The organism is Mycobacterium paraffinicum (genome assembly GCF_025822865.1).
In the GTDB taxonomy this organism is placed as follows: Bacteria; Actinomycetota; Actinomycetes; order Mycobacteriales; family Mycobacteriaceae; genus Mycobacterium; species Mycobacterium paraffinicum.
The window spans coordinates 344,767-402,437 of the sequence record NZ_JACKUR010000010.1 but is presented as its reverse complement, the minus strand read 5'-3'; the positions used below and the strand labels follow the sequence as shown (position 1 = coordinate 402,437).

Sequence of the window (57,671 nt, the reverse complement as noted above, 5' to 3'; positions counted from 1 at the left end):
ACCGGTGCGGCGCCGATCTCCATCGACGTGGAGGGCCACGGGCGCCAGGAGGAGCTGGCTCCCCGGGTGGACCTGTCGCGCACGTTCGGCTGGTTTACCACCAAATACCCGGTGGCGCTGAAGGGCCGCCGGCTGAACTGGTCGCAGGTGGTGGCCGGCGAGGCCGCGCTGGGCGCGGTGATCAAGGACGCCAAGGAGCAGCTGCGCGCGCTGCCCGACGGCCTGACCTACGGCTTGCTGCGCTACCTGAACGCCGACGTGGACCTGGACGGCGCGGACCCGGTCATCGGGTTCAACTATCTGGGACGGCTCGGCGCGGGCGCCGACCTCTCCGACGATCTGTGGCGGGTCAGCCACGACAGCTTGGCCGTCGCGGCCGTGGCCACCGCGGTACCGATGCCGCTGGCGCACACGGTGGAAGTCAACGCCGGCACCATGGACACCGAGGCGGGCCCGCACCTGCAGGCCAACTGGACGTGGGCCCCGTCGGCGCTGGACCGCGAGCGCGTTAACCGGTTGAGCCAGTTGTGGTTTGAGGCGCTTGCCGGGATCTGCGCGCACGTCAAGGCCGGCGGCGGTGGGTTGACCCCGTCGGACATCGCGCCGGCGCAGCTCAGCCAGCAACAGATCGACGAGCTCTGTCGGCGAGGCGGCGTCGCCGACGTGCTGCCGCTGACCCCCGTGCAGCAGGGATTGCTGTTCCACACTGCCTTCGCGCAGGACATGGACGACCTGTATGCGGTGCAGCTCGGGATCACCGTCAGTGGCGCCCTCGACGCGGCGCGCCTGCGCGAGGCGGTGCACACCGCCGTCAAGCGGCACCCCAACCTGGTCGCCCGGTTCTCCGAAGATTTCGGCGAGCCGGTGCAGGTCATCCCCGCCGATCCGCGGATGGCATGGCGATACGTCGAACTGGACGCCGGCAATGTCGATGAGCAGGTCGAGCGGCTGGCCGCCGACGAGCGCGCCGCGGTGTGCGACCTCGCCGAGAAGCCGTCGTTCCGGGCCGCGCTGATCCGCACCGCACCCGACCGGCACCGGTTCGTGCTGACCATCCACCACATCGTGGTGGACGGCTGGTCGCTGCCCGTCCTGCTGCAGGAGATCTTCGCGAGCTACTACGGGGAGCGGCTGCCCGCCGCACCGGCTTATCGGAGCTTCGTCACCTGGCTGACCAACCAGGACCGCGCCGCCGCGCAAGCGGCATGGGCGCAGGCGCTGGCCGGCTTCGAGACCCCCACCCTGGTGGGTCCCCTCGGACAGATCGGGCGGCGCGGCGTCGCCGCGTTCCATGTGCCCGCCGAGACCACGAAGGCGCTGGGCGAGCTGGCGCGTTCTTGCCGCACCACCATCAGCACCGTGCTGCAGGGCGCGTGGACGCAGCTGCTGACGTGGCTGACCGGGCAACACGATGTGGCCTTCGGCACCGCGGTCTCGGGGCGGCCCCACGAATTGGCCGGCGCGGACGCGATGGTCGGCCTGCTGATCAACACGGTGCCGGTGCGCGCGACCATCACCGCGACGACCACCGTGGCCGAGCTGCTCGACCAACTGCAACGCCTGCACAACGACACCGTCGATTACGAGCACCTGGCGCTGCCCGAGATCCACCGCGTCACCGGTCACGACCAGTTGTTCGACACCCTTTTCCTCTACGAGAACTATCCGATCGACGCGGGCGCGCTGCTGGGCGTCCACGAATTGGCCGTCACCGATTTCAGCAGCCGGGAGTACAACCACTACCCGCTGTCCGTGGTGGCTTCCCCGGGCCACGAACTCAGCCTGCGCGTCGAATTCGACACCGAGGTATTCAGCGCCGCCGCCATCGACACGCTGATCGAGCGGTTGCAGCAGGTGATGGTGGCCATGACCGCCGACCCCTCCCGCCGCCTGTCCTCGATCGACCTGCTCGACGCCGCCGAGCACGGCCGGCTCGACGAGTGGGGCAATCGGGCGGTGGTGGCCGAGACGGCGCCGAAGCTGGCCTCGATTCCGGAGTTGTTCGCCGCCCAGGCGGCCCGCGCCCCGGAGGCGGTGGCCATCACCCACGGCGACCGTTCGTGGTCGTATGGCGAGGTCGAAGAGTCCGCTAACCGGTTGGCCCACCTGCTGTTGAGCCGCGGTGCCGGCCCGGGGGAGCGCGTCGCGGTGCTGTTCCCCCGGACGGCCGAGGCCGTGGTGGCGATATTGGCGGTGCTCAAGACCGGGGCGGCCTACCTGCCGGTCGACCCCACGGTGCCGGCGGCGCGGATCGAGTTCGTGCTTGGCGACGCCGCGCCGATCGCGGCCGTCACCACCGCGGACGTGCGGTCGCGGCTGGACGGGTCGGACCTGGAGATCGTCGAATTCGACGACCCCGCCGTCGCGACCCAACCCACCGACGGGCTGGCGGCGCCTTCCGCGGAGAACATCGCCTACATCATCTATACGTCCGGCACCACCGGCACTCCGAAGGGTGTGGCGGTGCCGCACCGCAACGTCACCCAGCTGCTGGAGTCGTTGGACGCGCAGCTGGCGCTCGGGCAGGTGTGGACGCAGTGCCACTCGCTGGCGTTCGACTTCTCGGTGTGGGAGATCTTCGGGTCGCTGTTGTACGGCGGCCGGCTGGTGATCGTGCCCGACAACGTGGTCCGTTCGCCCGAAGAGCTGCACGCCATGCTGGTTCGCGAGCAGGTCAGCGTGCTCAGCCAGACGCCGTCGGCGTTCTACGCGCTGCAGACCGCGGACTCGCTGGCGCCCGAGCTGGGCCAACAGCTCAAGCTGCAGACGGTGGTGTTCGGTGGTGAGGCGCTCGAGCCGCATCGGCTGGGCAAGTGGTTGCACAACCACCCAGGGTTGCCGCGGCTGATCAACATGTACGGCATCACCGAGACCACGGTGCACGCCTCGTTCCGCGAGATCGTCGACGGCGACGTCGACAGCAACGCGAGTCCGATCGGGCTGCCGCTGGCGCATCTGGGCTTCTTTGTCCTCGACGGGTGGTTGCGGCCGGTGCCCGAGGGCGTGGTCGGCGAGTTGTATGTGGCCGGGCGCGGTCTGGCCTATGGCTATGTGGGCCGGTCGGGGTTGTCGGCGACCAGGTTCGTGGCGTGCCCGTTCGGCGGGGCCGGCGCCCGGATGTATCGCACCGGCGACCTGGTGCGCTGGGGTGCCGACGGTCAGCTCCAATACATGGGCCGCGCCGACGAGCAAGTCAAGATCCGCGGCTACCGCATCGAGCTCGGTGAGGTGCATGCGGCGCTGGCGGCGCTGGACGGGGTCAACGAGGCGGCGGTGATCGCCCGCGAGGACCGTCCCGGCGACAAGCGGCTGGTGGGCTACGTGACCGGAACCGCCGACCCGGCCGAGATCCGCAACCAGCTCGGCGAGCGGCTGCCGACCTACATGGTGCCCACCGCGGTCGTGGTGCTCGAGGCGCTGCCGCTGACGGTCAACGGCAAACTCGACACCCGCGCGCTGCCGGCGCCCGAGTACTCCGATGCCGATCACTACCGCGCGCCGAGCACGGCCGTCGAGGAGATCCTGGCCGGCATCTACGCCCAAGTCTTGGGTGTGGAGCGGGTCGGGGTCGACGACTCGTTCTTCGACCTCGGCGGTGACAGCATCCTGTCGATGCAGGTCGTCGCCCGCGCCAGGGCGGCCGGCGTGGTCTGCCGCCCGCGCGACATCTTCGTCGAGCAGACGGTGGCCCGGCTGGCCCGGGTGGCCGGTGTGGCCAGCGACGACGACGTCGTCGACGAGGGCATCGGCGAAGTGGTCGCCACCCCGATCATGCGCTGGCTGGAGAGCGTCGACGGTCCGGTCGAGCAGTTCAACCAGACCATGGTGGTGCAGGCCCCGGCGGGGGTGAGCGAAGCCGACGTGGTGCTGGTGCTGCAGGCTTTGCTGGACAGGCACGCCATGTTGCGGCTGCGGGTCGACGACGACGGCGCGGGGGACTGGTCGCTGCGGGTGCCCGAGGTCGGCGTGGTGGATGCCGCCGGGTGTGTGCACACCGTGGAGACGCTGTCCGACGCGGCGCTGTCGACGGCGGTCTCGCAGCTGAACCCGGCCAGCGGTGCGATGCTGCGGGCGGTGTGGGTGCCCTCCACGGGTCAGCTGGCGTTGATCATCCACCACCTGGCCGTTGACGGCGTGTCGTGGCGAATTCTGTTGGAAGACTTGAACCTTGCGTGGGCTCAGCACCACAGCGGCCAACCGGTGGCGTTGCCGGTGGGCGGGATGTCGTTCGCCCGGTGGTCGTCGCTGCTGGCGGAGCACGCGCGCCGACCGGAGGTCGTCGACCAGGCGGAGGCGTGGCGGCAGATCGCGTCGACGCCGGCGCCGTTGCCGGCGGTGCGGCACGACATCGACACCTACGTCAGCGCGGGTCAGCTCTCGGTGTCGCTCGACGCCGACACCACCCGGTTGTTGCTGGGTGAGGTGCCCGCGGCGTTCCGCGCCGGTGTGCAGGACATCCTGCTGATCGCGTTCGGGCTGGCCTGGGCGCAGTTTGTCGGCACCGGCGCGCCGATCGGCATCGACGTCGAGGGCCACGGCCGCCACGAGGAACTGGGCCCGCACGTCGACCTGTCCCGCACGGTGGGCTGGTTCACCACCAAGTACCCGGTCGCGCTGACGGTCGGTGGCCTGTCCTGGGGACAGGTTGTCGCCGGTGAGGCCGAGTTGGGCGCCCTGGTCAAGGACGCCAAGGAACAGTTGCGCGCCCTGCCGGACACGCTGACCTACGGGCTGCTGCGCTACCTGAACCCTGACGTCGACATGGACGGGTCGGACCCGGTGATCGGGTTCAACTACCTCGGGCGGCTGGGCGGCGCGGGCGACCTGTCCAGCGAGTTGTGGCGGCTCGACCAGGACAGCCTGGCGTCGGCCGGCGCGGCGACGGCGGTGCCCATGCCCTTGCCGCACACCGTCGAGCTCAACGCAGGCACGCTGGACACCGCCGCGGGTCCGCTTCTGCAGGCCAACTGGACCTGGGCGCGCTCGGCGCTCGAAGAGGGACAGGTCGGCCGGCTTAGCGAATTGTGGTTCGACGCCCTGAGCGGCATCTGCAGCCACGTCCGCAACGGTGGGGGCGGGCTGACGCCGTCGGACCTCGCTCCCGCGAGGCTGACTCAGCGGGACATCGACGAGCTGTGCCAGCGCTACCCGGTCGCCGACGTGTTGCCGTTGACCCCGCTGCAGCAGGGACTGCTGTTCCACACCGGCAGCGCGCACGGCAGCGACGACCTGTACGCCGTGCAGCTCGACATCAGCGTGAACGGTGCCCTCGACCCGCACCGGCTGCGCGACGCGGTCCACACCATGATCAAGCGGCACCCCAACGTGGTGGCGCACTTCGTCGAAGACTTCGGCGAGCCGGTGCAGGTCTTCTCGGCCGAGCCGGCGCTGTCGTGGCATTACGTCGAACTCGACACCGAAGACACCGAACCCGAGGAGCAGATCCAGCAGGTCTGCGCCGCCGAACGTGCCGCGGTGTGCGACCTGGCGGACCGGCCGCCGTTCCGGGCCGCGCTGATCCGTACCGCCGACAACCGGCACCGGTTCGTGCTGACCAACCACCACATCGTGCTCGACGGCTGGTCCAAGCCGATCCTGCTGCAGGAGATATTCGCCGCCTACTACGGGGTGCAGCTGCCGGCCCCGGTGCCGTACCGCAAGTTCGTCGCCTGGCTGGCCGCGCAGGACCGCGGCGCCGCCCAGGCGGCGTGGCGGCGGGTGCTCGCCGGGTTCGACACCCCCACCCTGGTTGGTCCGGCGGGCCGGATGAGCCTTGGGCCGCGGGGTGTCTCCTCATTCGAGGTGTCGGCGGAGACCACCCGCGCGCTGGGCGAGCTGGCCCGCTCGTGCCGCACCACCGTCAGCACCGTGCTGCAGGCCGCCTGGGCGCAGCTGCTGATGTGGCTGACCGGTCAGGGAGATGTGACATTCGGCACAGCGGTCTCGGGGCGGCCGACCGAGCTGGCCGGCGCCGACCAGATGGTGGGGCTGCTCATCAACACGGTGCCGGTGCGGGCGACGATCGGTGCCGAAACCACGATCGCGGACCTGCTGAATCAGCTGCAAACCGCCTACAACGACACGCTGGAGCACCAGCACTTGGCGCTGAATGAGATCCATCGTGTAACGGGACACGACCAATTGTTCGACACCATGTTCGTGTACGAGAACTATCCGATCGACACCGCAGCCCTTTCGGCCGTCGACGAGCTGGCTATTAGCGGATTCACCAACCGGGAATACAACCACTACCCGCTCTCGGTGCAAGCCGTGCCGGGTCACGAACTGGGTCTTCGCGTCGAATTCGATACAGAAGTCTTCGACCAAGGCAGAATCGAGAGGTTGATCGAGCGGTTCCGGCGGGTGCTGGAAGCCATGACCGCAGATGTGGAGGAGCAGTCATGACCGTCGGTGCAGGGCGGCGATTGTTGTCGATCGACTTGCTGGATGGCGGCGAGCACGACCGCCTCGACGAGTGGGGCAACCGGGCGGTGTTGACCGCGCCGGTGAAGGGGGCTGCGTCCATTCCGGCGTTGTTCGACAAGCAGGTCGCCCGTGTACCGGAGGCTCCGGCACTGACGTTCGAGGGCCGCACGCTCACGTATCAGGAGCTCGACGAGGCCGCGAACCGGCTCGCCCACCTGCTGGCCGACCATGGCGCGCGTCCGGGGGCGTGCGTGGCGCTGCTCCTGCCGCGGTCCGCCGAGGCGATCGTGTCGATCCTGGCGGTCCTCAAGACCGGCGCGGCCTATCTGCCGATCGACCCTGCGGTCCCGGCGGCGCGAATGGAGTTCATGCTCGGCGATGCGGCGCCGGTCGCCGCGGTGACGACGGCCGAGTTGCGGGCGCGGCTGGACGGGTTCGACTTGCTGGTCGTCGACGTCGACGATCCCGCGGTGGCCGAACAGCCCAGCTCGGGGCTGCAGGTGCCGACCCCCGAGGACATCGCGTACATGATCTACACCTCGGGCACGACCGGGACCCCCAAAGGCGTGGCGGTCACTCACCAGAACGTCACCCAGTTGCTGAAGTCGCTGCCCGCCGACCTGCCGAAGGCGGGTGTCTGGTCGCAGTGGCATTCGCTGGTTTTCGACGTTTCGGTGTGGGAGATCTGGGGCCCGCTGTTGCACGGCGGTCGCCTGGTGGTGGTGCCCGAGTCGGTGGCCGGATCGCCGGACGACCTGCACGCGTTGCTGGTCGCGGAGAAGGTCACGGTGTTGTGCCAGACCCCGTCGGCGGTGGGAATGCTCTCGCCGGACGGGCTGGATTCGACGGCACTGATCGTGGCGGGCGAGGCGTGCCCGTCCGAGGTGGTGGACCGGTGGGCGCCGCGTCGGGTGATGATCAACGCCTACGGCCCGACCGAAGGCACGGTGTACGCATCGATGAGCGCGCCGCTGAGCGCCGAGTCGGGGGCGCCGACGATCGGCTCGCCCGTGCCGGGCGCCGCGCTGTTCGTGCTCGACAAGTGGTTGCGCCCGGCGCCGGAGGGCGTCGTCGGCGAGCTCTACATCGCCGGCCGCGGTGTGGCCTCCGGCTATGTGCGCCGGGCGGGGCTGACGGCCTCGCGGTTTGTGGCGTGCCCGTTCGGGGCGCCGGGGACGCGGATGTATCGCACGGGCGACCTGGTGCGCTGGGGCATCGACGGCCAGCTGCAGTACCTCGGCCGCGCGGACGAGCAGGTCAAGATCCGCGGCTATCGCATCGAGCTCGGCGAGATCCAGACCGCCCTCGCGGGGCTGGACGGCGTTGACCAGGCGGCGGTGATCGCCCGCGAGGACCGCCCCGGCGACAAGCGCCTGGTCGGTTACATCACCGGGACCGCCGACCCGGCCGAGATTCGCACCCAGCTCGGCGAGCGGCTGCCCAGCTACATGGTTCCGGCCGCCGTCGTGGTGCTGGACGCGCTGCCGCTGACGGTCAACGGCAAACTCGACAAGCGGGCGTTGCCGGCGCCCGAGTACCAGAAGACCAACGGCGAATACCGCGCGCCGACCACGGCCGTCGAAGAGACGCTCACCGCCATCTACGCCCAGGTGCTCGGGCTGGAGCGGGTCGGCGTCGACGACTCGTTCTTCGACCTCGGCGGCGACAGCATCCTGTCGATGCAGGTGGTGGCGCGCGCCCGCGCGGCCGGCGTGGTGTGCCGCCCGCGCGACGTTTTCGTCGAGCAGACGGTGGCCCGGCTGGCCCGGGTGGCCGGCGTGGCCTCCGACGACGACGTCGTCGACGAGGGCATCGGCCCGGTGGTCGGAACCCCGATCATGCGCTGGCTGCAGCAAGTCGACGGCCCGACCGACCAGTTCAACCAGACCATGGTCGTCCAGGCCCCGGCCGGCGTCACCGGCGATGACGTGCGGGTGGTGCTGCAGTCGCTGCTGGACCGGCACGCCACGTTGCGGATGCGCGTCGACGACGACGGCGCCGGCGGCTGGTCGATGCAGGTGCCCGAGGTCGGGGCGGTCGATGCCGGTGCCTGCATGGACACCGTCCACGCGCTGTCCGACGGGACGCTGGTGGCGGCGCGTTCCCAGCTCAACCCCGCGGCGGGGACCATGCTGCGCGCCGTGTGGGCGGAATCCACCGCCCAGCTGGCGTTGATCATTCACCACCTGGCCGTTGACGGCGTGTCGTGGCGAATTCTGTTGGAAGACTTGAACATTGCGTGGGCTCAGCACCACAGCGGCCAACCGGTGGCGCTGCCGAACGCCGGCACGTCGTTCGCCCGGTGGACCGCGATGCTGGAAGAGCACGCCCAGCGGCCCGAGGTGATCGAGCAGGCCGAGGCGTGGCGGCAGGTCGCGGCGACCCCGGCGCTGTTGCCGGCGGTGCGCCCCGACGTCGACACCTACGAGACGGCCAAGCAGCTGTCGGTGTCGCTCGATGTCGAGACCACCCGCCAGCTGCTGGGTGAGGTGCCCGCGGCGTTCCGCGCCGGTGTGCAGGACATCCTGCTGATCGCGTTCGGGCTGGCCTGGGCGCGGTTCGTGGGCACCGGCGCGCCGATCGGCATCGACGTCGAGGGCCACGGCCGCCACGAGGAACTGGGCCCGCACGTCGACCTGTCCCGCACGGTCGGGTGGTTCACCACCAAGTACCCCGTCGCGCTGACCGTCGGCGAACTGGACTGGGCGCAGGTGATGGCCGGCGACCCCGCGCTCGGGGTGCTGGTCAAGAAGGCCAAGGAGCAGCTGCGCGCGCTCCCGGACCCGCTGACCTACGGGTTGCTGCGGTACATGAACGACGAGGTGGACCTGGACGGGTCGGACCCCGTGATCGGGTTCAACTACCTGGGACGACTGGGCGCGGCGGCGGATCTGCCCGGCGAGATGTGGCGGATCAGCCAGGACAGCCTGTCGTTCACCGGCGCCGCCAGCGCGGCGCTGCCCATGCCGTTGATGCACACCGTCGACCTCAACGCCGGAACCATGGACACCGAGGCCGGCCCGCACCTGCAGGCCAACTGGACGTGGGCGCCCTCGGCGCTGGACCACGAGCAGGTCAGCCGGTTGAGCCAGCTGTGGTTCGAGGCCCTGGCCGGCATCTGCGCGCACGTGCGCAGCGGCGGTGGCGGTCTGACCCCGTCGGACATCGCCCCCGCCCGCCTGAACCAGCAGCAGCTCGACGACCTCTGCCAGCAGTACGCGGTCGCCGACGTCTTGCCGCTGACCCCGTTGCAGCAGGGGCTGCTCTTCCACGCCAGCTTTGCGCACGACCCGGGCGACGACGTCTACGCGGTGCAGCTCGGCATCACCGTCACCGGTGATCTCGACCCGCATCGGTTGCGCGAGGCCGTCCACACCGTCGTCAACCGGCATCCCAACCTGGCGGCCCGCTTCTGCCCGCAGTTCGGCGAGCCGGTGCAGGTCATCCCGGCCGACCCGGTCATGGCGTGGCGGTACATCCAGCTCGGCGCGGAAGACCTGGAACCCGAGGAGAAGATCGAACAGGTCTGCGCCGCCGAGCGCGCCGCGGTCAGCGACCTCGCCAACCGGCCGGCCTTCCGGGCCGCGTTGATCCGCACCGCCGACAACCGGCACCGGTTCGTGCTCACCAACCACCACATCGTGATGGATGGGTGGTCGCTGCCGATCATGCTGCGCGAGATCCTCACCAGCTACTACGGGGACAGGTTGCCCGCGCCCGCGTCCTACCGCAGCTACCTGACGTGGCTCGCGGCTCAGGACCGCACGGCCGCCCGCGCGGCGTGGGGCGAGGTGCTGGCCGGGTTCGATGCCCCCACCCTGGTCGGTCCGCCGGCCCGGTTGGGCCTCGGGCGGCGGGGGGTCGAGTCGTATCGGCTGCCCGCGGAGAACACGCGCGCGCTGGGCGAGCTGGCCCGCTCGTGCCACACCACGATCAACACCGTGCTGCAGAGCGCCTGGGCGCAGTTGCTGATGTGGCTGACCGGCCAGCACGACGTGGCCTTCGGCACCGCGGTCTCCGGTCGGCCTGCGGATCTGGCCGGCGCCGAGTCGATGGTGGGCTTGCTGATCAACACGGTGCCGGTGCGCGCCCACGTCACCGCGGGCACCACGGTGTCCGAGCTGCTGCAGCAGCTGCAGCGGGCCCACAACGACACGATCGAGCACGAGCATCTGGCGCTGAACGAGATTCACCGCGTCACCGGTCACGACCAGCTGTTCGACACGCTGTTCCTGTACGAGAACTACCCGATCGACACCAGCGTGCCGTTGGGCTTCCACGAGCTGGCGATCACCGACGTCACCAACCGCGAATACAACCACTATCCGCTGTCGGTCATGGCGCTTCCGGGCCGGGAACTGGGCCTGCGCGTCGAGTTCGACACCAGCGTGTTCGACACGGCCGCGATCGAGTCGATGATCGAGCGCTTCCAGCGGGTGCTGGGGGCGATGACCGCCGACTCGAGCCAGCGGTTGTCGTCGATGGACGTGTTGGATGCCGGCGAGCGCGCCCGCCTCGACGAGTGGGGCAACCGGGCGGTGCTGACCGCGCCGATGGGCGCGACGGCGTCGATCCCGGCGCTGTTCGCCAAGCAGGTGGCCCGTGTTCCGGAGGCTCCGGCGCTGACGTTCGAGGGCCGCACGCTGACCTATCGGGAACTCGACGAGGCCGCGAACCGGCTGGCCCACCTGCTCGCCGAGCACGGCGCGGGCCCGGGCGAAAGCGTGGCGCTGCTGTTCTCCCGGTCGGCCGAGGCGATCGTGGCCATCCTGGCTGTGCTGAAGACCGGGGCGGCGTACCTGCCGATCGACCCAGCGGTCCCGGCTTCGCGGATCGAGTTCGTGCTTGCCGACGCCGCACCGGTCGCCGTGGTAACCACCACCGAGTTGCGGTCCCGGGTGGACGGTTGCGACCTGTTGGTCATCGATGTCGACGACGCTCCGGTAGACACCCAGCCCGTCACGGCGTTGCCGGCGCCGTCGCCGGAGGACATCGCGTACCTGATCTACACGTCCGGCACCACGGGTGTCCCGAAGGGCGTGGCGGTCACCCACCACAACGCCACCCAGCTTCTGGAGAAACTGCACGCCGACCTGCCGGACCCGGGCGTGTGGGCGCAGTGGCACTCGCTCGTCTTCGACGTGTCGGTGCACGAGATCTTCGGCGCACTGTTGCACGGCGGCCGGCTTGTCGTGGTGCCCGAGTCCGTGGCCGGTTCGCCGAAGGACCTGCACGAGTTGCTGGTCGCCGAGAACGTCACCGTGCTCAGCCAGACCCCGTCGGCGGTGGGAATGCTCTCGCCCGAGGGCCTGGAATCGACGGCCCTGGTGGTCGCCGGTGAGGCCTGCCCGCCCGAGGTGGTGGACCGGTGGGCACCGGGACGGGTGATGATCAACGCCTACGGCCCGACCGAAGGCACGGTGTACGCGGCGATGAGCGCGCCGTTGAGCGCCGACACGGGAGCGCCGATCGGTTCCCCGGTCCCGGGGGCGGCGCTGTTCGTTCTGGACAAGTGGCTGCGGCCGGCCCCGGAAGGCGTCGTCGGCGAGCTGTACATCGCGGGCCGCGGTGTGGCGTGCGGCTATGCGCGCCGGGCGGGCCTGACCGCCTCGCGGTTCGTGGCGTGCCCGTTCGGGGCGCCCGGTGCGCGCATGTATCGCACGGGCGACCTGGTGCGCTGGGGTGCCGACGGCCAGCTGCAATATCTGGGACGCGTCGACGAGCAGGTCAAGATCCGCGGCTACCGCATCGAGCTCGGCGAAATCCAGGCGGCCCTGGCCGCTCTGGACGGGGTCGAGCAGGCGGCGGTGATCGCCCGTGAAGACCGCCCCGGCGACAAGCGGCTGGTCGGCTACATCACCGGGTCCGCGGATCCGGCCGCGATTCGCGCCCGGTTGGGCGAGCGCCTGCCGGCCTACATGGTGCCGGTCGCGGTGGTAGTGCTGGACGCGCTGCCGTTGACCGTCAACGGGAAGCTCGACAAGCGCGCCCTGCCCGCCCCGGAGTACCAGAAGACCGGTGGTGAGTACCGGGCCCCGGCCACCCCCCTCGAAGAGACCCTGGCCGAGATCTACGCCGGAGTCCTTGGGCTGCAGCGCGTTTCGGTCGAAGACTCCTTCTTCGACCTCGGCGGCGATTCGCTTTCCGCGATGCGGGTGATCGCCGAGATCAACACGGCCCTCGACGCGAACCTCTCGGTGCGCACCCTGTTCGAGGCGCCGTCGGTGCGACGCCTCGGCGAGCGGGCGGAACGCGATGCCAGCGGTGTGGACGACATCGAGGGCGGCGGGCCCACCTTTGCGTCCGTGCACGGTCGCGACGCCACCCAGGTCTACGCCAGCGATCTGACACTGAACAAGTTCATCGACGCCACGACGCTGGGCGGCGCGCCGTCGCTGCCCGGCCCGAGCTCGGAGGTGCGGACGGTCCTGCTGACCGGGGCGACGGGCTTCCTGGGCCGGTACCTGGCGCTCCAGTGGCTCGAGCAGCTGGAGCTGGTCGACGGCAAGCTGATCTGCCTGGTGCGCGCCGGCTCGGACGAGGAGGCGTGGCAGCGGCTGGAGAAGACGTTCGACAGCGGCGACCCGCAGTTGTTGCAGTATTTCCAGGGGCTGGCGGCCGACCACTTGGAGGTCATCGCCGGTGACAAGGGCGCAGCGAACCTCGGCCTCGACGAGCAGACCTGGCAGCGGCTGGCGGACACCGTGGACCTGATCGTCGACTCGGCGGCCCTGGTCAACGGCGTGCTGCCGTACAGCGAGCTGTTCGGCCCCAACGTGGCGGGCACCGCGGAGCTGATCCGGGTGGCGCTGACCACCAAGCTGAAGCCCTACGCGTATGTGTCGACCTCCGATGTGGGCCGCCAGATCGACCCGGCGGTGTTCACCGAGGACGCCGACATCCGGGTCATCAGCCCGATCCGCAAGATCGACGGCAGCTACGCCAACGGTTACGGCAACAGCAAGTGGGCCGGCGAGGTGTTGCTGCGCGAGGCCCACGACCTGTGCGGGCTGCCGGTCTCGGTGTTCCGCTCCGACATGATCCTGTCCGACACCAGCTACGCCGGCCAGTTCAACCTGTCGGACATGTTCACCCGGATGGTGTTGAGCCTGGTGGCTACCGGCATCGCGCCGCGCTCGTTCTACCAGTTGGACGCCGAGGGCAACCGGCAACGCGCGCACTTTGATGCGCTGCCGGTGGAGTTCGTCGCCGAGGCGGTCACCACGCTGGGCACCCAGGTGATGGAAGGGTTCGAGACGTATCACGTGATGAACCCGCACGACGACGGCATCGGCATCGACGAGTATGTCGACTGGCTGATCGAGGCCGGCTATCCGATCGAGCGGATCGACGACTTCGGGGAGTGGCTCCAACGATTCGAGGCCGCACTGCGTGAGCTGCCGGAGCGGCAGCGGAAGCACTCGGTGCTGCAGATGTTGCAGGTGCCGGGCTACAACCAGCTGCAGGCGCCGGAGCCCGCCAGCGGGTCCTTCGCCCCGACCGACCGTTTCCGCGCCGCGGTGCAGGAAGCCAAGATCGGCGCCGACAACGACATCCCGCACGTCTCACCGCAGGTGATCGTCAAATACGTCACCGACCTGCAGCTGCTCGGTCTGCTCTAGCTCACGCGCTCGGTTCGGGACGACTCCGCGCGGGCCGTCCCGAACCGTGTATTCGGTTTGACCACCAGAAACATCCTTCGCGTATCGTTTAGCGCCGGTTACAGGAGTGCTGATAGGTAGCTAGGACTTTTTCGAAACCACTAGCGCACATTCTCGTCCTCGATTAATCTTTCGGACCAATCCACAATCATGCTGCCGGGGAAAGTGCCTGCGGCGCTGACGCCGGTGTCCAGCGATTTTGGTGGTCGCCCTCGGGTTGGCGATCAAGTAATTCCTGGGCACCGGCGGGCCGCTTCTTATCGACTTCGGGGCCCACGGCCACCGCGGCCGGGGCCATGCGTGCATCTGTAGGGCGCCGTCGGGTGATCAAACCACCAATGCCCGGTCGCGTTCAGGCTCGATAAACTGCGCTGGGCGAGGGCACGGCGGCTGAGGCCGAGTCGCTGTGCTATCTGAATTCCTGCAACTGCTCGGACTGCTCTGAGCGCTGCTCGTAAACACCTCAGCGGCAATGGCTTTCAGGCGGGCGATTGCAGCACCCCGGGTCGGTCCAATGACGCAGCGATCCCCGGCCAACGTGGCCGATGATCGCGACGGTGCCCGCCAGTACACTCAAGTGCTCACCATGACAACAGCTCGCGTGCCCAAGTTGCCGCTCGACGAAGCCACGGCCGCCGCCGACGAAGCGGCCGTGCCGAACTACATGGCCGAACTGAGCATCTTCCAGGTGCTGCTCAACCACCCGCCGCTGGCACGCGCCATCAACGACCTGCTCGCCACCATGCTCTGGCACGGTGCGCTCGATCCGCGGTTGCGCGAGCTGGTGATCATGCGGATCGGCTGGCTCACCGGATGCGACTACGAATGGACACAGCACTGGCGTGTCGCCTCGAGGCTGGGCGTGGCCCCCGACGACCTGCTCGGCGTGCGCGACTGGGAGGCACACGACGGGTTCGGACCCACCGAGCGTGCTGTGCTGGCCGCCACCGACGACGTGGTCCGCGACGGCGCGGTGAGCGCCGCGAGTTGGGCGGCCTGTGAGCGTGAATTGCAAGGCGACACAACGGTTCTCATCGAGCTCGTCACCGCGATCGGCGCGTGGCGGATGGTCGCGTCGCTCCTGCACAGCCTCCAGGTCCCGCTCGAGGAGGGCGTGGCGAGCTGGCCGCCGGACGGCCGGTCGCCCGCGGACACCGTTATCGATTGACATATCGATCGATAGCTCTTTAGCGTCGGGCAATGCGTACCAGAGTCGCCGAAATGCTCGGCGTCGAGTTCCCAATCTGCGCCTTCAGCCACTGCCGCGATGTGGTGGCCGCGGTGACCAATGCGGGCGGGTTCGGGGTCCTCGGCGCGGTGGCGCACAGCCCCCAGCGGCTGCAGAACGAACTGACCTGGATCGAGGAGCAGACGGGGGGCAAGCCCTTCGGGGTCGACCTGCTGCTGCCGCCCAAGTACGTCGGCGCGGACGAAGGCGGCATCGACGCCAAACAGGCGCGCGCGCTGCTGCCCGAGGAGCACCGCGCGTTCGTCGACGACATCCTCGCCCGCTACGGAATCACGGCGCCGGCCCAGGAGGCGCGCGCCTCCGCCGGCGGCCTCAACATCTCGCCCAAGGGCTACGAGCCGCTGCTCGAGGTGGCGTTCGCCCACGACATCCGGCTGATCGCCAGCGCGCTCGGCCCGCCCCCGGCGGACCTCGTCGAGCGCGCCCACGACCGCGACGTGCTGGTGGCCGCGCTGGCCGGCACCACGCGCCACGCGCAACGGCACGCGGCCGCGGGGGTTGACCTGATCGTCGCGCAGGGCACCGAGGCCGGGGGACACACCGGCGAGGTCGCCACCATGGTCCTGGTTCCCGAGGTCGTCGATGCCGTGTCGCCGGTCCCCGTTCTCGCCGCCGGCGGCATCGCCCGCGGCCGCCAGATCGCGGCGGCGCTGGCCCTCGGCGCCGAAGGTGTGTGGTGCGGGTCGGTGTGGCTGACGACCGAAGAGGCCGAGACGCCGCCGGTGGTCAAGGACAAGTTCCTGGCCGCCACCTCCTCGGACACGGTGCGCTCGCGGTCGATGACGGGCAAGCCGGCACGGATGCTGCGGACGGCCTGGACCGAGGAATGGGAGCGCCCGGAAAAGCCCGACCCGCTCGGCATGCCGTTGCAGACCGCGCTGGTCACCGAACCGCAGGTGCGCATCAACTCCGCGGCCGCGCACCCCGGCGCCAAGGCGCGCGAGCTGGCCACCTACTTCGTCGGGCAGGTGGTCGGGTCGCTCGACCGGGTTCGCCCCACCCGCACGGTGGTGCTCGACATGGTCGAGGAGTTCATCGACACCATCGGGCGGCTCGAGGGCCTCGTCGAGAAGTGACAGGGCTTTCCCCGCAAGGGTTTTGACACCCTTTCCGGCCGGGGCCGGCAAACAAAAGATGAACAATCGGTGCCGACCGGCCGCGCCATACCCGCAGGTGAAAGGCTCGAACCTGGCTGAATCCTGTGGAGCCGCCCCGGAAAATCGTAAAGATCGCAAAACGTGGCCCCGAGGAGTTTGACCCGGTCGGACCCGTCGTGCATTATCGGTCGGGTAAGCACCTCGTTAGGTGAGGCGTCTACACGAATACAGGCCACTGACCCCGAACGTCGAAAGACGCCCCGGGTCAGGACAGCTCCTCCCGGCTTAAGGGTTGAGCCCAGGTGGCTTCCGGAATACCGGACACGTCGTGTGGTGCCGAAGCTCTGACGAGAGGGGTGCGGATCTCCGACGATCGTCGGGTTTTCGCTCCTCATGCTGCGTGCAATTCGCGTGCGGACAACCGCACGCGTTCGTGACCGCGAGGAGGTGAGGGACACATGAGTTCCAGCGACAGTCCGGACCGAAGTCCGAGCGTCTCGTCCCGATCCGGTCTCCGGCACGACGTTCTCAGCTGAGCGTCGCAACGCTAAGTGGCTTATCGGCCAAGCGTTCTGGGATCGGAACCGCGACGGGACTTCGACGCGTCAGTCCAGTTAGTCCCCGTTAGAAATCCCCTCCAGGAGGCGACCATGACCGCAGCTCTCTACGACGAAGTGGTAACCCAAGCGCCCGCCCGCACGCTGACGGTGGTGCGCGACACCGACGCAACTCAGGCCCCGGCCAAGAAGGCCACCCGCCAGGTCAACAAGCAGCCCGTTCTCGCCGGCGACCCACTGGTGGAGGGCGCCACCCGCCTGTTGAGCGTCCCCCTGCGGCACGTCTACGCGGCCCTGTGGCGCGTCGGTGTGCTCGAGGTGCAGGCCTGATCCGATGAACAGCGACCAACCGACACCCCAAGGGGCTACCCGGCCGCAGGTGTTTCCTGAGGCCAGGTAGCCCCTTGGGGTGCTCCGCCTGAGTAGAATCGACCCACTGGCGTTGATCCGGCATCACCGGGGAGCCTTCGGAAGAACAGCCGGCTTCTTCTCCTCTGGCCGGCTCAGTAGAACCGAACGGGTGGGCCCGTCACAGCCTTCAACGAGCGGCCACGCGGCAAGCGCGGCAAGCGGGGTGGTACCGCGGCGCTCGCGCAGGCAGCGCGTCGTCGTCCCCAACAGGCGCTACCAGTGCCCAACGGCGCTGAGGCACAGGAGACGACGCACCACGTGACCGAGAACGCTGACGTCAAGGCCTATCCGAAACCGGCCGGCGGCGCGCCCGACTTCCCGACCCTCGAACTCGAGGTCCTCGACTACTGGGCCCGCGACGACACCTTCCGGGCCAGCATCGCCCACCGCGAGGGCGCCCCGGAATACGTCTTCTACGACGGCCCGCCCTTCGCCAACGGGCTGCCGCACTATGGGCACCTGCTCACCGGTTACGTGAAGGACATCGTTCCGCGGTACCGCACCATGCGCGGGTACAAGGTGGAGCGTCGTTTCGGCTGGGACACCCACGGGTTGCCCGCCGAACTCGAGGTCGAGCGCCAGCTCGGCATCAATGACAAATCGCAGATCGACGACATGGGGATCGCCGCGTTCAACGACGCGTGCCGGGAATCGGTGTTGCGCTACACCGACGAGTGGCAGGCCTATGTCACCCGCCAGGCCCGCTGGGTCGACTTCGACAACGACTACAAGACGCTCGACCTGTCCTACATGGAGTCGGTGATCTGGGCGTTCAAACAACTGTGGGACAAGGGCCTGGCCTACGAGGGCTACCGCGTCCTGCCGTACTGCTGGCGCGACGAAACCCCGCTGTCCAACCACGAATTGCGCATGGACGACGACGTCTACCAGAGCCGCCAAGACCCGGCGCTCACCGTGGGTTTCAAGGTGGCCGGCGGTGCGCTGGACGGCGCGCACCTGCTGGTGTGGACGACGACGCCCTGGACCCTGCCGTCGAACCTGGCGGTCGCGGTCAACCCCGAGGTCAGCTACGTCGAGGTCCGGGCCGGCGATCGGCGCTTCGTGCTGGCCGAGCCGAGGCTGGCCGCCTACGCCCGCGAGCTCGGCGAAGAACCCGAGATTCTGAGCACCCGCTCCGGGGCCGAGCTGCTCGGCACGCGCTATGTGCCGCCATTCCCTTATTTCATGGACAGCCCCAAGGCTTTTCAGGTGCTGCCCGGGGAGTTCGTCACCACCGAGGACGGCACCGGCATCGTCCACATGGCCCCGGCCTACGGCGAGGACGACATGGCGACCACCGACGAGGTCGGCATCGTGCCCGTCACCCCGGTCGATTCCAAGGGCCGCTTCGACGCCACGGTGCCGGATTACCAGGGCCAGCACGTCTTTGATGCCAACCCGCACATCATCCGCGACCTGAAGAACGGCACCGGCCCGGCGGCGGCCAACGGCGCGGTGCTGCTGCGCCACGAGACCTACGAGCACCCCTACCCGCACTGCTGGCGGTGCCGCAATCCGCTGATCTACCGGGCCGTCTCGTCCTGGTTCGTCACCGTCACGGCCTTCCGCGACCGGATGGTCGAACTCAACCAGCAGATCACCTGGTACCCCGAACACGTCAAGGACGGCCAGTTCGGCAAGTGGCTGCAGGGCGCCCGCGACTGGTCGATCTCCCGAAATCGATACTGGGGCAGCCCCATTCCGGTGTGGAAATCCGACGACCCGGCCTACCCCCGCATCGACGTCTACGGCAGCCTCGACGAGCTGGAGCGCGACTTCGGGGTGCGGCCCACCAACCTGCACCGGCCCTACATCGACGAGCTGACTCGCCCCAATCCCGACGACCCGACCGGCCGCAGCACCATGCGGCGCATCCCCGACGTGCTCGACGTGTGGTTCGACTCGGGCTCCATGCCGTATGCCCAGGTGCACTACCCGTTCGAGAACCGCGACTGGTTCGACACCCACTACCCGGGCGACTTCATCGTCGAATACATCGGCCAGACCCGCGGCTGGTTCTACACGCTGCATGTGCTGGCCACCGCGCTCTTCGACCGGCCATCATTCAAAACCTGTGTCGCGCATGGGATTGTGCTGGGCTCTGACGGGCAGAAGATGAGCAAGTCGCTGCGCAACTACCCGGACGTGTCCGAGGTGTTCGACCGCGACGGCTCCGACGCCATGCGGTGGTTCCTGATGGCCTCGCCGATCCTGCGCGGGGGCAACCTAATCGTCACCGAGCAGGGCATCCGCGAGGGTGTGCGCCAGGTCCTGCTGCCGTTGTGGAACGCCTACAGCTTCCTGGCCCTCTACGCGCCCAAAGTCGGCAGTTGGCGCGCCGATTCGCGGCAGGTCCTGGACCGTTACATCCTGGCCAAGCTCGCCGAACTGCGCGACAACCTCACCCGGGAAATGGACACCTGCGACATCTCCCGGGCCTGCGAGCAGCTGCGCCAGTTCACCGAGGCGTTGACGAATTGGTATGTGCGGCGGTCACGTTCACGATTCTGGGAGGAGGACGCCGACGCCATCGACACCCTGCACACCGTGCTCGAAGTGACGGCCCGGCTGGCCGCGCCGCTGCTTCCGTCGGTCACCGAGATCATCTGGCGCGGTCTCACCGGCGGGCGCTCGGTGCACCTGACCGACTGGCCGGAAGAAGGTGTGGTGCCCGCGGACCCCGACCTGGTCGCCGCGATGGATCAGGTCCGCGAGGTGTGTTCGGCGGCGTCGTCCCTGCGCAAGGCGAAGAAGCTACGGGTGCGCCTGCCGCTACCGAAACTGACTGTGGCGGTGGATGATCCGCAGCGGCTGGCGCCTTTCGCCGACCTGATCGCCGATGAACTCAACGTCAAGAGTGTCGAGTTGACCGACGCCATCGACACCTACGGCCGGTTCGAGCTCACCGTCAACGCCCGGGTAGCCGGGCCGCGGCTGGGCAAGGATGTGCAGGCCGCCATCAAGGCGGTGAAAGCGGGGGAGGGCGTCGTCAACCCCGACGGCACGCTGACGGCGGGCCCCGCGGTGCTGCAACCCGAGGAGTACAGCTCGCGGCTGGTCGCCGCAGACCCCGAGTTCACCGCGGCGCTGCCCGACGGGGCGGGGCTGGTGGTGCTGGACGGCACCGTCACCCCCGAGCTGGAGGCCGAGGGTTGGGCCAAGGACCGCATCCGCGAGCTGCAGGAGCTGCGCAAGTCGACCGGGCTGGACGTGTCCGACCGAATCTCCGTGGTGATGTCGGTGCCGGCCGAGCGGGCGGACTGGGCGCGCACGCACCGTGAGCTGATCGCCGGTGAGATCCTGGCCACCAGCTTCGAATTCGGCGAGCCGGCCGGCGGCGCCGAGATCGGTGACGGCGTGCGGGTGAGCATCGCCAAGGTGTAGCGGCTCAGAACCACGGTCGTGGTTGGTGAAAAAAGTTCCGAAAAAAGTGTCCGACACATCCGGCCTGGCTGCTCGTACCTGTGACGGCGGCCCATCGGGGGTCGCGACACAGTTAAGGAACACGCCATGAGCACCATCGAAGACTTCCGGTCGACGACGTTCGCCGCCCTCCCGTACGAAGATCTGACCGTCGCCGAGGCGTGGGCGTCGAGCCCGTTGGGCGACCCTACGATCGAGGACGAATCCCTCGTCCAACCCGTCGAGTCTGACGATTCTCCGGCCACGACCGTGATCGCGAAGCCGCGCTCGAGGGGGACGAATGCCCTGCTCGCCGGGGCCGTGGTCGCGGCGCTCGGAGCGGTCGCCGGGCTCGGCCTGCTGCTCGTCGAGGGGTCGGGGTCCAAGGAGCACAAGCCCGCCGTCGTGGTTCCGAATTCCAGCGTCGGCTCGGTGAACCCGCAGCCCCCCAGCGCGGTTGCGCCGCCGCCCGTGGCGCCGGCCCCGCCGCCGGCGGCCACCCCTCCCGACGCCGCTCAGGTCTCGCCCGGGCCCGTCAGCCGTGGGGATGCACCCGTCGTGATCGCGCCCGCACCGGCGCCGGCGGCCCCGGCCGCACCCCCTGCCCCGGCCGACCCGCCGCCCCCTCCGAATGTGACCGTCAACGTCCCGCCGGTGATAGTGCCCGTGCCCGTTCCGGTGCCGGTGCCGCCCCAGCACGGTGGCAGTCAGCAGGGCGGCGGCCAGCCCGCGCCGAGCGGTGGCAGCGGCCACGGGCCGATCCAGTGTTTCGCCTGCCACCCGCCGCAGCCGGTCCACCCGCAGCCGATTCACCCGCAGCCGATTCAGCCGCAGCCGATCCGCCTGCAGCCGCTGCAGCATCCCTGATTCAGGAGCGCAGCGCGCGGTGGGCGTGCGGCCAGAACGGCATGCCCGCCACCACGGTCGCGCCGGTGGCGATGAGCCCGACCGCGACGTCCACGCTTTGCCGGCCATCGCGCGCCCAGTACACGTCCTTGAGGTCCAAGAGCAGGGCTAGTTCGTCGACGATCATGGCGTTCGCGGCGCCGTACGCGACGGCCGCCGCCGGATGCCGGCGTTGCCTGTCGGTCCCGCGCAGGCCCACGCCACCCACCGTGGCCAGCATCCCGATGCCGATGTTGTAGTGGTGAAAGTGTCTGCCGCCCATCGACATACCACCACCTGACGGCCCATGGCCGGCGCGGATCCAGTGGGTGAGTGCCCGCAGTCCGGCGAACGTGAGGGTGAACGACGTCCAGGCCAGCACCGTGGCCTGCTCGCCGGGCTGCAGCCGCTCGTCCCATTGATGGCGCAGGCGCTCCCACCGAGACCTCGGTGCGTGGGTGCCGTCGGCCTCCATACCCAACGACGCTAGACCAATAGCATTTCGAAGTGTGGAGTCCCGTTGGGTGCTGCACCTGGACATGGATGCGTTCTTCGCCTCGGTCGAACAACTCACCCGGCCGACCCTGCGCGGACGGCCGGTGCTGGTGGGCGGCCTGGGCGGACGGGGCGTGGTGGCCGGGGCGAGCTACGAAGCCCGCGTGTACGGCGCGCGCTCCGCCATGCCGATGCACCAGGCCCGCCGCCTGATCGGCGTGACCGCGGTGGTGCTGCCGCCGCGCGGCGTGGTGTACGGGGTGGCCAGCAGGCGGGTCTTCGACACCGTGCGCAGCGTGGTGCCGGTCGTCGAGCAGCTGTCGTTCGACGAGGGCTTCGGCGAACCGCCCCACCTCGCGGGCGCGTCCGCGGAGGACGTCGAGGCGTTCTGCGAGGACCTGCGCCGACGGGTTCGCGACGAGACCGGCCTGATCGCTTCGGTCGGCGCCGGCTCGGGCAAGCAGATCGCCAAGATCGCGTCGGGCCTGGCGAAGCCCGACGGCATTCGGGTGGTCCGGCGCAACGAGGAGCGGTCGCTGCTCGGCGGGTTGCCGGTGCGGCGGTGGTGGGGCATCGGTCCGGTCGCCGAGGAGAAGCTGAATCGACTCGGCATCGACACGATCGGCCAGCTGGCCGCGCTGACCGACGCCGAGGCCGCCAACATCCTGGGCGCGACGATCGGGCCGGCGCTGCACCGCCTGGCGCTCGGCATCGACGACCGGCCGGTCGCCGAGCGCGCCGAGGCCAAGCAGATCAGCTCCGAGTCCACCTTCGCCGTCGACCTGACCAGCCTCGAGCAGCTGCGTGAGGCGATCGACCCGATCGCCGAGCACGCGCATCAACGGCTGCTGCGCGACGGGCGCGGCGCCCGCACGGTCACGGTGAAGCTGAAGAAATCCGACATGAGCACGCTGACCCGCTCGGCGACGTTGCCCTACGCGACGACCGAGCCCGGCGCGCTCGTCGCGGTGGCCCGGCGGCTGCTGCTCGACCCCCGGGAAATCGGGCCGATTCGCCTACTGGGCGTGGGCTTTTCGGGATTGAGCGATGTGCGCCAGGAGTCGCTGTTCCCCGACCTGGACCTGGCGGGGGAGACCTCGGAGGGACAACCCGTAGAGACCGCGGCCGAGGCGATGTTCGCACCGGTGGCCGAAGCGGGCTCGCAGTGGCGGGTGGGCGACGACGTATCGCACCGCGAACTCGGGCACGGCTGGGTGCAGGGAGCGGGCCACGGCGTGGTCACAGCGCGTTTCGAAACCCGCGCCTCGGGGCCGGGCCCGGCGCGGACGTTCCCCGCCGACACCGCCGAGCTGAGCAAGGCCAACCCGGTGGATTCCCTGGACTGGCCGGACTACCTGGGCGCGCTGCAGGCCCTGGAGGCGAATGCGCCGTCAGCCCCAGCGGGCGATGACGTCGCCGACCGGTAGCCGCGCGGCAAGCGCGGCCATCATCAGCACCCGGGCCTGCGGCGGCCGCAGCCGGGGCACCATCACCGCGCCGGCGGCCGCCATCTCGTGTCCGGGCCCGTAGCTGGCGCCGACCCGGCCGCCCGGGACGCGGGTGGACACCGCCACGGCGACCCCGGCCCGGCAATGGCGGGCCACCGCCTCGACCACCGCGTCGCCGGCGTTGCCCGAACCCAGCGCCTCGAGCACCAGGCCCCGCGCCCCGGCGGCCACGCACGCATCCAGGGCCACCCCGTCGCTGCCCAGGTAGGCGGCGACGATGTCCACCCGCGGCGCGTCCGCCGCGCTGAGCTCGCCGAGCTGGGGCCGCGTCTTGGTGCCGCCCAGCGTGACGCCGCCGTTCACCGTGCCGATCAGCTCACCGGCGAAGCCGCTCAGGTCGTTGGTCGCCACCTTGGTCAGGCCCAACGGCTGCAGCACCCGGCCGGCGAAACACAGCAGCACGCCCAGGCCCCGGGCGGCGGGGTGACCCGCCACGGCCAGAGCGGCGCGCAGGTTGGCCGGCCCGTCGGCGTCGGGCGCGTCGGCGCTGCGCATCGCCCCGGTGAGGACCACCGGGACGTCGCCCGCGTGGGTGAGCTCGAGCCACAGCGCGCTCTCCTCCATGGTGTCGGTGCCGTGTGTGACCACCACACCGTCGGCGCCGCCGTCGATCGCCGCCCGCACGGCGCCGCCGATCCGGTCCCAATCGGCCGGCACCAGCTGAGAGCTGTCCAACGCCAGCACGTCCACGACGTCGACGTCGAGACCGGCCGCCAGGTCGGCCGCGCCGTACGAGGGGCGGTGCACGCCGTCCGCGCCGGTGCCGGTCGATATCGTGCCTCCGGTGGCGATGACGGTGAGCCGGCCCATGATGAGATCATCGCGCACGCCGACCGCGAACATCGGCCAGCCCGCGTCCGCATTGGGGGATGATGTGAGAGTGCCCGAGGAACCCACCGGATCCACTGAGCCCGTGACCTCGACCGACGAGGCCGAGGACGCCGCCGCGACCGACCCGAAGCGGCCGCCGAGGCGGCTGCGCCTGCTGCTGTCGGTCGCGGCGATCGTCTTGGCCCTGGACATCGTCACCAAAGTGATCGCGGTCAAGCTGCTGCCCCCCGGCCAGCCGGTGCCCATCATCGGCGACACGGTGACCTGGACGTTGGTGCGCAATTCCGGCGCCGCGTTCTCGATGGCGACGGGATACACCTGGGTGCTGACGCTGATCGCCACCGGCGTGGTGGTCGGGATCTTCTGGATGGGACGCCGGCTGGTGTCGCCGTGGTGGGCGGTCGGGCTGGGGATGATCCTGGGCGGCGCCATGGGCAACCTGGTGGATCGTTTCTTCCGGGCGCCCGGGCCGCTGCGCGGCCATGTCGTGGACTTCCTGTCGGTCGGCTGGTGGCCGGTGTTCAACGTCGCCGACCCCTCGGTGGTGGGCGGCGCCATCCTGCTGGTGGTGCTGTCGATCTTCGGGTACGACTTCGACACCGTGGGCAGGCGCAGGCCGACCAGCGCCAATGACTGACCGCTCCATGCCCGTGCCCGAGGGGCTGGCGGGCATGCGGGTGGATGCGGGTCTGGCGCGCCTGCTGGGGCTGTCCCGTAGCGCCGCGGCCGCCCTGGCCGAAGACGGCGGGGTGGAACTGGACGGTGTGCAGGCCGGCAAATCCGACCGGCTGACGGGCGGTGCGTGGCTGCAGGTGCGCCTGCCCGAAGCCCCGGCGCCGGTGGAGAACACGCCCGTCGACATCGAGGGCATGACGATCCTGTATTCCGACGACGACATCGTCGCGGTCGACAAACCGGCGGCGGTGGCCGCGCATGCGTCGGTCGGGTGGACGGGGCCCACGGTGCTCGGCGGGCTGGCCGCCGCCGGCTACCGGATCACCACGTCCGGCGTACCCGAGCGGCAGGGCATCGTGCATCGCCTCGACGTCGGAACCTCCGGGGTGATGGTGGTGGCGCTGTCGGAGCGCGCCTACACGGTGCTCAAGCGGGCGTTCAAACAGCGCACGGTCGACAAGCGTTATCACGCGCTGGTGCAGGGGCATCCGGACCCGTCGAGCGGGACGATCGACGCGCCGATCGGTCGGCACCGCGGCGGCGAGTGGAAGTTCGCCGTCACCAAGGACGGCCGGCACAGCCTCACCCATTACGACACCATCGAAGCCTTTCACGCGGCCAGCCTGCTCGACGTGCACCTGGAAACCGGCCGCACGCACCAGATCCGGGTGCACTTCTCCGCGCTGCACCACCCCTGCTGCGGCGACCTGGTCTACGGGGCCGATCCGAAACTCGCGAAAAGGCTTGGGCTGGAACGGCAATGGCTGCACGCCCGGTCGCTCTCGTTCGCTCATCCGGCCGACGGCAGGCGGATGGAGATCGTCAGCCCCTACCCGGCCGATCTGCAGCACGCGCTGGACGTGCTGCGCGCCGAGGGCTGATCAGTCTGATGGTCGTGACCCGCTGCGCCCGGCTTCGCCGCGCTTGCGATCACTCAGCCGGGCTTGCGCGCCTCGACGAGCAGCCGCGTGGAGTGCGCGACGAAGGGCCCGTCGGCCTCGATGCGCTCGTGCAGTTCACGCAGCCGCTCCCGGTAGGCGCCGACCGTGAAGTCCGGCACCGTCCAGATCACCTTGCGCAGGAAGTAGATAACGGCGCCGATGTCGAAGAACTCGGCCCGCATCCGTTCCATCCGCATGTCGACGACGTCCATGCCGGCGGCCCGGGCCTCGGCGTCCTGGACGTCGGGGTGTAACTCGGCCCATTTCTCCGGCTGCGGCCCGATGAAGTATTCGACGAGTTCGGCCATCGTCGCCGGCCCGATCTGCTGGGCGAAGTAGGTGCCGCCCGGCCGCAGCACCCGGGCGATCTCGGGCCACCGCACGGCGATGGGGTGGCGGCTGGTCACCAAGTCGAAAGCCGCGTCGGCGAACGGCAACCGCGGCTCGCCCCCGGTCACCACGACCACCACGCCGCGGGGATGCAGGCGTTGGGTGGCCAGGGCCGCGTTGGGCGGCCACGACTCCGTCGCGGCCATCGTGGGCGGAAACCTCTCGGCACCGGCGAGCACTTCGCCGCCCCCGGTGTCGATGTCGCACGCGGCCGACACGCTCCCCAGCCGTTGGCTCATCTGACGCTGGTAACCCCACGACGGGCGTTCTTCGGTGGCGCGCCCGTCCAGCCAGGAGAAGTCCCAGCCGTCGACGGGGGCCGCGTCCGCCTCCGCGACGAGGTCGTCGAATGTGCGTCCCATGCCGAGCATGCTAGGCAGCGCTCACGGCGCGCGGCAGACGAATTTGGTGCCGTTCAACTCGAGCTTGACCTCGCCCTGGTGCTCCCAATACTCCGAGCCCTGCCGGCCGTATCGGGCGCCGCTGCCGGACGGCTCGAGGAAGATGATCTCCTGGTTGCCCTTCCAGTTGAGCACCGCCGCGGGCGGGTCGAATTCGTTGTAGAACTGCGCGGTCAACGGCCCGGCATCGGCGGGGCACTGGTAGGTGACCACGGGCGGGCTCAGGGTCCCGGGGTCCGCGATGGCCAACTGGACCAGCCGGGTCTGATACGCCTCGACCAGGCAGGTGCGCGCCTCGGGGTTCTGCGAGCAACCGTCGCGTGTGGTCGCCCAGCCGTTCTGCGCGGACGTCAGCGCGCCCTGGTCCGCGCCGGGCCGGGCGAGGGCCTGTTGGTAGGCGGCCTGCAGACGGTGGTCGAGGTCGGTCAGCTGCGGATCGGCGCACACCTGCTGCTGGGCCGCGTTGGCGGGTTTGGCGCAGTCGAGCGCCGCCGCGGTCGGCGGGGCAGTGGTGGTGGTGATCGTTCCAGTGGTGGTGCCGGCCGACGGCGGCGTCGTGTGCGCACCGCAAGCGCCCAGCATCAGGACCGCAACGATGACGGCGAGCAGTCGCATACCTGCTGACTACCGGTTGCGGGCCGCACCCCGGGCGCGACACGCCGAGATCGCCGGCAATCTCGGCGGAGCGGTCAGACGGTGGCCTTGTTGCCGTCCGTCGCGATCTCGGGAGCCAGCGGCGCGACGGCGCCGATGATCTCGGTCACCGTTTCGGGTGGGACCCCGGCCGCGGCGAGCGCGTCGGACAGATGCCCGGCCACCAGGTTGAAGTGGTGCATCGTGATGCCGCGACCCTGGTGCACTTGCTTCATCGGGGCCCCGGTGTAGGGCTCGGGCCCGCCGAGGGCGGCGGCGAAGAACTCGACCTGCTTGCCCTTGAGGCGGTTCATGTTGGCTCCGGTGAAGAAGCCGGAAAGTTGGTCATCGGCAAGCACACGGACGTAGAAGTCCTCGACCACGACTTCGATCGCCTCGTGCCCGCCGATTCGGTCGTAGACGATCGGCTGTGGTTTGCGGAAGCGTGCCAGAATTTTCATAAGTCCGATTGGAACATTTCGGCGTTGCCCACCAGTTAGTTCGCGATCACGCGCGGATGTCTTTGCGTAACAAGCGGATTGCCCGCTTTTGACGGTCGTGTGGGCCGCGGCGTGAGACGCGCTGCCCGCGTTGCATGCCGGCAATGTGCATCGAGCCACCGGCCTGATGTCCTAGGTTGGCTTAATGACTCACGTCACATCGTTCACACCGCCCCGCAAGGAGCTCATGGTCAACGGGCAGGCCAGCTGCGGTCGGGGGGCCGACATCATCAGGAGCCGAAGCCGATGAATCTGGGTGACTTAACGAATCTTGTCGAAAAGCCGCTCGCGAACTTGGTGGAGAAGCCGATCGCGGCGGTGTCCCACATCGTCAACACCCCGAACTCCGCGGGTCGTTACCGCCCCTTCTATCTGAGGAATCTGCTCGATGCGGTACAGGGCCGCACGCTCGACGAGGCCGTCAAGGACAAGACCGTCCTGATCACCGGGGGATCGTCGGGCATCGGCGAGGCCGCCGCGAAGAGGATCGCGGAAGCCGGCGGCGTGGTGGTGCTGGTCGCGCGCACCCGCGAGAACCTGGAGAAGGTCGCCTCCGAAATCGAAGGCGACGGTGGCACCGCCCACGTCTACCCGTGCGACCTGTCCGACATGGACGCGATCGCCGAGATGGCCGATCAGGTGCTCAAGGACCTCGGGGGGGTCGACATCCTGATCAACAACGCGGGGCGGTCGATCCGGCGATCGCTGGAGCTGTCCTACGACCGCATCCACGACTATCAGCGCACCATGCAACTGAACTACCTGGGCGCGGTCCAGCTCATCCTCAAATTCATCCCCGGGATGCGGGAGCGGGGGTTCGGGCACATCATCAACGTCTCCTCGGTCGGCGTGCAGACCCGCGCGCCGCGGTTCGGCGCCTACATCGCGAGCAAGTCCGCGCTGGACAGCTTGTGCGACTCGCTGCAGGCCGAGACCGTGGATGACGGCGTGAAGTTCACCACCGTGCACATGGCCCTGGTGCGCACCCCGATGATCAGCCCGACCACGCTCTACGACAAGTTCCCGGCGCTGACGCCGGATCAGGCGGCCGGGGTGATCGCGGACGCCATCGTGCACCGGCCCCGCCGGGCCAGCTCGCCGTTCGGACAATTCGCGGCCGTCGCCGACGCGGTGAACCCGGCGGTGATGGACCGCGTGCGCAACCGGGCGTTCGCCATGTTCGGCGACTCCCACGCCGCCAAGGGTGACGAATCGCCAAGCGATTCAACGCAATTCGATAAGCGCAGCGAGACGTTTGTGCGGGCGACTCGCGGGATACATTGGTGACATCATGAGCCTTCCGAAGCCCGACATCGAGACCACCGTCGTGATCACCGGCGCCTCGTCCGGCATCGGCGCCGAACTTGCCCGCGGGCTGGCCCGCCGCGGCTTCCCGCTGCTGCTGGTCGCGCGGCGCCGGGAACGCCTCGACGAACTCGCCAACGAGGTGGGCCAGGAGTACTCGGTGGCCGTCGAGGTGCTGCCGTTGGACCTCGGCGATCCGAAGGGCCGCGGGAAGCTGGCGGACCGGCTGCGCGCCGAGCCGATCGCCGGCCTGTGCAACAGCGCCGGGTTCGGCACCAGCGGGGTCTTTCACGAGCTGCCGCTCGAACGCGAAAGCGAGGAGGTCACCCTCAACGCGCTGGCGTTGATGGAACTCACCCACGCCGCCCTGCCCGGCATGGTCCAGCGCGGCGCCGGCGCGGTGATGAACATCGCGTCGATCGCCGGTTTTCAGCCGGTGCCCTACATGGCGGTCTACTCGGCCACCAAGGCCTTCGTGCAGACCTTCTCCGAAGCCGTGCACGAGGAGTTGCACGGGACGGGGGTGTCGGTCACGTGTCTGTGCCCGGGGCCCGTCCCGACCGAGTGGGCCGAGATCGCCAACGCCGAGCGGTTCAGCATTTCCATCGCGCAGGTCTCGCCGCACGACGTCGCCGAGGCGGCGATCGGCGGGATGCTGGCCGGCAGGCGCACCGTGGTGCCCGGCGTCGTACCCAAGGTCGTCAGCACCGGCGGCCGGTTCGTGCCGCGTAGCCTGCTGCTGCCCGGGATCCGGATCGGCAACCGCTTCCGCGGGGGACCCGACCGCTGAGCTTGCGTCGCGGTCGCCCCGTCACAGCCGTCACTTCCGTCGCTGCGCCGGGCGATCGACGATGTGCCCGCCTCGCAGCGACAAAATCGGCTACTGCGCATGGTGTCTCGTATTGTCGCTAGGAGGCGGGCACGAAGCAGCATCCCTCCGTTCAGGGGCGAAAGTGGCGGATGTGACGAAGTGGCCGCGCTAGGCTCCGCTGATGGCCGCTGTTGACCTGACCGCCGATATGCCGATGACCCCGCAGGAGATGTGGGACCGCGTCTCCGACCTGTCGGACCTGGGCGACTGGCTGGTCATGCACGAGGGCTGGCGCAGCGATCTGCCCGAGGAGCTCGGCGAGGGCGTCCAGGTGGTGGGCGTGGCCCGGGCGAAGGGCTTCCGCAACCGGGTGACGTGGACGGTGACCACCTGGGATCCGCCGCATCAGGTCGCGCTGTCGGGGTCCGGCAAGGGCGGCGCCAAGTACGCCGTCACGCTCAGCGTGCAGGCCGTCTCGGGAGGATCGACGCTCGGTCTGCGCCTTGAGCTGGGCGGGCGCGCGTTGTTCGGCCCGGTCGGTTCGGCGGCGGCGCGGGCCGTCAAGGGGGACGTGCAGAAGTCGTTGAAGAACTTCGTCGAGCTGTACGGATAATCGGGTCCAAGAAACGCGAGACACACTTCGCGACACGCCCGAAACCCGTCGGTGCGCAGTCATAGACTGGCGTCCCTATGAACCACTCCTCCTTCGTGCACCTGCATAACCACACCGAGTACTCGATGCTGGATGGGGCCGCGAAGATCTCGCCGATGCTGGCCGAGGTGGAGCGGCTGCAGATGCCCGCGGTCGGGATGACCGACCACGGAAACATGTTCGGCGCCAGCGAGTTCTACAACGCGGCGACCAAGGCGGGGATCAAGCCGATCATCGGGGTCGAGGCGTACATCGCGCCGGGCTCGCGCTTCGATACCCGGCGCATCCTGTGGGGTGACCCGGGCCAGAAGTCCGACGACGTCTCGGGCAGCGGTTCCTACACGCACCTGACGATGGTGGCCGAAAACGCCACCGGGCTGCGCAACCTGTTCAAGCTGTCGTCGTTGGCCTCCTTCGAGGGCCAGCTCGGCAAGTGGTCGCGGATGGACGCCGAGATCATTGCCGAACACGCCGAGGGCATCATCGCCACCACCGGCTGCCCGTCGGGGGAGGTGCAGACGCGTCTGCGGCTGGGACAGGACCGCGAGGCGCTGGAGTCGGCCGCCAGGTGGCGCGAGATCTTCGGCGCGGACAACTACTTCCTCGAGCTGATGGACCACGGGCTGTCCATCGAGCAGCGGGTCCGCGAGGGCTTGCTCGAGATCGGCCGCAAGCTGGGCATCCCGCCGCTGGCCACCAACGACTGTCACTACGTCACCCGCGACGCCGCCCACAACCACGAGGCGCTGTTGTGCGTGCAGACCGGGAAGACCCTCTCGGATCCGAACCGGTTCAAATTCGACGGCGACGGCTACTACCTGAAGTCGGCCGCCGAGATGCGCCAGCTCTGGGACGACCAGATTCCCGGCGCGTGCGACTCGACGCTGTTGATCGCCGAGCGGGTGCAGTCCTACGACGACGTGTGGGCACCGCGCGACCGGATGCCGATCTTCCCGGTGCCCGAGGGGCACGACCAGGCGACCTGGCTGCACCACGAGGTGATGGCGGGACTGCGGCGACGTTTCGGATCCGGCGTCGGCCAGGACTACATCGACCGGGCCGAGTACGAGATCAAGGTCATCTGCGACAAGGGCTTCCCGTCCTACTTCCTGATCGTCGCCGACCTGATCAACTACGCGCGGTCGGTCGACATCCGGGTGGGGCCCGGGCGCGGTTCGGCGGCGGGCTCGCTGGTGGCCTACGCGCTGGGCATCACCAACATCGACCCGATCCCGCACGGCCTGCTGTTCGAGCGGTTCCTCAACCCCGAGCGTCCGTCGGCGCCCGACATCGACATCGACTTCGACGACCGTCGTCGCGGCGAGATGGTGCGCTACGCCGCCGACAAGTGGGGCCAGGACCGCGTCGCCCAGGTCATCACCTTCGGTACTATTAAAACCAAAGCGGCACTGAAAGATTCGGCGCGGATCCACTACGGCCAGCCCGGCTTCGCCATCGCCGACCGGATCACCAAGGCGTTGCCGCCGCCGATCATGGCCAAGGACATCCCGCTGTCGGGTATCACCGATCCGGCGCACGAGCGGTACAAGGAGGCCGCCGAGGTGCGCGGCCTGATCGAGACCGATCCCGACGTCCGCACCATCTATCAGACAGCGCGCGGACTGGAGGGGCTGATCCGCAACGCCGGCGTGCACGCCTGCGCCGTGATCATGAGCAGCGAGCCGCTCACCGAGGCCATCCCGCTGTGGAAGCGGCCGCAGGACGGCGCCATCATCACCGGCTGGGACTACCCGTCGTGTGAGGCCATCGGCCTGCTGAAGATGGACTTCCTGGGCCTGCGCAACCTGACGATCATCGGCGACGCGCTGGAAAACATCAAGGCCAACAGGGGAATCGACCTCGACCTGGAATCGGTGCCGCTGGACGACAAGCCCACCTACGAACTGCTGGGCCGCGGCGACACCCTGGGGGTGTTCCAGCTCGACGGCGGCCCGATGCGCGACCTGCTGCGCCGCATGCAACCAACCGAGTTCAACGACATCGTCGCCGTGCTGGCGCTGTACCGCCCCGGCCCGATGGGCATGAACGCCCACAACGACTACGCCGACCGCAAGAACAACCGGCAGGCGATCAAGCCGATTCACCCCGAGCTCGAGGAGCCGCTGCGCGAAATCCTCTCGGAGACTTACGGTCTGATCGTCTACCAAGAGCAGATCATGTTCATCGCCCAGAAGGTCGCCTCCTACACGATGGGCAAGGCCGACGCGCTGCGCAAGGCGATGGGCAAGAAGAAGCTCGAGGTGCTGGAGGCCGAGTACAAGGGCTTCTGCGAAGGCATGACCGCCAACGGCTTCTCCGAAAAAGCGGTGAAGGCGTTGTGGGACACCATCCTTCCGTTCGCCGGCTATGCATTCAACAAGTCGCACGCGGCCGGCTACGGCCTGGTCTCCTACTGGACCGCCTACCTGAAGGCCAACTACCCGGCCGAATACATGGCCGGCTTGTTGACCTCGGTGGGCGACGACAAGGACAAGGCCGCGGTCTACCTTGCCGACTGTCGCAAACTCGGCATCACCGTTCTGCCGCCGGACGTCAACGAGTCCCTGGTGAACTTCGCCTCGGTGGGGCAGGACATCCGGTTCGGGCTGGGCGCGGTGCGCAACGTCGGCGCCAACGTGGTGGGCTCGCTGATCAAGACCCGCAACGAGAAGGGCAAGTTCACCGACTTCTCCGACTACCTGAACAAGATCGACATCTCGGCCTGCAACAAGAAGGTCACCGAGTCGCTGATCAAGGCGGGCGCGTTCGACTCGCTGAGCCATGCCCGCAAGGGCCTCTTCCTGGTGCACACCGACGCCGTCGATTCGGTGCTGGGCACCAAAAAGGCCGAGGCGATGGGGCAATTCGACCTGTTCGGCGGGGATGACGGTTGCACCGAGGCGGTGTTCACCATCAAGGTGCCCGAAGACGAGTGGGAAGACAAACACAAGCTGGCCCTGGAGCGGGAGATGCTCGGCTTGTACGTGTCGGGGCATCCGCTCAACGGCGTGGCGCACCTGCTGGCCGCCCAGGTGGACACCCAGATCCCGGCCATCCTCGACGGTGACGTCGCCAATGAGAGCCAGGTACGGGTGGGCGGCATCCTGGCGTCGGTGAACCGGCGGGTCAACAAAAACGGAATGCCTTGGGCTTCAGCCCAACTGGAGGACCTCACCGGCGGCATCGAGGTGATGTTCTTCCCGCACGCGTACTCCACCTATGGCGCCGACATCGCCGACGACGCGGTGGTGCTGATCAACGCCAAGGTGGCCATCCGCGACGATCGCATCAGCCTGATCGCCAATGAGCTTGTGGTGCCGGACTTTTCCAACGCCCAGCCGAACCGGCCGATCGCAGTCAGCCTGCCCACCCGGCAGTGCACCGTCGACAAGGTCAGCGCGCTCAAACAGGTGCTGGCGCGCCACCCCGGCACCTCCCAGGTGCATCTGCGGCTCATCAGCGGTGACCGGATCACCACCCTCGAGCTGGACGCCTCGCTGCGGGTCACGCCGTCGCCCGCGCTGATGGGGGACCTCAAGGAGCTGCTCGGCCCGGGGTGCCTGGGCAGCTAGCCCGCGGCATGGGCCTCACCCCTTCTCGAAGCCGAACGTGAAGTTCGTTTCACAGCCGCGCCCGAACGTGAAACCAACTTCACGCTCGCGGCATGCCTAGCCGGTCAATCCCAGCGCCGCCTGGTGGTCGTGGGTGGGAATGATCGTCACGGCATGGCGCGCCAGGTGCAGCCGCTGCAGCGTCCGGAAGGCTTCGTCGCGATCCTCGTCCACCAAAACGCCGGGATAGCTCGACTTTTGGCGGACCTTTTCGATCTGCAGCCAGTGCCAGGCCGCGTCGCCGGCGATCAGGATCCACCCCCGCCCGGTGTGGGCGAGCACCCCGACGCTGCCCGGGGTGTGGCCGGGCAGGTCGACCAGGAGGATTGACTGGTCCCCGAGCAGGTCGTGGCTTCGGGCGAAGGTCAGCACCGGCGGGCCGTCCAGCTCGTAGTCGACGACGGGCCGGCCGCGCAGCGAATCGCGGACGCCGCCGACCGGCGCTTTCGCACCGGACCCGACCCAGTCCCGCTCGATGCGGTGCAGGTGAACGGGGAGGTCCGGCAGATCCAGCAGGCCCGACACGTGATCCCAGTGCGCGTGGGTCGGCAAGGCGAAGTCCAACGCCGGCGGCTCCGGTAGCCGGGTGAGGGCCGTGACCGTGGGAACGGTGTCGGCGGGCGGGCGGACCGCCACACGCAGCACCGCGGGTAGTTGGGCGATCGCCCGCCGCTCGACGTCGCGGCACACGGCCGGGTCGACGATGAAGGTGGCGTCGGGGTGGCTGACGATGAACGAGGTCATCGAGTTCCCGACGCGCCCCGGGGTGAAGGTGCCCTCGACGATCGCCGCGGTCGGCACCGAGCGCGGCACCTGGGGCAGCGCGGTCACCGTGACGGTGCGCCGGGGCTCGGGCAGTCCCGCGTCGGCGATGCTGCGCAGGAACCTCTGGTCGGGCCGTCTGGGACGCACCGCGCCCCAGACCAATCCCGTTGCGGCGGAGCAGCATTGGCGCAGGCTGGGGGAGCGGACGGGATCGTGCGTCATGGCACGTCCACCCGGACGATGACACTGTCGGGCCACACGCCACGGTCACGCGCGCGGCTCAGCTTCTCCCGCACGCACAGGTCCTGGTGAACGTTGGTGACGCCCGGGACCTTGATCAGCGGCACGATGTTCCACTGCCAGCCATACCGTTGGTGCAGGACGCGGTTGGCCCGCTCGGCGTCGTCGCCCGACAGGATGGTGGCGCGGCCCGCCAGCGTCTTCGCGCCCGGACGGACCCGGCCGCGATGGTCGCACGCGGTCAGTTCGACGTCGCGGCGCGTGGTCAGCCGTCGTGTCTTCGGCCCGATCTTGGTGCGGAAGACCAGCGCGTCGCCGTCCAGCCCGAACCAGATCGGGGTGTCGACGGGCGATCCGTCGCGGCGAAACGATCGGAGCAGCGCGTAGCGTGCCGCGCCCAGTCCGTTCAGTGAATGTGTGTGCATGACAACAGTCAACGACTTAGAGTTGGCTCTAAGTCAAGCGTCGAGGAGGGCCGATGAGTCCACGGCTGACGATCGGCGAGGTGGCGCGCCAGGCCGGGGTCGCGGCGACCACGCTGCGGTACTACGAACAGATCGGCCTGGTGCCACCGCCTGGGCGGCTGGGCGGGCAACGCCGCTACGACGATTCGGTGCTGGCCCGGCTCGAGGTGATCCGGCTCTGCAAATCGGCCGGCTTCGCGCTGGAGGAGATCCAGCTGCTGTTCGCCGACGACGCCCCGGGGCGGCCGGCCAGCCGCGCCCTGGCCGAGGCCAAGCTCGCCGAAATCGATGCCCAGATGGAGTCGCTGGCCCAGGCCCGGGCGGTCATCGAGTGGGGCATGCGCTGCACATGTCCCTCAATTGACTCGTGTACCTGTGGAATTCATACCGCGTTGCCCGCCTGAGCAAAGGAGCTCCCATGAGTCAGCCGCACACCATCGCCGTGCAGAACTTTTCTCACGTGTGCATCGGCGTCTCCGACATCGAGGCGTCGCTGGCGTTCTACACCGCGGTGCTGGGCATGGACGTCGTGTTCGACGTCGAACTCGACGGGGCCGGCCTTGATTCGGTGACCGGAGGGGCCGCGCAACGCGGGCGCATGGTCGGCGGGCTGATCGGTGCCGCGATGGTCGAGCTGCTGTCGCTGGGCGCGGTCCCCGACTGCCCGAGCGGACCGCACCTGGGCTACACCAACATCTCGTTCCGGGTCGACGACCTCGACGCCACCTTCGACGCGGTCCGGCGCGAACATCCCGACGTCCGGGCCGAGCCGCCCGTCGACATCGGCGGCGTGCGGATGTTCTTCATCTACGACCCCGACGGCACCCCCATCGAACTGCTGGAGTTGCCCGCCGGCATATCGAGCACGGTGCAGCTCTGGCGCCCGGATCCAGCATGATCCGTTCCGCGTCCCCGATCACGGACGTACGCTCACGAAGGCAGAGCTGAGAGGACACCCATGACGACAGCCGAGCGCCCGGTCACCCTGTGCGAGGCATTCCAGCGCAGCGCGTCTATCGATCCGGACGCCGTCGCGCTCCGCACGCCCGGCGACACCCAGACGATGACGTGGAACGAGCTCGCCGCGCAGGTACGGAAGGTCACCGCCGGCCTGGCCGGCCTGGGAGTCGGGCGGGGCGACACGGTGTCGCTGATGATGGCCAATCGCGTCGAGTTCTATCCATTCGAGATCGGCGCCCAACACCTCGGCGCCACTTCGTTTTCGGTGTACAACACGCTGCCCGCAGAGCAGCTGACCTACCTGTTCGACAATGCCGGCACAAAGGTCGCGATCTGCGAGGAGCAGTACGTGGACCGCATCCGCGCCAGCGGCGCGCCCATCGAGCACATCGTCTGCATCGACGGTTCGCCGCCCGGCACCATTTCGGTGGACGACCTATACGCCGCCGCCCAACCGGATTTCGACTTCGAGGCGACCTGGCGGGCGGTGCGACCCGACGACGTCGTCACGCTCATCTACACCTCCGGGACCACCGGAAACCCCAAGGGTGTGGAGATGACCCACGCCCATCTGCTGTTCGAGGCGCATGCCCTCGATGCCGTCCTCCCGTCCCAGTTCGGTGACCGGGTCACGTCGTATCTGCCGACGGCGCACATCGCCGACCGGGTGATGGGTCTCTACGGCCTGGAAGTATTCGGCGCCCAGGTCACGGTCGTCTCCGATATCCGCGCCATCGCCGCCGCCCTGCCCGACGTGCGGCCCACGGTGTGGGGTGGGGTGCCGCGCGTGTGGGAAAAGCTCAAGGCCGGAATCGAATTCGCCGTCAGCAACGAGACGGACGAGGTCAAGCGTCAAGCCTTGCAGTGGGCGATGTCGGTGGCCGGCAAGCGCGCCGCCGCGCTGGTGGCCGGCGAGCCGATGCCGGACGAGCTGGCCGCCGAATGGGCGCAGGCCGACGAGTTGGTGCTGTCAAAGCTGCGCGAACGGCTTGGCTTCGGCGAACTCCGATGGGCCGTCTCAGGCGCTGCTCCGATCCCGAAGGAGACGCTGGCGTTCTTCCTGGGCATCGGCATCCCCATCGCCGAGGTCTGGGGGATGTCGGAGCTGAGCTGCGTCGCCGCCGTCAGCCATCCGCGCGACGCGCGCCTGGGCACCGTCGGCAAGTTGCTGCCCGGGCTCGAGGGCAAGATCGCCGACGACGGCGAATATCTGGTGCGCGGTCCGCTCGTGATGAAGGGCTACCGCAAGGAACCCGCCAAGACCGCGGAGGCCATCGACGCCGACGGCTGGCTGCATACCGGCGACATCATCGACGTCGACGACCAGGGCTACCTGAGGATCATCGACCGCAAGAAGGAGTTGATCATCAATGCTGCCGGAAAGAACATGTCGCCGGCCAACATTGAGAACACCGTGCTGGCCGCGTGTCCGATGGTCGGCGTGATGATCACGATCGGTGACGGGCGGCCGTTCAACGCCGCGCTGATGGTCTTCGACGCCGAATCGGTCGGGCCGTACGCGGCTCAGCACGGCCTGGCCGACGCCTCGCCCGCGGCCCTGGCGAACCATCCGGAGGTCATCTCCCGGATCGCCGCGGGGGTAGCCGAGGGCAACGCCAAACTGTCCCGGGTGGAACAGATCAAGCGTTTCCGGATACTGCCCGAGCTCTGGGAGCCCGGGGGAGACGAGATCACGCTGACCATGAAACTCAAACGCAAGCCGATCATGGCCAAGTACGCGAGCGAGATCGAGGAACTCTACGCGCCCGAACTGCACCCGGAGGTGCACGAGCCGTCGGCGGCCGCAACGGTGCAGCCGGCATGAGCGGGGGGCCACGCGAGATCGGTCGCTCCGGGGTACGAAAGTTGCTGCAGCGCACCGGAATCGTTGACGAGTCGGCACAGCCGTTGCCGACCGACCCCGACGAAGTCGTTGAGCTGATGGCGGCACCGTGGTACGACGAGCGGCTGGGCAAACTGGCCGAGGAGCTCGGGCGCGACCGGGATGGGGTGCGCGCCGAGGCCGCGGGCTACCTGCGGGAGATGGCGCCCTCGCTGGACGAGCGGGCGGTGCGGGCCTGGCGCAGCTTCAGTTGCTGGCTGATGCGCGCCTACGACGTGCTGGTCGACGAGGACCAGATCGCGCAGCTGCGCAAACTGGATCGCAAAGCGACGCTGGCGTTTGCCTTTTCGCATCGCTCCTATCTGGACGGCCTGCTGCTGCCGGAAGTGATTCAGGCCAACCGGCTCTCGCCCGCGCTCACCTTCGGCGGCGCGAACCTGAACTTCTTCCCGATGGGCGCCTGGGCCAAGCGCACCGGCACGATCTTCATCCGGCGCCAGACCAAAGACATTCCCGTGTACCGGTTCGTGTTGCGCGCCTACGCGGCCCAGCTGGTGCAGAACCACGCCAACCTCACCTGGTCGATCGAAGGCGGCCGCACCCGGACCGGCAAGCTGCGTCCCCCGGTGTACGGGATCCTTCGCTACATCAGCGACGCCGTCGACGAAATCGACGGCCCCGAGGTGTATTTGGTGCCCACTTCGATCGTGTACGACCAGCTGCACGAGGTCGAGGCCATGACCACCGAGGCGTACGGTGCCACCAAGCGGCCCGAGGACTTCCGTTTCCTGATTCGGCTGGCGCGGCAGCAAGGTGAGCGGCTCGGCCGCGCGTATCTGGACTTCGGCGAGCCGCTGCCGCTGCGCAAGCGCCTCGAGGAGCTGCGCGCCGAGGAGTCCGGAACGGGCACCGAGATCGAACGCATCGCGCTGGACGTCGAGCACCGGATCAACCGCGCCACCCCAGTGACCCCCACCGCGGTGGTGAGCCTCGCGCTGCTGGGCGCCGACCGCTCGTTGTCCATCAGCGAGGTGCTGGCCACCGTGCGGCCGCTGGCGAGCTACATCGCGGCGCGGAACTGGACGGTGGCCGGCGCCGCCGACCTGACGAATCGCTCGACCATCCGCTGGACGCTGCATCAGCTCGTCGCCTCGGGGGTGGTCAGCGTGTATGACGCCGGCACCGAACCGGTTTGGGGCATCGGGGCGGACCAGCACCTGGTTGCCGCGTTTTACCGCAACACGGCCATTCACATCGTGGTCGATCGCGCGATCGCCGAGACGGCGTTGCTGGCGGCCATCGAAGACGCCGAGAGCTCGGTGGACGGGCTGGTGCAGCCGACGCGCGTACGAGACGAGGCGCTGGCCCTGCGCGAGTTGCTGAAGTTCGAGTTCCTGTTCTCCGCGCGCGCGCAATTCGAGAAGGAGCTCGCCGACGAAGTGCGCCTGCTCGGGCGGGTGGAAGACACGAGCAAGGCCGCCAGCGCGGCCGATGTACGCGGGCTACTGGAAAAGGCCGACCTGCTGTTGGCGCACCTGGTGTTGCGCCCGTTCCTGGACGCCTACCACATCGTCGCCGACCGGTTGGCCGCCTACGAGGATGAATCATTCGACGAGAATGCATTTCTCGCCGAGTGCCTCGAGGTCGGCAAGCAATGGGAATTGCAGCGCAGGATGGCTAGCGCCGAGTCGAGGTCGATGGAGCTGTTCAAGACCGCGCTGCGGCTGGCCCGGCACCGCGAGCTGGTGGACGGCTTCGAGGACCTGGATATCGCGCGGCGGCGGCGCGAGTTCGCCGACGAGATCGCCACCGCCGTCCGGCGGGTCAACACAATCGCGAGCCTGGCCGGGGCGCGGTAGGCGGCGTTCCCGCTCCGGCCGGTGCTGTTGGCCTCAGCGCATGGGCGGTACCGGGATGTCGGCATGCCGAACTTGGTTCCCGCCAGCACGTTTCGCCTCGTACATCGCGAGATCGGCCGCGTGCACCAGGCGTTCGATCACCTGCCGGTCGAGAGTGTCGCTTTCGGCAGGCAGCCGGAAGCTGCTGACACCCACGCTGGCCGTCACGCCCCAAGATGTGGCGGCGATGGCCAGGCGCACGGCCTCGGCCATCCGAAGGGCCTCCCGAGCTCCGATCGTCCGGGCGACCAGGAATTCCTCTCCGCCCACTCGGGCGATGATCGTTCGATCGTTGCCTAGGCGCCGCAGGTTGTCCGCTACGGCCACCAAGATGCGGTCCCCGGTCGCGTGACCGTAGGTGTCATTCACACGCTTGAAGCTGTCGAGATCGATCATCAAGACACTGAGGCACGGCGAGGCACGGTCGGCGGGTGACATTCTCGACGCCGCTCGATAAAAGCCCCTGCGGTTGCGTAAGCCGGTAAGCGGATCGGTCGAGGATTTGAGGGCATCCACCGACAGCCAGTGCACGAGTACCTGCCCACAGAAGGGCACCGCCAGAATTCCCGAACTGAGCAACAGCATGTTGGCCGCCGCCATTGCCGCGTCACCGGACTCGGCGATCCGCGCGGCACATACCGCCGCCGCACCGAAGGCGGTGCCGAGTGTGAAAACCAGCAGGCGGGCGGAGTGACAAAACGCGACGTAGCCCGCGAGGCCACCGAATGCCGCGCACGCCAGCATCCCGCTGCGCGGGTCGGCCTGAGTGACGCACATGGCGGCGATACCGATGGTGCCCACCACCGAAAACACTTGTGATTCAACGCGCCCGGGCCAGCGTCGCACCCACACCAGCACCATGCCTGCCAGGCAGGCGATGAACACCGCCGCGAGGCCACGCCGCACGGGGGTCTGCATACCCGAGGGGCTGTTCAGCATCAGCAATGTCGCCGCGGCCAGGATGGACAGGATGCCGACCATCAAGTAACGGATGAATGGCTTCAATCCGCGCGCACCGAGGTAGTCGGAGAACCAGTCGTAGTGGTCGGGCTGACGCCACCACACGCGCATCCAGTGCATTCCGCGACGCCCCTCACCCAAGCCTTCGCCGTATGCTACTGATCACCGCCGGAATCGGGAGCCGATCTCACTATGACCACCGTCGACAATCCCATACCGCCGCAGGACTTGTCGGGGATCGTCGGATACCGGTTCATCTACACGTATGCCAATGGCTGGCGCTACGAGATGTATGTCAAGAACGACCGGACCATCGACTATCGCATCCATTCCGGTCATGTCGGCGGACGGTGGGTCAAGGACCAAGAGGTCGACCTGGTGCAGCTCGACGACGACAGTTACAAGATCTCGTGGACCGAGCCCACGGGCACGTCGGTGGCCGTCAACGTGATGCCCGGCAAACGGCGGATCCATGGCGTGATCTTCTTTCCCCAGTGGATCCGCCAGCACGGCGAGCGCACGGTGTGTTTCCAGAACGAGCACCTTGAGGAGATGCGCGCCTATCGCGACGAGGGACCGACCTACCCGATCTTCACGGTGCCCGAATTCGCCTACATCACCCTGTTCGAGCGTGTGGGTGCCGACGACGAATCGGTGATCGACGTGGCTCCCGGCCGGCTCCCGCCGGGCTGGGCCGACCGGAGTAACTGACCTGGTGGCGACGCCACATTCGCGGCGGGGTGTTCGGGTGTGGACTTCAAGAACCTACCCACACGCTTGAGTCTGCGCGCAGGGGTCACACTGGGTAGAAGGACTGCGCCACCCACCGAATCGAGGAATCGATGAGTGACAAGCCCGGCGGGCAGACCCGCCCACTGATCGCGTTCACCACGCAGGACAACGCGCCGCCGATCACACCGGCCCCCATCAGCCGGCCGTGGATGTCGCAGATGCGCAACGGTTGGCCGAACCGTTGCCTGCCGATGTTGATCGCCAACCAAAGTGGCTGGGAGCTGCGCAACCCATGCGCCTTCACCGCGACGTGGATGGGCGGGGACGACAGCTTGGGCGTGATCATCGCCCCGGACCGGCGCGACCCCCGGCAGCTCCTGCCGTTCAGTCATTTCGGTCACGGCATCCTGACCTGGCATCTGCCGATGCTCTTTCGCACCCCGCCCGGCTACAACCTGTTGGTCCGCGGGCCGGCGAACTACCCGAAGGACGCCGTGTCCCCGCTGGAGGGGATAGTCGAAACAGACTGGGCCACATCGAGTTTCAGCATGAGCTGGCAGATCACCCGCAAGATGATGCCGGTGCGCTTCGAGGTCGACGAACCGATCTGCATGATCGTCCCGCAGCGCCGGGCCGAGCTGGAAGGGTTCGCCCCGGAGATCAGGCCGATCGACTCCGACGAGGAAGTGCGCCGCAAGCACGAGTTCTTTCTGCGTTCACGCAACGAGCTGGGGCAGGCGCAGGCCGCGACCAACACCGCCCTCGGTGAAAAGGTGCCGTGGCAAGGCGACTACACGCGCGGCAAGCATTCCGACGGCGAGGCCGGGGCCCCCGATCACCAGACGCGCATCCACCTGCGCCCATTCGTCGACACGCGGTAGGCGATCACCCCGCGCGCGTCGCGGTCAGCTCCGGGATTCGCGTTGGCACCTGGGCCGATGACCCGGCCCAGCCGACGTACCCGTCGGGGCGCACCAGTACCGCGGGCCCGCGATCGGTCCGCTCCGCCTGCAACATCCCGGGCGCGTCAACCGGTCCGGCGCCGTGTTCGCGCACCAGGACGAAACCTCCGGCGCGCTGCAGTTCGGTCAGCCGTCCCACGGTGAGCGGGATCGCGGTGGCGCGGGTGCCGACCAGGCCGCGGCGGCCGTAGCGCAGCGTCGTGCCCGCGAAACTGCCCGCCACCAGGTCCCGCACCGCCGGAATCCGAAGCAGCCTGGGCGCTAACAGGTTCCGCATCCATCGCGCGGGCCGCGGGTGCAGCGTGGCGGCGCGGGCAACCAATCCGGACTGCATCAGGACGCGCTTGCCGATCGGGTGGCGTTCGTCCTGGTAGCTGTCCAGCAGCCGATCGTCGGCGCCGTCGAGCACCGCCTCGATCTTCCAGGCCAGGTTGGCCGCGTCCTGGATCCCGGTGTTCATGCCCTGGCCGCCCATGGGGGAGTGCACGTGCGCGGCGTCGCCGGCCAAGAACACCCGCCCATGGCGGTACTGCTCGACTTGCCTTTCGTCGCAATGGAATCGGGACTTCCAGCTGACCTCGACCACGCCGTAATCGGTGCCCATGCCGCGCGTCAGGACGTCGACGATCTCGGCGTCCTCGACCGGTTCGCTGTCGGGCACCTGATGATCGCGGTCCCACACCATTGCGCGATACCACGAGCCATCCGAGTCCTGGCGGTCGTAGGGGGCCAGAAATGCCAGGACGTCACCGGGGGCCGCGACCGTCAGGCCCCCGCCGGCCGGCCCGTGCGCCAGCTTGACGTCGGCCAGCACGATCGACGTCAGCACCGTCCGGCCGGGAAATCCGGCGCCCACCAACCGTCGAACTGTGCTGTGCGCGCCGTCGGCGCCGATCACGTACCGCGACCGCCACGTCTGCCGGTGCGCGGGATCCTCGTCGTCCTTGGGGCGGGCGGTGACGGTCACACCGTCCGCGTCCTGCTCGAGCGCGATCACCTCGATTCCGCGCCGGATCTCGGCACCCTGGGCCTGCGCGTAGCCGCGCAGCGCGGTATCGACGTTGGTCTGTGGGGTGACCAACACGAACGGGTAGGGCGAGTCGAGGTGGCTCAGGTCGATCCGCGCTCCGGCGAACAGCCGGACGTTCGGCGCGCGGTGTCCCACGGCCAGCAGGTCGTCGGCCAGCCCGCGCGCGTCGAGCAGTTCCAGGGTGCGCGCCATGGTGGCGAACGCCCGGCTCGAGGGGTTCTCCGTCGGCCAGCGTTCCAGCACGGTGACCGACCGCCCGGCGCGAGCCAGGTCACCCGCGGCGGTCAGGCCGGTCGGGCCCGCCCCCACCACCAGGACGTCGACGTCGTGGGCGGTCATCGCGCCGCTCCCTGCGGCTGCGGGTACCAGCGGCGGATGTCGCCGGGGGTGGGCTGAGCCGCGCGGTTGAAGACGAAGCGGCAGTCCGGTTGTGTCACGTGCGCGGCGTTGACGATCGACTCGAACAGCAGGGTGTTGCCGGCGACCATGCGAATCCCGGCCCCGATCAGCACCGCGTCGTAGCGCTTGGCTTCCAGCCAGCCCCGGGCCTTGTCGGCGCCCGCGGCGCCGAAGTCGACCAGGCAGTTGTCGACTTCGTAGCCGGCGGCGCGCAACCCAGCGACGTTGTCGTCGTTGGCGGCCCGCAGCGTCTCCCTCGACAGGCCCGCGAACTGCGCGAAGTCGGGCGACGAGTAGTCGATCACGTCGGGATCGAGCCCGATCTGGATGACGGTCACGGTCATGAGGGGACCTCCTCGGCACGAGTTCAACAATTGTTGAACTCAACGCTAGGCCGGGCCACTGGCCGTGTCAACAGTTGTTGAATACAATTCGGTCATGCCCGCGAAAGCCCGCGACGGGAAGGTCACCCGCGCCACGATCCTGCGCGTCGCCCGCGCGCAGTTCTCCACCCACGGCTTCGAACGGACCACCATCCGCTCGATCGCGTCGGAGGCCGGCGTCGATCCCGCGTTGGTCATGCACTACTTCGGCAGTAAGGCGGATTTGTTCGCCGCGGTCTCGCGGCTCGAGGTCAGCTTTCCCGATCTCTCCGGCGTCGCCCCCGAGCGCCTCGCGGACGTGCTGGTGCCGCTGTTCGTCCAGGTGTGGGATCCGCACGGTTCCTTCCTGCCGCTGCTGCGCGCGGCCGCGACGAACCGCACGGCCGCCGACACGCTGCTCGCGGTTTTCGTCGAGCAGGTGGCCCCGGCCCTGGCGACCGTCACCCCCGACCGCGCCGTCGAGCGGGCCGCGTTGGTGGGCTCGCAGGTGCTGGGAATCGCGATGGCCCGCTACGTCGTCGGGGTGCCGGCGCTGGCTGAGATGGACGACGCGACGCTGACCGAATGGGTGCGCCCGGTGCTCGCGCGCTACCTGACGGGCCCGGCACCCCCGGGGCCCTCGGCATAGAGTTGGTGCCATGCCACTTTCAGGGGAGTACGCACCGAGCCCATGGGACTGGGCCCGCGAACAGGCCGAGAAGTACGAGCAGTCGGGCGGGACCGAAGCCACCGACATGAAGGGGAAACCCATCATCGTGCTGACGACGGTCGGGGCCAAGACGGGCAAGCTGCGCAAGACCCCGCTGATGCGGGTCGAGCACGACGGCGAGTACGCCATCGTCGCCTCGCTCGGCGGGGCCCCGAAGCACCCCGTCTGGTACCACAACGTCGTCAAGAATCCCCGGGTCGAGTTGCAGGACGGCGGAACCACCCGCGAATACGACGCCCGCGAGGTGTTCGGCGACGAGAAGGCGGTCTGGTGGGAGCGCGCGGTCGAGGCCTGGCCGGACTACGCCGAATACCAGAAGAAAACGGACCGCCAGATCCCGGTGTTCGTGCTGACGCCGGTCGGCTGAATTCCGGAGTTGATGGGCTGCCATGGCACCATTGATCAGTGTCCGCCGAACTGAGCCATAGCCCGAGCGTCGCGCCGCTGTGCGCGGCTGACATCGACGGCGCGGCCAAGCGGATCGCCGCGGTGGTCACGCCGACCCCGTTGCAGTACAGCGACCGGTTGTCGGCGATCACCGGCGCGCACGTCTACCTCAAGCGCGAAGACCTGCAGGTGGTGCGCTCCTACAAGCTGCGCGGAGCCTACAACCTGCTGGTCCAGTTGTCCGACGAGGAGCTGGCCGCGGGCGTGGTGTGCTCGTCGGCGGGCAATCACGCGCAGGGCTTCGCCTACGCGTGCCGGACGCTGGGGGTGCGCGGCCGCGTCTACGTGCCCGCCAAGACTCCCCAGCAGAAGCGGGACCGCATCCGTTACCACGGCGGTGATTTCATCGAGCTCATCGTGGGCGGAACCACCTACGACCTGGCCGCCGACGCCGCGCTGGCCGACGTCGAACGCACCGGCGCCACGTTGGTGCCGCCCTATGACGACCCGCGCACCATGGCCGGTCAGGGCACCATCGCCGTCGAGGTGCTGGACCAATTGGATGACGAACCGGACCTGGTGGTGGTCCCCGTGGGCGGTGGCGGCTGCATCGCCGGCATCACCACCTACCTGGCCGAGCGGACGACGAACACGTCGGTGCTGGGCGTCGAACCCGCGGGGGCCGCGGCGATGATGGCCGCACTGGCCGCCGGCGCGCCCGTCACACTGGACCACGTCGACCAGTTCGTCGACGGCGCGGCGGTGCGCCGCGCGGGCACGCTGACCTATGCCGCGCTGGCCGCCGCCGGCGACATGGTGTCGATCACCACGATCGACGAGGGAGCGGTGTGCACCGCGATGCTGGACCTCTATCAGAACGAGGGCATCATCGCCGAGCCGGCGGGCGCACTGTCGGTCGCGGGGCTGCTGGAGGCCGACGTCGAGCCCGGTTCCACGGTGGTGTGCCTCATCTCGGGGGGCAACAACGACGTGTCGCGCTACGGCGAGGTGCTGGAACGCTCGCTGGTCCACCTCGGCCTCAAGCACTACTTCCTGGTGGACTTCCCCCAGGAGCCCGGTGCGTTGCGCCGGTTCCTCGACGAGGTGCTGGGGCCCGACGACGACATCACCCTGTTCGAGTACATCAAGCGCAACAACCGCGAGACCGGCGAGGCGCTGGTGGGCATCCAGCTGGCGTCGTCGGCGGATCTGGACGGCCTGCTGGCGCGGATGCGGGCGACGGAGCTGCACGTCGAACGCCTGGAGCCCGGCTCACCGGCCTACCGCTACCTGCTGTTCTAAACCCGCGCCGCGATGCATGACTCGCAGTATGGACCCGGCACTGGCGGGTTCGGCCTGGTCAGCGCGGGCGTCATCGCGTCGCTCCTATTGCTTGCGTGGGCGGCACTCTGGATCGCTCGGCACGGACCCCGGTTACGGATCCTCGGGGAGCGGGTGTCCAACTCGGCCGTGATCGGCAAAGCGCTGACGCGGGTCCGCGACTGGATCAGCGACAGGGGGTGGTCGCTGGCTCGTCGGTGGCCCGCGGGCGAGGTCGCCGGTGTCGCATTGATTCTCGGGCTGGTCGTGGTGGTGGCGCTGGCGGTCGGCTTCACCGAAGTGCTCGAGGATGTGCTCGAGGGCGACGGCATCGCCGGAATCGACCAACCGGTGACTCAGTGGCTTGCGGCCCACCGTGACCTGTGGCTGACGGCCGCTCTGCGGGCGATCACCGTCGCGGGCGGACCGCTTTTTCTGACCGCACTCGCCTTCCCGATTTCCGTTGCCGCCGGTTGGCGGTGCAGGTCATGGCGGCCGGTGGTGCTTGCTCTGGTTGGCGGCGGTGCGGTTCCGCTGGTGCTCTTCACCGCCAAAGCCCTGGTGGGTCGACAACGCCCGCCTCTTCCTTTCGCCCTCATCGACGCGGACGGGTATTCGTTTCCCTCCGGGCACGCGACCGGCACCGCGGCGATAATGGTCATCTCCGCGTGGATCCTGACCCGCTGGCTGATCCCCTGGTGGACCGCTCGCGTGCTGGTATGGACGATTGCGATCGCCGCCGCGTTCCTGATCGGATTCTCGCGTGTCTATCTGGGGGTCCATTACCTCAGCGATGTGCTCTCCGGCTGGATGCTGGGCCTGGCCTGGGCCGGCACCGTCATGCTCGTCGGAACCTGGTGGGACAACACGCGGCGCGCACGCCGCCGGGCAGGCGCCCGGCAACCCGAGCTCTGACCAGCCGCGGCTCAGGCCCGGGCCAGGTACGGCGGCAGCGGCATCGCGGGATCCAGATCCCCGGCCGGCACCGGCGCCCCGGCCGTCACGCTCAGCGGCACCACCCCCGCCCAGTGCGGCAGCGCGCAATCCTCCGGATCGTCCTCCGGGGCGCCGGTGCGCACCTTGGCCGATACCTCCACGAGGTCGAGCGCCAGTACCCCGGTGGCGGCCAGTTCCCGCGCGTTCGGGGCTCGGCAATCGGCGGCGCGCCCGGCCGCGAGGTGATCGAGCAGGCCGGCGAGCGCCCGCAGTTTCTCCGCCTCGTCGTCGACGACGCGCGCGGCGCCCAGCACGACGACGGAGCGGAAGTTCACCGAATGATGCATGGCGGCACGGGCCAGCACCAGCCCGTCGACCAGCGTGACGGTGACGCACACCGGCAGGCCGGACGGTGCCGCCCGGGCCGCCAACACGGGACCGCTGCCGGTGGAACCGTGCAGGTAGAGCGTCTCGCCCAGGCGGGCGTGGGTGGTGGGCAGAACCACCGGCCCACCGGCGCCGAGGTAGCCCAGGTGGCAGATCAGCGCCTCGTCCAGGATCTGGTGCACGGTTTCGCGGTCGTAGCGCGCCCGCTCCCGGTAGCGGGTGGGCGTGGTGCGCGGGGTCGGCTCGAATCCGGTTCGCATGGCGTCTACCTTTGTCCTAGTACATAATCATTAGTGTGCGAGTACAAAGCAGCATAACCGGGACGGGTGCGGAGTCCATAGCCGCCAGCATCGAAGCCGCCATCTCGGCGGGCTCCCTGGCGCCCGGTGATGCGCTGCCGCCCGTGCGCGACCTGGCCGCCCAGCTCGGCGTGAACGCCAACACCGCCGCGGCGGCCTACCGCCTGCTGCGGCATCGCGGGGCCGTGGAGACGGCCGGCCGGCGCGGTACCCGGGTGCGCCGCCGCCCGGCGACCACCCCCCGATCCCTGCTGGCGCTCGACGTCCCCGCCGGCGTGCGCGACCTGTCGACCGGCAACCCGGATCCCGCCCTGCTGCCCCTCACGGGCGCCACGCTGCCCAATGCGGTTGCCGGCCGCCCGGTGCTGTATGGCGAGCCGGCCATGTCGGCGGCCCTGGCGGAGTTCGCGCGGGCGGCGCTCGCCGCCGACGGCGTACCGTCCGATCACCTCGCGGTGACGAGCGGGGCGCTCGATGGAATCGAGCGCGTCCTGACCGCGCATCTGCGTCTCGGTGACCGGGTCGCGGTGGAGGACCCGGGCTGGGCCAACATGCTCGATCTGCTTGCCGCCCTGGGCCTTTCGGCCGAGCCGGTCCGGGTCGACGACGACGGGCCGCTGGCCGACGACCTGGCGCGGGCCCTGGACCGCGGGGTGCGTGGGCTGATCATCACCAATCGCGCCCAAAACCCAACGGGTGCGGCGCTATCCGCTGATCGCGCCCGCGCGCTACGGCCGCTGTTGGCGCAGCGGGCCGGCGATCTGCTGCTCGTCGAAGACGATCACTGCGCGGGCATCTCCGGCGCGCCGCTGCACTCGTTGGCCGGTGTGACCGAGCATTGGGCGTTCGTGCGATCCGCGTCCAAGGCCTACGGACCCGACCTGCGCGTGGCCGTCCTGGCGGGTGACCATCGCACCGTCGAGCGCGTGCACGGCCGACTGCGGCTCGGTCCGGGCTGGGTGAGCCACCTGCTGCAGGACCTCGCCGTCAGCCTGTGGTCGGACCAGGCGGCCGCGCGCCTCGTCGGCACGGCGGAGCGGCAATACGCCGAGACCCGCCGGCGGCTGTGCGCCGCCCTGGCCGAGGGTGGTGTCACCGCCCACGCGCGCTCCGGCCTCAACGTATGGGTTCCCGTGCCCGACGAGACGGTCGCGATCACCCGGCTGCTCGGCGCGGGCTGGGCGGCGGCGCCGGGCACGCGGTTCCGGATCCGCACGCCGGCGGGCATCCGGGTCACCATCGCCGACCTACGCGCCGACGAGATCGACCCGCTGGCCGACGCGATCGCCGAGGCGGTGCACGGCTCGGGCCGCGCCAGCGTCTAGCCCGGGGTCAACGCCCGTCGCTTCCCAGACCCGGGCCCGTCCACAGCAGCGCCGCGCTGCGCTCCGGTGGCGATTCGTTGACCACGACGAGCGGAGCCGGCACCGGCTTCTTCCTCTTCTTCTTTAGCAAGCCGATCCACCGGCTTAGGGATTGATTCATGGGCGAATCATCGGCGGTCGCGCGGCCGGCCGCGCACCGTCATCCACAGGCCTACGCCTGTTCGCGCACCGCCAGGATGGCGAACGAATGGCCGTCCAGCACCGTGCTGTCGGCATCGACCGCGGGATCACCCCACGCCAGCACCACGTCGCCGGTGACGGGCACCTTTGTCGCCTCGGCGCCAAGGTTGCACACGATGCGCAGCCGGCCGCGCGACACGCTGATCCAGCGTTGCTCCTCGTCGTAGTCGACCGCGAGGTGCTCCAGCCAGGGGTCGGCCAGGTCGGGGTCGCTGTGCCGCAACGCGATCAGGTCGCGGTAGAGCCGGTGCAATCGGCCGTGTTCGCCGGAGTCGACCTCGTCCCAATTGAGTTTCGAGCGCTGGAACGTCGCCGGGTCTTGCGGGTCGGGGATTTCGTCGGCGTCCCAGCCGTGTTCGGCGAACTCCGCCTTGCGCCCTTCCGCGGTGGCCTTGGCCAGCTCCGGCTCGGGATGCGAGCTGAAGAACTGGAATGGGGTGGACGCCGCGTACTCCTCACCCATGAAAAGCATTGCGGTGAAGGGTGTCCCGAGCACGAGCGCCGCCTTGATCGCCAGCTGGCCGCCGGTCAGGTTCTGCGACGGGCGGTCCCCGAGGGCCCGGTTGCCCACCTGGTCATGGGTGCAGGTGTAAGCGACCAGCCGGGTGGCGGGAATGGAACCCGTGTCCAGCGGCCGCCCGTGCCGGCGGTGCCGAAACGACGAATAGGTGGCGGCGTGAAAGTAGCCGTGCCGCAGCGTCTGGGCGAGGGTGGCCAGCGATCCGAAGTCCGCGTAGTACCCCTGGCGTTCACCGGACACCGCGGTGTGGATGGCGTGGTGGATGTCGTCGGCCCACTGCGCCGTCAGCCCGTAACCGCCGCGGTCGCGCGGGGTGATCAACCGCGGGTCGTTGAGGTCGCTTTCGGCGATCAGCGACAGCGGGCGGCCCAATTGGTTTGCCAGCCAGTCCGTTTCGGTAGCGAGCTCCTCGAGGATGTGGAAGGCGGTGGTGTCCACCAGCGCGTGCACGGCGTCCAGGCGCAGGCCGTCGGCATGGAAGTCGCGCATCCAGCGCAGCGCGCACCCGATGATGTAGCGGCGGACCTCGTCGGAGTCCGCGTCGGCGATGTTGATGCCTTCGCCCCACGGGTTGCTCGCCGACGACAGGTAGGGGCCGAACTTGGGCAGGTAGTTGCCCGACGGGCCGAGGTGGTTGAACACCGCGTCGATGAGCACCCCGAGGCCGCGCGCGTGGCAGGCGTCGACCAACCGGACCAAACCGTCGGGGCCGCCGTAGGGCTCGTGCACGCTGTACCAGAGCACGCCGTCGTATCCCCAGCCGTGGGTTCCGGCAAAGGAATTCACCGGCATCAGCTCGACGAAGTCGACCCCGAGGTCCACCAGGTAGTCGAGCTTCTCGATGGCGGAGTCGAAGGTGCCGGCGCCGGTGAAGGTGCCCAGGTGCATCTCGTAGATCACCGCGCCTTCGACCGGCCTGCCCTGCCAGTCGCCGTCGGTCCAACGCGCGCCGGCCGGGTCCCACAGCTGCGAGCGGGCGTGCACGCCGTCGGGCTGCCGGGGCGAGCGCGGGTCGGGCAACACGGTCGGATCGTCGTCGAGCAGGAACCCGTAGCGGGCGTCCGGCGCCGCGTCGACGTTCGCGTGCCACCAGCCGTCATCCGCGCGCGTCATCGCGTGCACCCGGCCCTCGACGTCGAGCCGGACCAACTCCGGTTTGGGTGCCCAGACCCGGAATTCAGTCATGGTGGCGCTCCAGCAAGACGACGGGCAGGTCGGCGAATAATTGCGCCGCCGAGGTCGGCCCGTCCGCGATGGCCCCCGTGAGCGCGTCCTTCCACGTCCCTTCGGGCAGCGGCAGCACCGTGTTGCCCCAGCCGGATTCGGTCAGCCGCACGGTCCAGCGGGTGACCGCGACCAGGACGTCGTCGCCCCGGCGGAACGCCAGCACGTGCTCGGCTGCGTCGCCGCCGGCCAGCACGGGGACATGGTCGCCGCGCAGGAAGCTGTCCGGATGGGAGCGTCGCACCCGAAGCGCCGTCGTGACGACCCGAATCTTGGGGTTTTCCAACGCCTTCAGGGCGGCCCGCCGGGCGGTGTAGTCGACGGCCCTGCGGTTGTCCGGGTCGACGAGGCTGTCGTCCCAGAGTTCGGTGCCCTGGTAGACGTCCGGTATCCCGGGCACGGTCAGGGCCAGGAGCTTCTGCCCCAGCGCGTCGCTGGCGGCGTGCGGGTTGAGCTGGGTGACCAGCTTGGTCAGCTGACCGGCCACCGGGCCGTCGAACACGATGTCCAGCCATCGGTGCACGGCGTCCTCGAACTCGGCGTCCGGATCGTTCCACGAGGTATGCCAGGCCGCTTCCCGGATGGCCTTCTCGGCGTAGCCGTGCAACCGCTCGCGCAGCTGAGGGCTGACCTCGCCACTGACCGGCCAGACACCGAAGATGTTCTGCCACAGGAACTGTCCGGTCGCCGGGTCGGGGGAGGGCGCGCCGGCCTCCCAGCGGGCGACGAACTCGGCCCACAACGACGGGACCTGCGAGAGCACCCCGATCCGGGCCCGCACGTCCTCGCCCCGTTTGGTGTCGTGGGTGGTCAGCGTCGTCATCGTCTGCGGCCACAACCGGGCACGGTCGGCGGCGCTCTGGTGGAACTCCGCCGCGCCGACACCGAAACGGTGCGGTTCGCCACCCACCTCGTTGAGCGACACCAGCCGGGCGTCGCGGTAGAAGTAGCAGTCCTCGACGGATTTGGCGGTGACCGCGCCGCAGAGCTGCTGCAGGCGGGTGACGGGTTCGCCGCCGCGGGCCAGTGCCGCGGCGAGCACCTGCAGCGCGGGTCCCAATTCCGGTGACTCCGACTGGGTTTCGGCCAGCGCGGTGGGCATGATCGCCGACAGGGCCGGGTAATCGCAGCGGTAGACGCCGATATGGGTGAGCAGCGCGGCGACCGCTTCGGGCAGCTGCGGATGATCGGCGCCGGCCGCCGCCACGATGCTGCGGCGCAGCCGCCGCAGCTCGCTTGCCAACGTGTCGGTGGCCGCGCGGATCTTGAGTTCCGCCAGCATCTGCGGCGCCGCCCCGTAGTCGAGCCCCGCCGACTCGACGAGCTCGGTCAGCGCGGGGGCGCCATTCGGGTCGACGAAGACGCCGCCGATCTCCCGCAGCACGTCGTAGCCGGTGGTCCCCCCGATGGGCAGGGTGGGTTCCAGCGCCTCGTCGACCGCGAGGATCTTCTCGATCACGATCCACGTCTGCGGTCCAACCGATTCGCGCAGCCACGCCAAATAGCCGCAAGGGTCTGACAATCCGTCGGGGTGGTCGATGCGCACGCCGTCGACGAGTCCCTCGGCGGCCCACCGGGCCACCTCGGCGTGGGTGGCGTCGAACACGGCGCGATCTTCCTGGCGCAGTCCGGCCAACGAGGTGATCGAGAAGAAGCGCCGGTAGCCGCAAACGCCGTTGCGCCAGCCCACCAGCCGGTAATGCTGGCGGGCGTGCACCTCGGGTCCGGTGCCCTCGCCGGTGCCGGGCGCGATGGGCAGCGCCAGGTCGCCCAGCCGGAGCAGGTCCCCGTCGACGTGCAAGTCGGCGGCGTCATCGTCGGAACCCAGGATGGGCAGCGCGATCCGGCCGTCCTCGTCGAGGTCCCAGTCGATGTCGAAATATGTTGCGTAGTCCGAGGAACGGCCGTGCCGCAGGACGTCCCACCACCACGCGTTCTGTTGGGGCTGGTCGATCCCCACGTGATTGGGCACGATGTCGACGATCAGGCCGATGCCGCGCTCGCGCGCCGCCGCGGACAAGCGCACCAGCCCGTCCCGGCCGCCGAGTTCGGGTGAGACCGTCGTCGGGTCGGTCACGTCGTAGCCGTGGTTCGACCCGGTGGCAGCGGTCATGATCGGGGACAGGTAGAGGTGCGACACCCCGAGTTCGTCCAGGTAGTCCAGTATGTTCTCCGCGTCGGCGAAGGTGAACGCGAAGCCGCTGGCCTCACCACGCAGCTGCAGCCGGTAGGTCGACAGTATGGGAAAGGCCATGCGTCACATGGTCTTACGTAATACCAGGAGCGAACGTCCGGGCAGCGAGACTTTCTCTTCGGCATTCACCAGCTGGTCGGCGTCACCGCCCGGATGGTTGGTGTCCAGTTCCACGGTCCACTCCTGCGCATAGTCGTCGTTCGGCATCACGAACTCCACGGGTTCTTCGCCGGCGTTGAAGCACAGCAGGAACGAGTCATCGACGACCCGTTCGCCGCGTGCGTTGGGTGCGGTGATGGCCTCACCGTTGAGGAACACCGCCACACATTTGTGAATGCTTTCGCCCCAGTCCTCATGCGTCATTTCGCGGCTGCTCGGATTCAGCCAGGCGATGTCGCGCACTTCCTCGCCGGTTCGGATCGGCTCACCTTCGAAGAACCGGCGACGGCGGAACACCGGATGGTTCTTGCGCAGCGTGGTCACCTTGCGCGCAAAAGCCAGCAGGTCCGAATTCTTATCCGCCAACGACCAATCCATCCAAGATAATTCGGAGTCCTGGCAGTACACGTTGTTGTTGCCGTCCTGGGTGCGGCCCAGCTCGTCGCCGTGCGCGATCATCGGCGTGCCCTGGCTGAGCATCAGGGTCGCCCAGAAGTTGCGCATCTGGCGGCAGCGCAGCTCCATGATCTCCGGGTCGTCGGTCGGCCCCTCGACCCCGCAATTCCACGAGCGGTTGTGGCTCTCGCCGTCCCGGTTGTCCTCGCCGTTGGCCAGGTTGTGTTTTTCGTTGTAGGACACCAGGTCGTTGAGCGTGAACCCGTCGTGGGCGGTCACGAAGTTGATGCTGGCGCTGGGGCGCCGGCCGGTCGCCTCGTAGAGGTCCGACGACCCGGTCAGCCGGGACGCGAACTCGCCAAGGGTTGCGGGCTCGCCCCGCCAGTAGTCACGCACAGTATCGCGATACTTCCCGTTCCATTCGGTCCACAAACCCGGGAAATTTCCCACCTGATAGCCGCCCTCGCCGACGTCCCACGGTTCGGCGATCAATTTGACCTGGCTGACGATCGGATCCTGCTGCACCAAATCGAAGAAGGCGCTCAATCGGTCGACGTCGTGCAGCTCGCGTGCGAGTGTGGCCGCCAGATCGAAGCGGAAGCCGTCGACGTGCATCTCGGTCACCCAGTAGCGCAGCGAATCCATGATCAGTTGCAGCACGTGCGGGTGGCGCGGGTTGAGGCTGTTGCCCGTGCCGGTGTAGTCCTTGTACAACCGCAGGTCCGTGTCCACGAGCCGGTAGTACGCCGCGTTGTCGATGCCGCGGAAGTTGATGGTCGGCCCCAGGTGGTTGCCCTCCGCGGTGTGGTTGTACACCACGTCGAGGATGACCTCGATGTTGGCTTCGTGGAAGCTGCGCACCATCGATTTGAACTCTGCGACGCTGGAGTTGCGGTTCGACGCGTATTGGTTGTGCGGCGCGAAATACCCGAAAGTGTTGTAGCCCCAGTAGTTTCGTAGGCCCAGGTCCAGCAACCGCGAGTCGTGCATGAACTGGTGCACCGGCATGAGCTCCAGCGCGGTGACGTTGAGCGACTTGAGGTGATCGATGACCAGGGGGTGGGCCAGGCCGGCGTAGGTGCCGCGCAGCTCGGCGGGGATCCCCGGGTGGGTCTGCGTCATGCCCTTCACGTGGGCCTCGTAGATCACCGTTTCGTGGTAGGGGGTGAGCGGCGCCCGGTCGGAGCCCCAGTCGAAGAACGGATTGCTCACCACGCTGGTCATGGTGTGGCCCAGCGAGTCGACCATCGGGGGAGTCCCGGGGTCGGCGTCATCGGCATTGGGGTCGTCGAGGTGGACCGCGTTGAGGTCGTAGGAGAACAGCGCCTGGCCGAAGCTGAAGTCGCCGTGAAAGGCCTTGCCGTACGGGTCGAGCAGCAGCTTGCTCGGGTCGCACCGATGGCCTGCCGACGGGTCGAAGGGCCCGTACACCCGGAAGCCGTAGCGCTGGCCCGGGGTGATGTTCGGCAGATAGGCATGCCAGACAAAGCCGTCAACTTCGTCGAGCGGGATCCGCGACTCCGCTCCGGCATGGTCGATCAGACACAGCTCGACCCTCTCGGCTATCTCGGAGAACAACGAGAAGTTGGTCCCCGCGCCGTCATAGGAAGCTCCGAGCGGATAGGGGGTCCCCGGCCACACGGTGGCCAGTTTCGGCTGTTGATTACCAGTAACGCCTGTTTCTGAAGCGTATTTGTCGGTCGGCACCTTCTGACCTTATCCGCGGTCGGGGGCGTCGGGGCGCGTCACCACCAACCGGTGCTGGCCGCGATCTGGCGGCCCAATTCCCCTGCCATGGTCCGCACGTAAGTGGGGGTGAGGTGGTGGGCACCGTGGTAGATCAGCACGTTTCCCTCGACCGGGCGACACACGTCGGCACGGCAGATGGCGTCCGACATGTCGAGCACCTTCAGCAGCGGGAACTGGGCGACGAAGTCGAGGGTCTGATTGCGGTCGGACAACACGTCGGAACGCTTGATCGCGCATGCCTGGGGGTTGCCGCCCTTCTTGGCGAGGCAATCCGCCGGGTCGAACGGCTGCCCGTTCTTCACCAGCCACGGGGTGTCCCGCATGCCGAGGATCGGAATGTTGTTGTCGGAGAACCTCTGCCAGATTCCGATATAGGTCGCGGGCATCACGTCGCCGGGCTTGATGTTCCACGGCCGGGTGGTCGTGGTGAACACGTAGTCGGGATGGTCGGCAATGACCTTGGTCATCGTCTGTTCCACCCACTCCCGGCACTGCGGGTAGGCGGCGTTGTTGCCCATGATCAACGGCACTTCCTCGGTGGACAACGGGCAGCCCATCTTGAGGTAGGTCACCACCTTGAAGTGGTGCAGCTGGCCGAGCAGGCTCAGCGCGGGCAGCCAGTGTTCGGCGTGGGACCCACCCGCCAGCGCGATGGTGCGGTCGGCGGCCACGTCGCCGTAGGTGCAAACGACCACGGCCGGGTTGACGAAGTCGCTGATGCAACCGTCGCGGGTGGAGGACGGCAGGTC

41 protein-coding genes and 1 riboswitch (2 of these 42 only partly in view) are annotated in these 57,671 nt (G+C 68.9%); of the genes, 25 read left to right on the top strand and 16 right to left on the bottom strand.

Annotated elements, in window-relative coordinates; translation table 11 throughout:
* The 7 genes from H7J89_RS01865 to H7J89_RS01835 form a co-directional block, all read left to right on the top strand.
* Positions 1-6,405, top strand: partial view of a non-ribosomal peptide synthetase gene (locus H7J89_RS01865; protein ID WP_264035891.1) — the 3' portion only. It extends 3,843 nt beyond the left edge of the window; only the last 6,405 of its 10,248 coding nucleotides appear in the window; its start codon lies off the left edge, out of view; the stop codon is at positions 6,403-6,405.
* Positions 6,402-14,048 (top strand): non-ribosomal peptide synthetase, encoded by a 7,647-nt coding sequence (locus tag H7J89_RS01860; protein ID WP_264035889.1) that lies wholly within the window; start codon positions 6,402-6,404, stop codon positions 14,046-14,048. The genes H7J89_RS01865 and H7J89_RS01860 overlap by 4 nt, the downstream gene beginning before the upstream one ends.
* A gap of 625 nt (positions 14,049-14,673) precedes the next feature.
* A complete protein-coding gene (locus tag H7J89_RS01855) occupies positions 14,674-15,255 on the top strand; it encodes a carboxymuconolactone decarboxylase family protein (RefSeq protein WP_264035887.1) in 582 nt (193 codons plus the stop codon).
* A gap of 32 nt (positions 15,256-15,287) precedes the next feature.
* Complete coding sequence (locus H7J89_RS01850; RefSeq protein WP_264035885.1) at positions 15,288-16,412, top strand: NAD(P)H-dependent flavin oxidoreductase; 1,125 nt, start codon at positions 15,288-15,290, stop codon at positions 16,410-16,412.
* 214 nt (positions 16,413-16,626) lie between these two features.
* A riboswitch (M-box (ykoK) riboswitch) is annotated at positions 16,627-16,796 on the top strand.
* A 287-nt stretch (positions 16,797-17,083) separates the two neighbouring features.
* Positions 17,084-17,320: an Rv1535 family protein gene (locus tag H7J89_RS01845; protein ID WP_264035882.1), complete on the top strand. Its 237-nt coding sequence runs from the start codon at positions 17,084-17,086 to the stop codon at positions 17,318-17,320.
* Positions 17,321-17,659: 339 nt separating this feature from the next.
* On the top strand, positions 17,660-20,785 hold the full coding sequence (gene ileS / locus H7J89_RS01840; RefSeq protein ID WP_264035881.1) for an isoleucine--tRNA ligase: 3,126 nt from the start codon (positions 17,660-17,662) through the stop codon (positions 20,783-20,785).
* A gap of 126 nt (positions 20,786-20,911) precedes the next feature.
* Positions 20,912-21,670, top strand: coding sequence for a hypothetical protein (locus tag H7J89_RS01835; protein WP_264035878.1), 759 nt, complete (start codon positions 20,912-20,914; stop codon positions 21,668-21,670).
* Between the two features lies 1 nt (position 21,671).
* Here H7J89_RS01835 and H7J89_RS01830 read toward each other — a convergent pair whose 3' ends face one another.
* Positions 21,672-22,163 carry a hypothetical protein gene (locus H7J89_RS01830; protein ID WP_264035876.1) on the bottom strand — a complete coding sequence of 164 codons (492 nt, stop codon included), beginning with the start codon at positions 22,161-22,163 and terminating at the stop codon, positions 21,672-21,674.
* A 34-nt stretch (positions 22,164-22,197) separates the two neighbouring features.
* Between H7J89_RS01830 and H7J89_RS01825 the strand changes: the two genes are divergently transcribed.
* Positions 22,198-23,610, top strand: coding sequence for a DNA polymerase IV (locus tag H7J89_RS01825; protein ID WP_443677608.1), 1,413 nt, complete (start codon positions 22,198-22,200; stop codon positions 23,608-23,610).
* Here the strand turns inward: H7J89_RS01825 and H7J89_RS01820 are convergent.
* A complete protein-coding gene (locus H7J89_RS01820) occupies positions 23,575-24,501 on the bottom strand; it encodes an asparaginase (RefSeq protein WP_264035968.1) in 927 nt (308 codons plus the stop codon). The two genes, H7J89_RS01825 and H7J89_RS01820, sit on opposite strands and share 36 nt — an antisense overlap.
* 70 nt (positions 24,502-24,571) lie before the next feature.
* On the opposite strand from H7J89_RS01820, the gene lspA reads away from it, so the two are divergent.
* Positions 24,572-25,159, top strand: coding sequence for a signal peptidase II (gene lspA, locus H7J89_RS01815; RefSeq protein ID WP_264035874.1), 588 nt, complete (start codon positions 24,572-24,574; stop codon positions 25,157-25,159).
* A complete protein-coding gene (locus H7J89_RS01810) occupies positions 25,152-26,078 on the top strand; it encodes an RluA family pseudouridine synthase (RefSeq protein ID WP_264035872.1) in 927 nt (308 codons plus the stop codon). The genes lspA and H7J89_RS01810 overlap by 8 nt, the downstream gene beginning before the upstream one ends.
* 53 nt (positions 26,079-26,131) lie before the next feature.
* Here H7J89_RS01810 and H7J89_RS01805 read toward each other — a convergent pair whose 3' ends face one another.
* The 3 genes from H7J89_RS01805 to H7J89_RS01795 form a co-directional block, all read right to left on the bottom strand.
* On the bottom strand, positions 26,132-26,890 hold the full coding sequence (locus tag H7J89_RS01805; RefSeq protein WP_264035869.1) for a class I SAM-dependent methyltransferase: 759 nt from the start codon (positions 26,888-26,890) through the stop codon (positions 26,132-26,134).
* Between the two features lie 21 nt (positions 26,891-26,911).
* Entirely contained in the window at positions 26,912-27,544 is a 633-nt protein-coding gene (locus tag H7J89_RS01800; RefSeq protein ID WP_264035867.1) for a lysozyme inhibitor LprI family protein, read from the bottom strand.
* A 74-nt stretch (positions 27,545-27,618) separates the two neighbouring features.
* Positions 27,619-28,023, bottom strand: coding sequence for a group I truncated hemoglobin (locus H7J89_RS01795; RefSeq protein WP_264035866.1), 405 nt, complete (start codon positions 28,021-28,023; stop codon positions 27,619-27,621).
* Between the two features lie 285 nt (positions 28,024-28,308).
* Between H7J89_RS01795 and H7J89_RS01790 the strand changes: the two genes are divergently transcribed.
* The 4 genes from H7J89_RS01790 (at position 28,309) to dnaE (ending at position 34,402) form a co-directional block, all read left to right on the top strand.
* Positions 28,309-29,349 carry an SDR family NAD(P)-dependent oxidoreductase gene (locus H7J89_RS01790; protein WP_264035864.1) on the top strand — a complete coding sequence of 347 codons (1,041 nt, stop codon included), beginning with the start codon at positions 28,309-28,311 and terminating at the stop codon, positions 29,347-29,349.
* A gap of 4 nt (positions 29,350-29,353) precedes the next feature.
* Positions 29,354-30,157, top strand: coding sequence for an SDR family NAD(P)-dependent oxidoreductase (locus H7J89_RS01785; protein WP_264035862.1), 804 nt, complete (start codon positions 29,354-29,356; stop codon positions 30,155-30,157).
* Positions 30,158-30,359: 202 nt separating this feature from the next.
* Positions 30,360-30,791: a type II toxin-antitoxin system Rv0910 family toxin gene (locus tag H7J89_RS01780; RefSeq protein ID WP_264035859.1), complete on the top strand. Its 432-nt coding sequence runs from the start codon at positions 30,360-30,362 to the stop codon at positions 30,789-30,791.
* 77 nt (positions 30,792-30,868) lie between these two features.
* A complete protein-coding gene (dnaE, locus tag H7J89_RS01775; RefSeq protein WP_264035858.1) occupies positions 30,869-34,402 on the top strand; it encodes a DNA polymerase III subunit alpha in 3,534 nt (1,177 codons plus the stop codon).
* Between the two features lie 96 nt (positions 34,403-34,498).
* On the opposite strand, the gene H7J89_RS01770 is transcribed toward dnaE, so the two are convergent.
* Together H7J89_RS01770 and H7J89_RS01765 are read right to left on the bottom strand one after the other, a co-directional pair.
* Complete coding sequence (locus H7J89_RS01770; protein WP_264035857.1) at positions 34,499-35,428, bottom strand: MBL fold metallo-hydrolase; 930 nt, start codon at positions 35,426-35,428, stop codon at positions 34,499-34,501.
* The gene (locus H7J89_RS01765) at positions 35,425-35,871 is read right to left on the bottom strand and encodes a PPOX class F420-dependent oxidoreductase (protein WP_264035855.1); all 447 of its coding nucleotides are present in this window, start codon (positions 35,869-35,871) and stop codon (positions 35,425-35,427) included. Before H7J89_RS01765 ends, H7J89_RS01770 begins: the two co-directional genes overlap by 4 nt.
* Before the next feature lie 53 nt (positions 35,872-35,924).
* On the opposite strand from H7J89_RS01765, the gene H7J89_RS01760 reads away from it, so the two are divergent.
* Genes H7J89_RS01760 through H7J89_RS01745 form a run of 4 tightly spaced genes read left to right on the top strand, consistent with a single transcriptional unit; the run spans position 35,925 to position 40,572 of the window.
* Entirely contained in the window at positions 35,925-36,314 is a 390-nt protein-coding gene (locus H7J89_RS01760) for a helix-turn-helix domain-containing protein (protein WP_264035854.1), read from the top strand.
* Positions 36,315-36,328: 14 nt separating this feature from the next.
* A complete protein-coding gene (locus H7J89_RS01755; protein WP_264035852.1) occupies positions 36,329-36,808 on the top strand; it encodes a VOC family protein in 480 nt (159 codons plus the stop codon).
* A gap of 60 nt (positions 36,809-36,868) precedes the next feature.
* Complete coding sequence (gene fadD11 / locus H7J89_RS01750) at positions 36,869-38,695, top strand: fatty acid--CoA ligase FadD11 (protein ID WP_264035850.1); 1,827 nt, start codon at positions 36,869-36,871, stop codon at positions 38,693-38,695.
* Positions 38,692-40,572 (top strand): lysophospholipid acyltransferase, encoded by a 1,881-nt coding sequence (locus H7J89_RS01745; RefSeq protein WP_264035847.1) that lies wholly within the window; start codon positions 38,692-38,694, stop codon positions 40,570-40,572. The genes fadD11 and H7J89_RS01745 overlap by 4 nt, the downstream gene beginning before the upstream one ends.
* A 33-nt stretch (positions 40,573-40,605) precedes the next feature.
* On the opposite strand, the gene H7J89_RS01740 is transcribed toward H7J89_RS01745, so the two are convergent.
* Entirely contained in the window at positions 40,606-41,592 is a 987-nt protein-coding gene (locus H7J89_RS01740; RefSeq protein ID WP_264035845.1) for a GGDEF domain-containing protein, read from the bottom strand.
* A gap of 171 nt (positions 41,593-41,763) precedes the next feature.
* Between H7J89_RS01740 and H7J89_RS01735 the strand changes: the two genes are divergently transcribed.
* Positions 41,764-42,282 (top strand): phenolic acid decarboxylase, encoded by a 519-nt coding sequence (locus H7J89_RS01735; RefSeq protein WP_264035843.1) that lies wholly within the window; start codon positions 41,764-41,766, stop codon positions 42,280-42,282.
* Between the two features lie 131 nt (positions 42,283-42,413).
* Complete coding sequence (locus tag H7J89_RS01730) at positions 42,414-43,184, top strand: DUF6065 family protein (RefSeq protein ID WP_264035841.1); 771 nt, start codon at positions 42,414-42,416, stop codon at positions 43,182-43,184.
* Positions 43,185-43,188: 4 nt separating this feature from the next.
* Here the strand turns inward: H7J89_RS01730 and H7J89_RS01725 are convergent, their stop codons facing one another.
* Positions 43,189-44,634 carry an FAD-dependent oxidoreductase gene (locus tag H7J89_RS01725; protein ID WP_264035839.1) on the bottom strand — a complete coding sequence of 482 codons (1,446 nt, stop codon included), beginning with the start codon at positions 44,632-44,634 and terminating at the stop codon, positions 43,189-43,191.
* Positions 44,631-45,038, bottom strand: a complete 408-nt coding sequence (locus H7J89_RS01720; protein ID WP_264035837.1) for a hypothetical protein — start codon at positions 45,036-45,038, stop codon at positions 44,631-44,633. Before H7J89_RS01720 ends, H7J89_RS01725 begins: the two co-directional genes overlap by 4 nt.
* Positions 45,039-45,132: 94 nt before the next feature.
* Here H7J89_RS01720 and H7J89_RS01715 point away from each other — a divergent pair, with 94 nt between their 5' ends.
* From H7J89_RS01715 to H7J89_RS01700, 4 genes are read left to right on the top strand one after another with little or no spacing between them, the layout of a single operon-like run.
* Positions 45,133-45,705 carry a TetR/AcrR family transcriptional regulator gene (locus H7J89_RS01715; RefSeq protein ID WP_264035834.1) on the top strand — a complete coding sequence of 191 codons (573 nt, stop codon included), beginning with the start codon at positions 45,133-45,135 and terminating at the stop codon, positions 45,703-45,705.
* A 10-nt stretch (positions 45,706-45,715) separates the two neighbouring features.
* Positions 45,716-46,153, top strand: a complete 438-nt coding sequence (locus H7J89_RS01710; protein WP_264035832.1) for a nitroreductase family deazaflavin-dependent oxidoreductase — start codon at positions 45,716-45,718, stop codon at positions 46,151-46,153.
* Positions 46,154-46,191: 38 nt separating this feature from the next.
* On the top strand, positions 46,192-47,475 hold the full coding sequence (gene ilvA / locus H7J89_RS01705; protein ID WP_264035830.1) for a threonine ammonia-lyase: 1,284 nt from the start codon (positions 46,192-46,194) through the stop codon (positions 47,473-47,475).
* Between the two features lie 12 nt (positions 47,476-47,487).
* Positions 47,488-48,408 carry a phosphatase PAP2 family protein gene (locus H7J89_RS01700; RefSeq protein ID WP_264035828.1) on the top strand — a complete coding sequence of 307 codons (921 nt, stop codon included), beginning with the start codon at positions 47,488-47,490 and terminating at the stop codon, positions 48,406-48,408.
* An 11-nt stretch (positions 48,409-48,419) separates the two neighbouring features.
* On the opposite strand, the gene H7J89_RS01695 is transcribed toward H7J89_RS01700, so the two are convergent.
* Entirely contained in the window at positions 48,420-49,076 is a 657-nt protein-coding gene (locus tag H7J89_RS01695) for a pyridoxamine 5'-phosphate oxidase family protein (RefSeq protein ID WP_264035826.1), read from the bottom strand.
* A gap of 35 nt (positions 49,077-49,111) precedes the next feature.
* Here H7J89_RS01695 and H7J89_RS01690 point away from each other — a divergent pair, with 35 nt between their 5' ends.
* Entirely contained in the window at positions 49,112-50,440 is a 1,329-nt protein-coding gene (locus H7J89_RS01690; protein ID WP_264035824.1) for an aminotransferase class I/II-fold pyridoxal phosphate-dependent enzyme, read from the top strand.
* A 7-nt stretch (positions 50,441-50,447) separates the two neighbouring features.
* Here the strand turns inward: H7J89_RS01690 and H7J89_RS01685 are convergent, their stop codons facing one another.
* The 5 genes in view from H7J89_RS01685 to sucT are tightly spaced (at most 51 nt apart) and all read right to left on the bottom strand, a layout consistent with a single transcriptional unit that may run on beyond the window.
* Complete coding sequence (locus H7J89_RS01685; protein WP_264035822.1) at positions 50,448-50,600, bottom strand: hypothetical protein; 153 nt, start codon at positions 50,598-50,600, stop codon at positions 50,448-50,450.
* Positions 50,601-50,651: 51 nt separating this feature from the next.
* Positions 50,652-52,385: a malto-oligosyltrehalose trehalohydrolase gene (gene treZ / locus H7J89_RS01680; RefSeq protein ID WP_264035820.1), complete on the bottom strand. Its 1,734-nt coding sequence runs from the start codon at positions 52,383-52,385 to the stop codon at positions 50,652-50,654.
* On the bottom strand, positions 52,378-54,678 hold the full coding sequence (gene treY / locus H7J89_RS01675) for a malto-oligosyltrehalose synthase (RefSeq protein WP_264035819.1): 2,301 nt from the start codon (positions 54,676-54,678) through the stop codon (positions 52,378-52,380). Before treY ends, treZ begins: the two co-directional genes overlap by 8 nt.
* Positions 54,679-54,681: 3 nt before the next feature.
* Entirely contained in the window at positions 54,682-56,880 is a 2,199-nt protein-coding gene (gene glgX / locus H7J89_RS01670) for a glycogen debranching protein GlgX (protein WP_372513687.1), read from the bottom strand.
* A gap of 38 nt (positions 56,881-56,918) precedes the next feature.
* Positions 56,919-57,671: the 3' portion of an acetyltransferase SucT gene (gene sucT, locus H7J89_RS01665; RefSeq protein WP_264035818.1), read on the bottom strand. 1,398 nt of this gene lie beyond the right edge of the window; only the last 753 of its 2,151 coding nucleotides appear in the window; its start codon lies beyond the right edge, outside the window; the stop codon is at positions 56,919-56,921.

Excerpts from the sequence above, each read along its gene's own strand:
- treZ (WP_264035820.1), bottom strand. The coding sequence starts at position 52,385 with ATGACTGAATTCCGGGTCTGGGCACCCAAACCGGAGTTGGTCCGGCTC.
- H7J89_RS01845 (WP_264035882.1), top strand. The coding sequence starts at position 17,084 with ATGACCGCAGCTCTCTACGACGAAGTGGTAACCCAAGCGCCCGCCCGC.
- H7J89_RS01745 (WP_264035847.1), top strand. The coding sequence starts at position 38,692 with ATGAGCGGGGGGCCACGCGAGATCGGTCGCTCCGGGGTACGAAAGTTG.
- H7J89_RS01725 (WP_264035839.1), bottom strand. The coding sequence starts at position 44,634 with ATGACCGCCCACGACGTCGACGTCCTGGTGGTGGGGGCGGGCCCGACC.
- H7J89_RS01855 (WP_264035887.1), top strand. The coding sequence starts at position 14,674 with ATGACAACAGCTCGCGTGCCCAAGTTGCCGCTCGACGAAGCCACGGCC.
- H7J89_RS01770 (WP_264035857.1), bottom strand. The coding sequence starts at position 35,428 with ATGACGCACGATCCCGTCCGCTCCCCCAGCCTGCGCCAATGCTGCTCC.
- H7J89_RS01730 (WP_264035841.1), top strand. The coding sequence starts at position 42,414 with ATGAGTGACAAGCCCGGCGGGCAGACCCGCCCACTGATCGCGTTCACC.
- H7J89_RS01755 (WP_264035852.1), top strand. The coding sequence starts at position 36,329 with ATGAGTCAGCCGCACACCATCGCCGTGCAGAACTTTTCTCACGTGTGC.
- H7J89_RS01795 (WP_264035866.1), bottom strand. The coding sequence starts at position 28,023 with ATGAAAATTCTGGCACGCTTCCGCAAACCACAGCCGATCGTCTACGAC.
- treY (WP_264035819.1), bottom strand. The coding sequence starts at position 54,678 with ATGGCCTTTCCCATACTGTCGACCTACCGGCTGCAGCTGCGTGGTGAG.
- H7J89_RS01835 (WP_264035878.1), top strand. The coding sequence starts at position 20,912 with ATGAGCACCATCGAAGACTTCCGGTCGACGACGTTCGCCGCCCTCCCG.
- H7J89_RS01780 (WP_264035859.1), top strand. The coding sequence starts at position 30,360 with ATGGCCGCTGTTGACCTGACCGCCGATATGCCGATGACCCCGCAGGAG.
- H7J89_RS01810 (WP_264035872.1), top strand. The coding sequence starts at position 25,152 with ATGACTGACCGCTCCATGCCCGTGCCCGAGGGGCTGGCGGGCATGCGG.
- H7J89_RS01735 (WP_264035843.1), top strand. The coding sequence starts at position 41,764 with ATGACCACCGTCGACAATCCCATACCGCCGCAGGACTTGTCGGGGATC.
- H7J89_RS01765 (WP_264035855.1), bottom strand. The coding sequence starts at position 35,871 with ATGCACACACATTCACTGAACGGACTGGGCGCGGCACGCTACGCGCTG.
- H7J89_RS01860 (WP_264035889.1), top strand. The coding sequence starts at position 6,402 with ATGACCGTCGGTGCAGGGCGGCGATTGTTGTCGATCGACTTGCTGGAT.
- H7J89_RS01710 (WP_264035832.1), top strand. The coding sequence starts at position 45,716 with ATGCCACTTTCAGGGGAGTACGCACCGAGCCCATGGGACTGGGCCCGC.
- H7J89_RS01695 (WP_264035826.1), bottom strand. The coding sequence starts at position 49,076 with ATGCGAACCGGATTCGAGCCGACCCCGCGCACCACGCCCACCCGCTAC.
- H7J89_RS01685 (WP_264035822.1), bottom strand. The coding sequence starts at position 50,600 with ATGAATCAATCCCTAAGCCGGTGGATCGGCTTGCTAAAGAAGAAGAGG.
- H7J89_RS01785 (WP_264035862.1), top strand. The coding sequence starts at position 29,354 with ATGAGCCTTCCGAAGCCCGACATCGAGACCACCGTCGTGATCACCGGC.
- H7J89_RS01760 (WP_264035854.1), top strand. The coding sequence starts at position 35,925 with ATGAGTCCACGGCTGACGATCGGCGAGGTGGCGCGCCAGGCCGGGGTC.
- fadD11 (WP_264035850.1), top strand. The coding sequence starts at position 36,869 with ATGACGACAGCCGAGCGCCCGGTCACCCTGTGCGAGGCATTCCAGCGC.
- H7J89_RS01740 (WP_264035845.1), bottom strand. The coding sequence starts at position 41,592 with ATGGTCGGCATCCTGTCCATCCTGGCCGCGGCGACATTGCTGATGCTG.
- H7J89_RS01720 (WP_264035837.1), bottom strand. The coding sequence starts at position 45,038 with ATGACCGTGACCGTCATCCAGATCGGGCTCGATCCCGACGTGATCGAC.
- H7J89_RS01700 (WP_264035828.1), top strand. The coding sequence starts at position 47,488 with ATGCATGACTCGCAGTATGGACCCGGCACTGGCGGGTTCGGCCTGGTC.
- H7J89_RS01830 (WP_264035876.1), bottom strand. The coding sequence starts at position 22,163 with ATGGAGGCCGACGGCACCCACGCACCGAGGTCTCGGTGGGAGCGCCTG.
- H7J89_RS01820 (WP_264035968.1), bottom strand. The coding sequence starts at position 24,501 with ATGGGCCGGCTCACCGTCATCGCCACCGGAGGCACGATATCGACCGGC.
- H7J89_RS01715 (WP_264035834.1), top strand. The coding sequence starts at position 45,133 with ATGCCCGCGAAAGCCCGCGACGGGAAGGTCACCCGCGCCACGATCCTG.
- H7J89_RS01800 (WP_264035867.1), bottom strand. The coding sequence starts at position 27,544 with ATGCGACTGCTCGCCGTCATCGTTGCGGTCCTGATGCTGGGCGCTTGC.
- dnaE (WP_264035858.1), top strand. The coding sequence starts at position 30,869 with ATGAACCACTCCTCCTTCGTGCACCTGCATAACCACACCGAGTACTCG.
- H7J89_RS01850 (WP_264035885.1), top strand. The coding sequence starts at position 15,288 with ATGCGTACCAGAGTCGCCGAAATGCTCGGCGTCGAGTTCCCAATCTGC.
- H7J89_RS01805 (WP_264035869.1), bottom strand. The coding sequence starts at position 26,890 with ATGGGACGCACATTCGACGACCTCGTCGCGGAGGCGGACGCGGCCCCC.
- H7J89_RS01790 (WP_264035864.1), top strand. The coding sequence starts at position 28,309 with ATGAATCTGGGTGACTTAACGAATCTTGTCGAAAAGCCGCTCGCGAAC.